The sequence below is a fragment of the Arthrospira sp. PCC 9901 genome (assembly GCF_059013425.1).
This window is the reverse complement of the sequence record NZ_CP102296.1, coordinates 4,282,938-4,340,608: the sequence shown is the minus strand read 5'-3', so window position 1 is coordinate 4,340,608 and position 57,671 is coordinate 4,282,938. Positions and strand designations below refer to the sequence as shown.

Genomic DNA, 57,671 nt, shown 5'->3' with positions numbered 1-57,671 from the left:
AAACTAATATTACTGGGGGGTTTAATCAACGTACCTGGGAGGTTAATGGTAATGTGATTCAAGGGAGTTCGGTAACTGTTTATTTATCTGCTTCTGCTTATACGATACCCACGGAGAAGGAAACTAAGCGGACTCAATTGGGGGAGAATCCTTATCGGGGATTAGATGTATTTAGAGAAGAAGATTCTATGTACTTTTTTGGGAGAGAAAAGCAAATTGAGCGACTGTGGGAAAAATTCCGCGATTTGAATGAAGATGAATCGGCTTGTCGATTTTTGCCGATTTATGGAACTTCTGGTTCGGGGAAATCATCATTGACGCGATCGGGTTTAATTCCAGAATTGGATAAAAAACCTTTATTCGGTTATCAAAAAGCTCAAATTGCGGTATTATTTCCGACTACTCATCCCCTGGAGTCCTTGGCGACGGTTTTGGCGCGAATTGTGACCAATGACCCTTCACCAGTGGAAAAAACCGCAGAATTTGAACGGGTGTTAAAAAACCGCAGCGATAGGGGAGAGTATGAGGGTTTACGACGCATTGCTAATCAAATCCCAAATATTCATGAGTCGCTTCTGGTGGTGGTAGTGGATCAATTTGAGGAAGTTTTTACTCTCTGTAAAGACGATGAAGAAAGGAAGGCTTTTATTGAGAATTTACTCTGTGCGGCGAAGGATGCAGATAGACATACTTCGGTTATGGTGACTATGCGGAGTGATTTTTTGCGGGAAACTCAACAATATCCGGGGTTAGATGGGTTATTTTCTAGTAATGGCTTTTTGGTGCCGAGTATGCAGCGAGAAGAGTTAGAAATGGCGATCGCCAAACCCGCAGAACTCGCCGGACATAGCCTGGAACCTGCCATTATTCAACTATTAATTGAACAAACCCAGGGAAGGGAAGGCGCTCTCCCCCTGCTTCAGTTTGCATTACAACGCATTTGGGAGGGGTTAGAAGATGGTATAGACCCCGCAGAAACCTTAGAAAAAATTGGGGGTGTCGGGGGTGCTTTAGCGGGGGAAGTAGAACGTTTATATGAGTCCCTAAGTCCAGAAGACCAAATATTAGCGCGTCGCATTTTTCTAGCTTTAGTCAACCCAGACGAGTCCGACAAAACCACCCGTCGCCGCGCTCCGGTCTCCGAATTAATTAGCAATAAACAGGAAGAACCCGCCATCAAATCAATTATTAGGCGTTTTTCCGCCAGAGGTGTCCGTTTCCTGTCTACTTCCCAAGACCCCCAGCAAGGTGAAACTCTGGAAGTCACCCACGAAGCGTTAATTCACAATTGGGATAAGCTACAAGGTTGGTTAAGTGAACGTCGGGAACAATTGCATCAAAAGCAGAAATTTGAGCGATATGCAGAGGAGTGGCGTTCTCAAAATAAATCCCCAGATTATTTGTTACAAAGTCGCATTCTTAGGGATGCTCAGGAGTTTAATAAAACGGCGGCTCAGGAAGTGGCATTATCTGAGTTAGCTACGGAATTTATTAAGGCGAGTCAGCGACAAAAATATCTGAGGATATCACTGCTATTTGTGTTTCCGTCCATAGCAGTTTTGTTTATCATTCATTTGTCTTTGGTCTATTTGACAGAAAGACTTTTAGCTGAGGAAAATTGTCAGCCTACTACCATATTAAAACATTTATTATGGTATCGGCTCAAAACTGGTGACAATAATTTGGAGAGAATTCATCTCTGTGGTAAGGCTCTCAATGGGATTAATTTTGAAAGAGCAGAACTTTCACAAGCTAACTTTCGAGATGCTAGGCTAAATCGTGCTAATTTGCGTGGAGCAATTTTAATAGATACTGATTTTCAGGGAGCAAGACTTTACTACGCAGACTTATATAGTGCTGTTCTTGTTTTTGCTGACCTAAGAAATGCTCGTTTACAGGATGCGGATTTACGGAATGCCCATTTACAGGATGCGGATTTACAAGATGCGGATTTACAAGATGCGGATTTACGAGGAGTAGACTTAACACAAACTAAAGGTCTTAGCCAACATCAAATCGAGTCAGCTATCCTTTGTGACACAAAACTACCTGATTATTTGTTGTCAGCAGAATCCAAAAATCTGGAAAATAGAGATTGTCACAGATTCAATTAACAAACTTTTTATCGAGGGGGAATAGGTTCAACCAGGTATATTAGAGGATTCTCTTGAACGATTGTTATTCTAATTTTTCCGCCATTTTGAGGTGCATATTCACCACCACCCATGCCTCCCTGAAAATCGTAACTTTCTATCTCGATATCTTGAGATGATTGTGTGGTGTGAAACTCTCCTAATGCTTCGGCTGCTAAGGCGGCTACTTTCTCGTCTGCTTCTTCTATAGCCTTAATTAAAATGCGTGTGGCTAACTTTTGATATTTCTGAATCCTGAGCAGGCTTTTGGCGGCGGAAACGTGCTTTTTCTGAATGAGTTGGGGTTCAACACTGGCTAGGTTGTTGATATATGATGATTTGATTTGCTCAATAATCTCTTGATTTCTCAAGTTAAAACCAGCTTGTGCTAGGGTGGTTTTGGCGGATTTTAGGATATCATTGACAAGGGATTCCTTAACTGTTTCTGGGTCGTCCCAACTTTTCTCTAGTTGCTGTAAACAAGCTACCAAAGCTAGTATGCCTTCGGTCTTGGGAGAGCGATCGCTAAAATGTCGCAGGGAGATATTTAGTTCAACGGCTTCGATTTCTTCGGCTTCGATTTTGCCCTTTAAAATATTGTCGAAATCATTTAAAATTTCATCGAATTTATTGTTGAGTTTGGGATAATTGTTAGACATGGTGACTTGACTCCTAGTTGCTGAAATTGTCGGTAAAGTTGATTGAGGTGTTTCCGGTTCTATGCTGTGACTGTGCCAAGTATTTGATAAGCCATGATCTGAGGCTGCATCAGGTACATAACTGGCTGCTGATGGACTGTCACAATCACAATTGATAGGGGCTGATAAAGCCGGATTAAAAGTATCATCAGCCTGGGAATAATCGATGATTTGAGAGTGGGATGCTTCCTGATTATTTACCTGTCTGAGGGTAGCAATGGCGTTCCCAGCATCAACTAAGCCGTAACCCGTGGCTAGGTCGCGACCCGGACCGGCTGTTGGTCGGCTGAAATAGTAATTAGAAAAACCCTTGACTACATCGATCGCACTTTTCTCTAAAATTCTCTTAGCACGCACCGGAGATAAACCCGGATCCAACTGTTTTAATAGCGCACAAACCCCCGCCACTTGGGGCGCAGCCGCCGATGTACCACTAAAAGCCGCCCAGCCATCATTGGCTTCGGTGCCATCCTCAACAGCACAGGCGATGTCAGTTAAACACCCAGGCGGCACAGGTAGCATAATATAGGCGGCGTGGGGGCGCTGTCCTACCAACCCGCAGACATCGGGAACCTGTCGCCCTGGATAAACCGGACTGTAGAAAGCACTGGAATAGTTACTCGCTTCTAACTCTCCCTTTGTGGGTCCGTCAAGATGCTTATAAACTCCCCCAGCAGCGATCGCATTGGGATGTTGACCAGGAAAAGACCAATGACCATTTCCCGCCGAAAAAATGACAATTATTCCCCGCCGCACCGCATCCGCTACTAAGGTGGCTAAGACCTTATTATAAGGTGAAAGTTCCGAACTTCTCTGATCTGAACCCCAGCTACAGGAGATAATATCAGGTCGCTGGGCGATCGCCGTTCTAAAAGCAGCAATAGAATTAACATTGCGGGATTTACCACGGATCGCCACATCAGCTTTAACCATGATAAAATCAACTCCCGGAGCCACTGCAAATAAATTAGCAGATTCTCCAGTTCCGTGACCGTTTGTATCAATATGTTTATCCGTCGAACCGGGGGCGAGAATCACCTGACCCTGATAGTTATGGTGAGTAAAAAAGGGGTGATTATACCACCCAGAATCCACCATTACTACTTTCACACCCCGACCGTCAATTCCCCCATCATGAGCCTGTTTTGCATTTAGACCCTTGGCTAAACAATCGGGTACAGATAAATATTGCGAGACTGCTGGCGGCGGCAAAGCAGAAGGAACACTTAACCCCAAATAAGAAATCGGCTCATTAATGGCTACCCCTACCAGTTCTGTATTCCAACTGCTCTGAGAAATATCAATTTCCCCAGAGGGTTTATCATCAACCGAATCAATAAAATGAGCCGTGCTAGGCTGACCAAACTCTTTAATTACCTGATATTCAACATTAGTGAGAGTCGTCTGGAAAGACTGCTCATAAAGGTCAGGAGAGCCGGAAATACTAATAGAACCGCGACCTTTGGATAGGACATTAAATCCAGTATTTTGGAGGCGTTCTGCTGTATGATTTATCAGCCGTGGATCAGCGTCAAACAGGGTGACATTTTCACTGGTAACTAACGTTTGTGTTGACAGCAGAGACTCTCCCGATAGCGATCGCACTACAGCTTCAGCATAGACCAAATCTGGGAGTTCCTGCCTAACTTGCCCATCCATATTTTTTTTTGCGGGCTAAAATTACTACCAAACACTCCCATTATCCCACATTTAATCAGCCATCAGGAATCATTTTACAAAACTTTACATTAACTCTCGAATCTGATCCAATAGTTCAGTCATGGAAATCCGACCCGATAGAAATTTGAGGGTGAGATGTTGAGTTAAACCCTGTAAGTCTGTGGGGATATGTTGAATGGGGGAACTGTTAGGTTTGGTGTCAGGAGAAGTTTTAAATAAACCAGAATTGTCTAAAACCAGAATCGGCGGAATTGTTAAATCATCATGCTGAGAATTACCCAGGTTAACTAAAGCCTCTAAAGCGTTTCGGAGAATGGGGGAAGTTTGATGGCGGACACACAACAGTAATAAATCGACACTTTGACACTGTAATTGTTGCAGTATTTCTTCCCAGGTTCTCCCCAGAGTTCCCCGAAATCCTGCTGTTTGTAAATACTGAATCAAGGCTTGCTCAATTTTGCTGGTCGGGTCAGCCGGGGTCTGAAAATTCGCCGTTTGATTACTTCCCTGAGAATCTAGGTTTACCAAGTCTGGTAATGTCAACAAATCAACTACCAAAATATGAGATTTCCAACTCATCCCCGCCGCCACTTGAATCACCTGTAAAATACCTGGGTCAGTTTGTCGCCTCCTAGACCCCATATAAGTCTGGCTAATTTGAGGCAATAGACAGGGGAAAACCGATAATCCTTCAATGCTATTAGCTGCTTCAGTTGTGGCTGTATCTAGGGTGACTATGGGCAGATTAGCGAGATGTTTTTCATCTCTCAACTCCAGCAAAAATGCCATGGGATCATCAAGATGATTAATAGACTCTAAAACCATAACATTAGGATGCCAAATTCGCGCCAGTAGTTCCGCCTGACCCAAATCATCAGCCTCCAAAATCCGACAATGGGAAGTTTGAGAAGTTTCGTTAATGGGTGATGGGAAGTTTTTATCGGGTAAATTACCTGCTAAACCCTGGTGTAATTCATGGTCAACTGGATTTAACCACAGGACTGTTAATGTCTTAATTGGGGCGGTCGATGGGGTTTTTTCTAGTTGATTAATGACTAACTGTAAATCAGATTTCTGCACAGGTAAACTCAGAAAACCATCAGAAGAACCTTTGATGGCACGCTTTTTGTCTCCTAAAGTGGCTGTAATAAATACAGGAATTTCGCTGGTATCTACATCAGTTTTTAGTAAGGTTAGGACATCCCAACCTGATAAAAGTGGCAGTAAAGGATTGAGAAAAATCATCCGAGGTTGCAACCTTCGGGCTTTTTCTAAAGCCTCGGTTCCCGTCCTGGCGACGATGGCTCGATAACCTAATTTGGAGAGTTTATCACTCAAATCATGAATATATTTAGGGGCGGCTTCGACAATCAAAATTAACCGAGATTGTCCCTGGGTAGTGGGACGAGATAAATTAGTTTTAGGGGATTGAGAGTATGGAGAAATATCGGTTTTTTCCCAGTCTAATTTATCTGATTTCCAGCCGTTGGCGGGAGGAACCGGAGGCAAAAGTAAGGTAAACTCAGTGCCTTGTCCCTGTTTGGAAATAAAGCTAATATCTCCACCATGAAGCCGGGCTAATCTTTGACAGAGAACTAATCCTAAACCTGTGCCTTCAAATTGACGAGTTAGGGGACTTTCAAGCTGTTGGAACTTTTCAAAAATCAGATGTTGTTTTTGTTCGGGAATGCCAATACCTGTATCCCAAACTGTAAACACAACCCAATCTTCCCAACGGTTAACCCGTAAACCCATGGAACCACCATCAGGAGTAAATTTAAAGGCATTGGAAATCAGGTTAACTAGCATCTGGCGTAGACGCAATTCGTCGGCTTCAATAGTTTCTAATTCCGGTTCAATTTCTAGGCTGAATTTTCGGCTGCCTAAGCTAGATTGACTATCCTTAATATCACCCTGCTGGTGCAGTTGTAGGACGGATTCTAAAGCCCGATCGCAGACAGTTTTAATGTTCACACCTTCGGGAGTTAGTTCTAACTGTCCGGTCTCAATGCGGGTTAAATCTAAGATATCATTAACGACCATCATCAGATGTCGTCCGCTTTGGTGGATCAGTTTGGCGTATTTAGCTTGGCGATCGCTTAATTCCCCCAAGGCTTTATCTTTCAGCAAACTAGACAACCCCAAAACTGCTGTTAAGGGAGTTTTCAGTTCATGGCTAATACAGGCTAAAAACTCATCTTTGAGTCGATTTAGTTGGATTAAATCCGCATTTTTAGCGGTCAACTCTTGGGCGACTCGATATTGTTCTGTGATATCCTGAGCAATAATTAACCACCATTTATCAAAGCATTCTGTTAAACTTGGCTGTACCAAAGTCCGGCGGGTAAATTGCCACACTCGCTGCTGTTTGGATTGTGGACAAATACAGATATATGTTTCCGAATTTGAGCTATTATCGCACCACTTAGGCATATCCGAGCTACACTCGTCTAACTGGGTGGTGTTGGGGTTAACGGCTGTAGTTGGGGAGATGGAGGACTCTGGTACCGGGTTCGCCATGGTATAATCGTCCGAGTTGCTGCTGATATCGACATGGGTTGTAGTGGAGGTAGTAACCCATTGATTGACTGTTTCAGCGGCTTGCTGCAAGACTTCTGGTTCATTTCCGACCTGTTGCACCCAAGCCATATTCTGCCCCAAAATTTCCCCGTTTTGGGTTTGAATCATCATGGGTAGTGGCAATTGGTCTAGGAGTTGCAACAGGGAATTGAGAAACGAATCTAACCCGCCTTTCGCCACTGAGTGATATTTCGACAATGGGACGGGTTGATTAACTATATATGGCAGGAGTTTGGCTAAGTCAATCAGCCCTAAAAATTCCTGATTTTGATTAATTATGGCCAGAGGGGACAAACCCTCTGTTTGGTGACTATTACCGGATTGACAATGATGGGGATGCCATCCTAAGTCATAACCAATTTGCTGCAAAGAAGCTAAAAATTCTGGCCAATCTAAATAAGCGGGAATTAGAAGCAAGGGTTTAATTAGGCGATCGCTTAGATCTGCTAGGATGACTTTTGTTAATGGCTGTTTTTTATTTTTGGGGGAAAATAAATAAGTAGTTAAACTACGCAGATACACTACCCCAATCGGATATTGCTGTTGGTTAACAACCACAACGCAATCATGATCGCCTTCTGAGAAAACTAACCACAACGCATCAACGGTGATGTCCTGACCACAAACGGGCACCCGTCTGATTAGCGTGGGAAGAGAGATTTGAGAAGACATGAAAAAACTTGAACCCCAAACTGGTTTGGTCGCAGATACCTATGAGACTTAATTTTCAGAGGAACTGCTCCCATTGATTTATTTTAACCAGGAACAATGACTAACTTAAAATTTAAGTATTTTCTTAATCTTTCCTAGCTGACATCCTCAACCATTGAGTAATCATAAGTACATAGAGAAATTAGAAAATTTTATGACTAGGCGCGGGAGATTTTTCTATGAATCGTGACAGGGGGCTGAAGCGGTTAGTGACTATGGTTGCCTTGATCCCCGGTCGGTGGCTACTGGGTGTAAACCGCCTCGACCGTTGTACTGGGGTGGTATACTGACCTCAGTTCAATCAGCTATAACTTAAATTATGGGACAGGGAGATTATAGTCGTCAACAACCTTATTTCAATGATCCCCGCATAGACAAACCCATTGAGGATATCTATGCTGATTTGGATAGCTGGACTTATGAAATTGACAAAAGCCAACCATCAAGATTTAATACGGTCAGTTTTTATGTAGTGTTACCCCCAGTTTTTTATGAGGGGAGATTTATCAAAGGATTTTATTATAGTGAATCGGTGGATTTGCTGAATCAGGTATTGCCGAATTTATCCCGTTATTTCTTCTCATTGGCTTACTCTATGTGGTGTTCCTATCCTTGGTCAAAAACTGCTGATGCCTATTCCTGTTTGTATAATAACCGCGATCGCGCCCGCTGGTTTTTCCGAAATAATCCCGTTGATAAAGTGTTGATGACTTGCTACAATTCCGACTTTATTAATGAGTATATTATCGCCCCGAAACCCATAGAGAAAAAAGATATTGATTTGCTTTGTGTTTCTCGGATTGCTCCCGAAAAGAATTTGCCGATGATTGCTAGGGGTTTAAAAGTGTATCGGCAAAAATATCAACACCACATTAAACTCTCTTTAATTGCTGGCGATCGCCACTTAGACTTTAATAACTTTGATAATAATGATGAGATTACCCGGAAAATTTTGGCAGAAATCACCTCAATACTAGGGAATCCCTGGGATTATATTAATTTTATCAAGTATGCCAACAATTATCAAGAAATTCCGGCATATTATTCACGGTCAAGGGCTTATATTTTGGGGTCATTATTAGAGGGAAAAAATCGCAGCCTGAGTGAGGCGATGAGTTGCAATATTCCGGTGATTTGTTTTGAGGAGTTTAATCAATACGCCAGGGGAGGCGATCGCCTTTTTCCAGAAGCGGCGGGTTTATGCGCTCAATTTGACCCCGAATCCCTAGCAGATACCATTCATCAAGTCTTAGCAAATCCGAGATTATTTAAACCCCGATTAAGCTATTTAAAGCATCGAGGGAGAAAGAACTTTTTTAATACCTGTCTGACCGCCTTTCCCTATTATGAACAATCCATTCCCGACTACCACCATAACTCACCTTTTCATAGTCTGTGGTTAGATTTAGCCATTCAGGACAACTATCAAATGAGTCTATATGATTTCCTCTATGGACGATCTGAATATTCCCATCTCAGAGGTCTGGTGAATATTTATAAACATCTCAATCAGTGGTTAGGCTGGCTACAGAGTCAAATAAATCGGAAATACCCCGGAATTTTGACCAATAAGCAACCGGGTTGATTTGGTAAAAGGGGCTTGCCAAATTGCTCCGATTGTGATATAATGTGCTGGCTTGACCCAAAAGATATGGTTAGATAAGATGACTAACGAACCATCCCAGGTCTGCCCAATTTGTGGCGTAAAAATTGTGAAAGCACCCGGAGGCGATCGCGTTTTATTCTCAGTAGGAGCCCCCGGAACCAGAGCCAGATTATGGGCGCGGGTGTGTCAGTTTGTGAAAAAACCAGGCTGCATAAATTCCGACCCCGCATTAATTGGTGAAACCAAACCCACAGACCCCTATAAACCCCAATAAATAGCCACTTTTACCAAAAGCAAAATTTGCGTTTTCCATTAGGCAAAATAGTCCGCCAGTTAGTGCGTGCTAAAGCCAACTGTTCATCCCCCACCATACAACCTCTAAGATTAGCACCGCATAAATTAGCACCTCGCAAATTAGCGCGAGTCAAATATGCACCCTGCAAATTAGCACCTCTCAAATCCGCCTTTTCCAGATTAGCGGTACTCATATAGGCATTTTCCAGATTAGCATTTTTGAGGTTAGCCTGAGTCAATCGTGCGCGGCCAAAATTCGCATCTCTCAAGTCAGCATTTTTAAAATTAATATTACTCAGTCGCGCCTGATAGAAATTAGCGCCTCTCCATTTTCCCCCCGACAAATTTAAGCCACTCAATTCACAATCGCCAAAATCTCGGTGTCCCTTACTAAAAGCACTACGGAAATTATTTTCATTCCAATTATGGGAAGTAGAAGTTACGGTTCTCTGAGATAAGCCATCACTATGAATCGCAGTTACGGGAGCTCCCCGAGTAGCACTTAATCCCCCCCGGACAGGTCGTTTATGGGTAGAGATTTCAGTCATTTCCTGTCGTTTTTTGCGTTCTCGGCGTTCCCGAATCAATTTCGCTTCCCTTTGGGGAGCAGTCATCATGATGGAGGTTTGATCATCCTTATAAATAGTTGGTTCTTCGGGTGGTTCTGGTAGTGGTTCTGGTAGCAGTTCTGTTGATATAGGCTGAACGGACATATTACCAGATAAATCATCTTCTACATCATTCTGATGATCAAGAGCATATAAAACATCTTGGGCGGACTGATAACGCTGATAAACGGACACCGCCAACATTCTTTCTAAGACGACAGCAAAAGCATCACTGACGTGGGTATGTTCTCGCCAGTGAACTTCCCCGGTGGTGGGGTTATGTTCCAAAGCACTGGGAGATTTCCCGGTCAGTAAATAAATACAAGTCATTCCCACCGCATAAATATCACTAGCATAAACAGGTCGTAAAGACATCTGTTCCATGGGAGCAAATCCGGAAGTTCCAATGGCAAAATTAGTAAAAGCGGTTTCTCCAGTTCCCATCATGGTGGCTTGATTTACTTTATCCTTAACCGCGCCAAAATCAATGAGAACTAAACGATTATCCTGACGGCGACGAATGATATTAGCGGGTTTAATATCCCGGTGAATGACCTCTTGAGAATGGATATAATCGAGTAGTGGTAAAATATCCCGCAGAAACTCCTGAGTTTGTGCTTCGGTTAATGGTCCATTGGCTTTAACTTCTTGTTTGAGGGTCAAACCATCAACAAATTCTTGGACTAAATAAAACTGTTTTTTCCCGACAAAGTAATCTAAAAGACGGGGAATTTGGGGATGATCGCCAATTTTCCCCAGAGTTTTCGCCTCCCGCTGAAAAAGCTGTTGTGCCATTTCCAGGACTTTTTTAGAAGTGGCAGAAGGTCGCAATTGCTTAACTACACAAGCAGGATAGCCGGGAAGGGATAAATCCCGCGCTAGAAATGTGGCCCCAAAACCCCCCTTACCAATGGGTTTAACGACTAGGTAGCGATTTCGTAGCCGTAGCCGGGAACCACAAGCCTGACACTTGACAGCCTCGTTAGGGTTTTCGGGATTAGGACAACTGGGATTGGTACAGTAACTCATGGCGGTTGGAGATAACTCAATTTAAGATTAACGTCAGACCGCGAATTCGTGTAAGTAGCTATGTATATAGCAAGGCACAGGGAACTGATACATTTACGCGACATTTATCCGGCTATTGCCTGACAATGCGACGATAGCACTATTACCCGTTAAGGTAACAGAGGCGGTATCCCGCAAAGCTTTTAGAAAGATTCCAAAAGCACCGTTCCAGTCCCTGGGTAGAGTGAACCCACACTCCGGACATCGGAACACTTTTGAGCCACCTAGCTGGGAATGCACATGACCACAGTGAGTACAGGTTTTGCTGGTGTATTCTTCCGTCACATCTACAACTGTGGTTCCAGTTATCTCGGCTTGATGTCTCAGGGTTAGTTTGAATCGATAATGCGCCCATGTCAGCATGGCGCGGGCAGTCTTGGATTTGATTTTCCGCTTGGCTTTGGCAACCATGTTGGAAGTCTCGAAGGTCGGCAGAAAAATTATGCTGTAGTTGTGAGTCAAGTAGTGAGCAATTTGTTTGTGGGCTTCATCAACTAGATTGCGGATTTTGGTTCTCATTCGTTGAGCCGCTTGCCTCATCCGTCGCCTCCTTGAACGACAGGGTTCCTTGGCGATTCGGCTCATCAAATCATCCAAATGTTGACATAGCCTAGTAATGCGTCCAATATTCCCGGAGCCAAATTCCAGAAACCGAGAGCCATCAAACCCAGTTATGAAAGTTCGCACACCCGGGTCTAATGCAATTACGCCATTCGCTTCAGTTGGGGTAACGGCAACTGGTTCAGGGAAAATCGCAAACCATCGACCTTTGGTAAACACCAACTGAGTCCCTTGCCCGCAAGTTTTAGGGATGGGTTCGGAAACCATGAAAGTTAATCCTTTCGTGAGTCTTGGATACCAACTCCCTGAAGAGAAATTAGTATTATTGAACTTAATCCCTTGAGAGCTGTCACGACAACTTCTAAACCTGGCATCAGGACTGGCGGTCAAAGCCTGATAGGCATCAAAGATGGCATTTTGCCGAATGTGGCAGGGTGTTTCTTTGACCCATTCGGGTAAGTCACTCTGCATCACTTTATTGCGTAACTTTAACTTGCTTAGTCGTTTACCACTCCGGGATAATGCAATTGCTTGGTTGTAGCAATACCGACAAGCAGCCAGCCATTTACGCCAGACTTGATTTAGCTCGGGGCTGGGGTAAATCCGGATCTTCTTTGACCTGAGTTTTGTATTTACTCCGTCCGTATAATCTGGAGCTAAAGCAGTGGAGGATGGCGAGGATGTCCTCAACCATTTGTCGTTCTGGACTGAGACTTGTCTGGTTGAGAACCATGAGTTGGCACCTGTTTTGCTCACAGAGCCATCGAAACCAGTCAAATCCAAATCTGGCCAATCGGTCTTTGTGGGCAACGACAACCATGCGGACATCTCCTGACAAGACTTGTCCCAGTAAGGCCAGCATTTTCTTTCCCTTGAAGTTGAGCCCGCCTCCGATTTCTGAGACGACTTCTGCTTCGGGGTAGAGGTTGGACAGTGCGGCCACCTGTCGGTTGAGGTCGGACTGCTGGGCGCGGCTACTAACTCTGGCATAGATAACGACTTTGCGTTTGTCACTGCCTGAAATGGAATCAGAATATGACTCAACGTTGTATCGTCGTTGCCCAGCGGGGGTTCTGATGGTCTCGATTGAGCCATTTTCGTCCCATCTGCGGAGTGTTCTTTCATGGACTCCAAGGATTTTGGCCGCTTCCTTGGGTTTGACATATCTGGCAATAGGTTTATCCTCAACTCTTCTCGCTTATTATACCGTATTGCCCTAAAATGTTAACCTAATTTGAGATTAAATCATGCTCTTAACAGCAGGTCAAAGGATTTGATCTTGGATATTTCAGGAATAATAGTCGATCTCCTCACTCTGTAGACCTAACTACCATTCTAAGACTACCATTCTAAGACAATTAACATGGTGGGTCTGATCTATCTGCTATCTATACCCATTATTGCCTAACTTTCTACGGGAACCTGTAACCACGGGAATCAAACACTATTATCAACGATCGCAACCCCAAAATCCAGTAATTGCTACCATCATCGGCTAACAGGTCCCCAGAAAAAAGTTTCGCCACTAGGCTAGTTGACTCCTTAGAATGGAGAATCGGACAAAAAAATTGAAGTGATATGCGGATCTCATTAAACTGGTTACGAGAACTGGTAGACATCAGTATCAGTCCCGAACAATTAGCGGAAACCCTGACGGTAGCGGGATTTGAAGTAGAAGATATCGAAGATCGCCGCACTTGGGCCGATGGTGTGGTATTAGGGAAAATCGCGGAAATTGCACCCCACCCTAATGCGGATAAACTGCGAGTCTGTCAGGTAGACATAGGACAAAGCGATCGCCTAAATATCGTTTGTGGGGCCCCTAATGCAGCAGCAGATATGATTGTGGCTGTAGCGACCATTGGGACTTATCTCCCCGCCATTGACCTGAAGCTAAAAAAAACTAAGCTGCGGGGTGTCCCCTCTATGGGAATGATTTGTTCCCTATCAGAATTGGGTTTAGAAAAAGAATCACCAGGTATCCATAGCTTTGATTTAGACAACCCTGTGCTGGGAAGTGATGTCCGACCCCTAATCGGACTCGATGACGTGATCCTGGATGTCACAGCTACCGCTAATCGCGCGGACGGGTTGAGTATGGTAGGAATTGCTAGAGAAGTGGCGGCTTTGACTGGCGGGAGTTTGAAAATTCCTGACGCGGCGGGGGTATTAATTGGCGACCAAGACCCAGCAGGTGGGTTGGAAATTGACATTATGGAATCCCAAGCCTGTCCTACCTATATCGGAGGTGCGATCGCCAATGTAAAAATTGCCCCCTCTCCTGATTGGCTAAAACGACGGCTACAGGCGGCGGGAATTCGTCCCATTAACAATGTCGTCGATGTCACCAACTACATTTTACTAGAATGGGGGCAGCCTCTCCACGCTTTCGATCGCGATCGGCTCACTAACCTGACTGGATCTCAAAACCTGACTATCGGGGTGCGTTTTGCTAAGGCTTCTGAGTCTCTCAAAACTCTTGATGGTCAAACCCGCCAGCTACAAGACCAAAATCTGGTGATTACCGCTAATGATCAACCGGTTGCTTTAGCGGGGGTTATGGGAGGCGAGGATACGGAAGTTCACGACGCGACGACTAATTTAATCCTAGAGGCGGCGGTGTTTTCTCCGGTGGCTATTAGGCGATCGGCGCGTGTTCAGGGTATCCGCACGGAATCGTCTACCCGTTATGAACGCGGCATAAATCAAGCTGAACTGGCTCTGGCTTGCCGTCGTGCTATATTATTAATCTCGGAACTAGCTGGGGGAACTGCTACGGTTCAGAAATCCGCCAGCGGTGCTACCCAAATGCGGATGACTCAGGAAGTTTCCCTGAGTCTCGATCGCCTTAATGCTATTTTAGGACCCCTCAAGCGGGGAGAAGATACGGAGGTGGAGTCCTATTTACAACCCCCAGAGGTTGAAAGTATTTTAACTGCTTTGGGATGTGGTACTAGCCGCCAAGAGGGGGAATCAGTAGTCTGGACGGTGACAGTTCCCCCCTATCGTCAACGGGACCTAGAAAGGGAAATTGACCTGATTGAAGAGGTGGCGCGATTATATGGATATGACCGCTTTTCTGATACTCTTCCGACTCAGAGTGTCCCCGGTTATTTACCACCAGAAGAAGCGGCTAAAAGAGACTTGCGATCGGCTTTTCGCGCTGCTGGTTTGACTGAGTTGATGCACTATTCCCTAGTTAAACAACAAGGGGATAATCAGGTGGTAATTGCTAATCCTCTGTTTGTGGAGTATTCGGCTTTACGAACTGAGATGTTGTCTGGGTTAATTGATGCTTTTGTGTTTAACCTGGAAAATGGTAACGGTCCGTTAAATGGGTTGGAAATTGGCCGGATTTTTCGGCGTGATGGAGAAGTTTACCAGGAAGAAGATGCGATCGCTGGGGTGATTGGTGGCGACCCGTCTCAGGGTCGTTGGGTCAACAGTGGCAAGGATAATCCCATGAGTTGGTTTGAGGCTAAAGGTGTGTTAGAATCGGTGTGGGAGCGGTTGTCTTTGTCTGTGGAATATCGCCAAGAATCTGATGTGAAAATGCTTCATCCTGGACGGACGGCTACGTTATGGTTAAATGGCGATCGGCTGGGAATTTTTGGTCAACTACACCCCCAAATTCAACGGGAAAAAGAACTTCCTGAAGCTGTCTATTTATTCGAGTTTCGTCTCCCGGTACTCACGGCTGCTATTACGGCTAAGGATTACTTAAAGCGACCTTTTCAGTCCTATTCTACTTTCCCCGCTAGTGACCGCGACCTCGCCTTTTTTGTGGCGGATTCGGTGTCGGTGGCTGACTTGCAAAAAACCATGATTAAAAATGGTGGTAAAATCCTGGAATCGGTGGATTTATTCGACGAATACCGTGGCAAAAATGTTCCCGAAAATCAGCGAAGTTTGGCTTTTCGTTTGGTTTATCGGGTTGGCGATCGCACCCTTACTGATGAGGACATAGAACCCATACAGCAAAAAATTAGGGATGCTTTGGTTAAGGAGTTTCAGGTCAGTTTGAGAAGTTAGTTAGTCTCCCTTTCTCCCCCCTCCTTCCCTTCTTGGGGGGAGGTTGACTCCTCTTGTCGATAACCACCCACTTCTGAGAATTTCCTCAAAATGACATAGACACCTATTACCATGGAGATGGTATAATGTGATAATATCTATGGTGGTGATTAGTTGACGACATTGAGAAGGTTATGGCAAAATATATCATGTTTGGTAGCTACTGTGAAGACGTTTTGGCGAAACGGGAACCCTACCGACCAGAACATTTACAGGGTTTAAAGGAACAAAAAGAATCGGGGGTTTTAATTACTATTGGACCCACCAAAGATCTAACTCAGGTTTTGGGGATTTATGAGGCTGAATCAGAGGCGATCGTTCGCGGCTTGGTGGAAGCTGACCCCTACTGGAAAAATGGGATCTGGACTGAGTACAACGTGAAAGAGTGGATTCAAGCATTCTAGTCTATTATCACACATCAATATAGGTGAAGGCAAGCCTCAGTCATCACCTATTTAATCACCCCGATAATTACTAAGGCGATCGCTACTATTATTTATCATCAGGAGTCAACATGAACATTTTAGGAATAGCTGACAGCAACTTAGAACCCGTAGACTACAGCGATATATTAAATAAAATTATCCAGCAAATTACCCAACAACAACCATTCAAAATTTCCAAAAATAAAAATCATCTGATTATCGACCTAGAGACTATTACTGAGCAACTAATTAAACAAAATATTGCTAACCCCATTAGTTCCAAGGGTATCATCAAATCAGCCACAGTTAATTTTAATAGTAATACTCAAAATATATTTAACCAACAAATCAGACAAATTCGGGATTTATTAAAAGACAAGTTACAGGAATTAGCCAGAGATAATAATCACCCAGATATCAACTCTTTAACTCATAGCTTTATCCGAACTTTACAGCAAATCAACAATCAGAAATTCGATTTATATTATAATTTTCCTGCTATCCAAAACGTCAAAACTTCAGAGTTAGAAACACGGGTTAATGAGAATGTGGGTAGTCATTCTATCCTCAAGTTTCATAAACTGACAATTTCCGTAAGAAACATCAATCAATTTACCCAAGATTTAAAACAGGGACTCCGTAACTATATTGAGGAAAAACTAGACCAAGAATCCAGCGAAGATGTAGAAGATACTCTGGAAATCCTAGATAATTTAACTAATGATAAATCTTCTGATTTTTATAAATTACAGAAAGTAGTCGATAGCGAATCCCTAGGGAAACTCAAAAAACACGCTAAAATCTGCTATTTAGAATATTTAGCCGCCAATTTAGCAACTAATAATAATCGCGATTTAGTTTATTTACAGGATTTAATTCGGCGACTAAAAGATATGGTGGCTTATATTTATGACCATGACAAACAGGATGGAGATTATCGAGTTAGTTATGGTGGAGAAACCATTAATTATCGGGATTGGTTTTCCCGGTCAGAGGTGTTTGACTCTCTCCCCATTATTCCGATAATTAGCGAGAGTTTAGGGGAAACCACCAGTCCAGACGGAAGCGAGAGAACCTTTACTTTTGGCTTAAAACTTAAATTTAACAACCCGGTTCAAGCTAGGGGAGGTAAACCAGCATTTGACTATCATCTTGATACGATTAATCCTGATAAAGCCGAAGCAAAAAAACCAGAATTTTATCAGGAATCTCTGTATTATCAAAAGGTCTTGAAATTAGCTTTTGTCTACTATTTTGCATTTGCGACTCACAGTAATCCTGACCAAGAAGATTATGATCCACAATCGGAACTAACTTATAATGTTCGCGAGAGTTTTGAGACCTATTTTTTGCCAATTTTTCAGGGTACAGATGAAGATAAAAAGTCTAATTTTTTGCAGCGTGTCATTAAAGGATTTTACAAATATAAAGTATTAAAAAAAATTAATAGACTCAAATCGCTACTTCATCATTGTCTTAAACAATCCACTATTTTAGAACCCCAAAATTTTCCTATTAAAATTGGCATATATAAGGGTATATTAGAATCAGATATTGATAAAATTAGCAATGGTTTGTTTTTTAATCATCTAGTAGAAAGCAATACCAAAGAGTGTCTTCAGTACATTACTATTGGCGATTCTAGTCCCGACACGGGAATATTTTGTCAACTTCCGGGTAATCTGAAAATCGAAGATATCCGCTATTATCAGACATCAGAAAATCAGCAATTTACCATCAATTATCATGGGATTGATAAAATTCAAAAATGTCTTCCGGTTTTCTTCCTTCCTAAAAGTGACCCAAATAGCCAACAAACAGAACAAATTTTTAGCAATATTCCAGGAATTATTTTTCACTACAATAAAGAATCCTTAAATAAGGAGCATGATAATTCTTCGGTACAGAGTTTTATTTATCGGTTTACCATGTCTCTGCTGATTTATATCATTTTGCTGATAATTCTGGAAGGTTGGGGACTGGTATTTTTACCAATTTTTCGACTTCATGAAGGTAGCGAAAATAAACCTTTTGAATCAGAGAAGTTTATGGCTAATTTATCGAAAGTAATTAGTCATTTATTGAATAATAAATATCGCGCCAATTCTCAAGGGTTGCGGATTAAAAATCTGACCCAAAGTTTTACCAAGGGAAATGCTTTGGGTTCGTTATATTCGGTATTACCGCGCAAGTTTATCCTAGATCAATCTGCTAATCGTCCCAGTTTCTCCCTGGATAAATTGGCTTTAATTGTGGTTTCTAGTGTTGAAAGTGATGGTTTATTCAAAGGCGATCGCCAAGACCGGATTTCTACTGTATTCGGTGAAGCGATCGGAATTAGGAAGCAGTCAGAGAATCAAATTGTCGTACAGTTATTAAAAACCTTTTCGGAAAATTATCTCTCTCGCAATTTATATACAGAACCCTCAATTTTAATTGATGTGGTAGATTATCTTTACGAGGAATTAGGATATCGTCACTTTTTGTATATAGCCAAAGCGCCATTTACTGATAATTTAAACCTAACCAAACAAGTGGATAATGAAGATGAGTTTTATTTCATGTCACCCACTTTAATTAAATCTCTCCAATCAGGATTACCAGATATTAAAATATATCCGGTTTTCTTTAATAAGTATTATGTCAGAAAAAGAAAAATGAAAACCTTAGACCAGGTTTCCTATAGTCTAAAGGATACTGCTAAATTATTAAACTTGGTAGAGGACCCTAGTAAAAACGTGGTGGTATTTTTTAATCTCTTTAATGGTTTATCTGTGAAAACCAAAAACGAGGACGATCGCTTTTATAATGGGGTGATGTCCTACGCAACTTTATTAAATATCTATCAAGGAGTCCTGGACGATCAGCATATTCGGGAGGGATTGATTCATGATAACTCTCTGAAACAAGACATTCTGCAATATTTGACTTTTTTCCACTTTTACAGATTAGAAAAAAAATTAGTTGGAAACAAGATCCAGATTAAACTAGATCCCTACGATCGCGTTATTGGTGATGATTCTTTACGAAAAAAATCTGTTTTTAATCATATTAATGGAAAAGCCAATTTTAATAGTTTGGCTTTTTTGAGTGAGGTTAACTCGATTTTGTATCCCCAGAATCGACGGAGACCCCAATCAGATTCCACCAATAACCCGGTTGATCAATAAGTTGAATAATCACGATAATGATTGAGGTTGACAGATGAAAGTCGCAGAAAATTTCGGAAGATTATTTGAGGTAGGTTTCAATATTGGGATTTTATCAGCGATATCGGAAGCTAAAATTGACAATAATTTCGCTGATTTGTATAGTCGGGATTTGCAAAAATTGCGATTCTCAGAAATGCTACGGAAAATTATCAAAGATGCAAACATAACCGACGAGGAAGCCATTAGGAATAACCTGCAAAAATGGGGATTATTTTTGATTCAGAAAGGTTGGTTATCGGGGTTGAACTTTTTTCGAGAATATCTGAAATCCTTGGGAAAAAATTACCATAAGTATCATATTATTTATAATCAGTGTAGCTTTTCTGATGATAACAGTATCAACCTATTTCCCAAAGATAAACGGCTACAGATTGAGGAGTGGTCGTCGCAGTTAAAAGATGAATTTTCACCTAGACCACCGAATATCAATTGGGAAAAATACAGCCAGAAAGGTGAGTTTTTGAAAGCTGACACTTTGATGTTACTGAGACACCGAAATAACCTGAGAATATTAGTGGTAGATTTATCCATATTTTCGGTGAAAGCGATTGAAGATTTAATGGATTTAACCGATAAAAACCTAGACAACCAACGTCGGTTACTCAAACGAGAGATTAATTATCTGAAATCGAAAAGTGTTTTCGTAAAATTGCGGCTGGATACGGGAGATCCGCAAAATCTTGATGTGGAATTTTCGGAGGATATCAAACGATACTTTACCGCATTTAAGCGACAAGATAAGGAATGTGTTAAATTAATTCAAGCTGCTAGTTATGCTTATAGCTTTTATGGTTTTTTAAAACAATTCGGAATAGTCAAACCTGAAAACTCTACGATGATTAATGTAGTCGGATATAGCGATCGCAGTCTTAGCAACCTATCCCTAAATCCCCAAAGTCAACACCATTGGGATTTACTCGCTACCTGTGCGAATATTTATCAAAATGAACCCAAAGATGCAGAAATTAACGCAGCGAGAAAACAGGTAATGGATCTAATTCGCCGCAATGTCGCCAAAAGTTTTAAAAATGGTAAATCCTTCCTGAAAAATCTATCTAATATTAGTCGCGATCGCATTAATATCATCCCCCCCCACACAGAAATTATTGATAATTTTAGTTGTACCCTAGACCTGAGACAACCCCACGCGGAAGCCGTCAAAAAATACCTAAACTCAGTCCATACTTATATCTTTCTGACCGGAAATCCCGGAATTGGAAAAACTACGGCGATCGTGGATTTTTTGAAATCTCATATTGATGAGGGTTTTCTCTTCTTTTATGTCAGTCCTCGCAAACAAGTTAACCTAGATATTATCGAAAAATTCAAAAACTCAGAAACTGATCATCTTAGCGACGATCGCCTATTTTGTGTTACCACTAACTCCATCCTTCTCCAAAATAACGCACCCTCTTCAACGGTTAATTATCTCGCCACCAAACATCAAGATGAGTTTATCCTTCACTCAGTTAAATTTATCCCGATTAACCAAAGAGAAAAACCGCATTCATATCCCGGTTATAAATCAGTTGAACGCATCGCCGATAATCGCCTAAAACCATCTCCACATAAGGTTAGTGGGGTATTATCAACCCTGTGTGAAGCCATATCTAATTTAATTAATGATGATTTCTCTAATCATATTGTGGCTACAGCTTGTATACAATCTTTACGCATTACTAATACTGGTAAGAATACTTTAGAAAACTTCGAGAAAATTTTTGAGACAGCATACAGCAAAAGAACTAATAAAGTTGATATTAAAAAAATGCAGTCTCTGTCCCAACGCATCAAAAATATATTTATTATGATTGATGAAATTACCGGAGATAATAGCGGGGTTGAATTTCTCGACGGGATTCGCAAAATTATTAATAAATACCAATTAACTAATCGTGAATATGGATTCAATACTAAGGTAATTGTCGCAGATGCTTCCATTGTTGACCCGGAAGTGATTACACAACACCTATCAGAAACGTCTCCCGAACCTGATAAAATTTTCTTCCGTCGGGTATCTCAACCAGATATTGATTCTATCTCGTCTAAGGAATTTGAATTTAACAAAGAGTCGGCGATCGCTATTAACGCTAACTCCTATCCCGCGAAAGATCTGACTATCACCTATAAACCCTTTATTGAATCTGTCCAATTTAATCAAGACCAACTATCGGAAACCAAAGTCCAACTTCCCAAAACTGTATTATCTAAGATTTTCACCGATATTAATCAACTCATTCAGGAACCAAATACGGGTCAGATTTTAGTTTATATCCAAGACAAAACCAGACTACAACTGCTAATTGAAGATATCCAAGAACAGCAAACCTTTGTCAAAAATCAAGACTACTTAGAAGTTCACGCTAACCTCAGCGATACGGAAAGACAAGAAATCCATCAATATCAAAACCAGGTCAAAGTGGTATTTATGACTTCCTCCGCTAGTCGGGGTTTATCCTTCCCGAAATCTACTCATATTTTAGTGGAAGTTCCTCGGTTTCAAGTCGAAACTAACTTAATGGAAATTATCCAAGTTATTTATCGCTGTCGCGGACAGTTTTGGGAAGAAGGAAAATTGCAGACTTTTGATGATCACCAGAAATTCTTGACTTTTTACTTATGCGATCGCGCTATTTACTACGGAGATGATAGCGACCCTAATCTCTCCATTCAAGAAAGTCTGATCAGTATGTTAAATTTGTTAGTTATTCTCAAAACTGCGATCATGACCAGAATACAAGGATATGGTCAAGTGGGAAGGGGTAACTTTTTGATGATTCCCATTGGAGGAAAATCTGTTTCTGCTTCTGGTCAAAGTTTCACGGGTCAGTTATCTACCTTAATTAAGCAATTAGACAAAGAATACAAAAGAAATCCTAAAAACACTACCTTAAACACTGTCTCTACACATATCCAAGAATTGCTGAATCGGTGTGAGTTTTTGCTCAATGGTAGTGATGAATCTAAATATAGCCGCGATAATTCCAGCATCTCCTATTTAAAACTTATCCCAGAATTTAATGCTGAGTTTGCTAAATATTGTGACCCCTTGACAGGTTTGCTAGACCTGAAAAAACCAGAACTTGGTCATATATGTGGTAGCTTAATCTTGGTTAATATTAACTCTTGTTTAAAAGAGTCTTACCAAATGAGATTAAGGGAAATTGCGGAATATGCGAATACGGAACTTTTAAAAAAAATGATTGCGATTCGTGAGAGTTCCCAATATCCTCCTAGTCTCACTGCTAGTATTAAAGGTGCGATCGATTTAATTGATCAACTCCAAGAACACCACTATCGGACTCAAATACTTGAACAACACAACTCCTGGGATTGTCAATATTACGCGATTCCTTTATTTACCTTTATTGTCGGAGAACAAATCAGCAATTATTTTCAGTCCCAAATACATGAAACGGACAATAACAGTTTCCGTCATATCCTCAGTCAATATATTAATCTACTCTACCCATGTGAACAAGTCCTACCTATTGGCGATCGCTATCAAGAATTCCCTTTTGTCATCTTTAGAAGTTATAGTCTTGAACAAATGCGATCTAAGGTTTTTAGCGATCGCTATCTGCTTACCTCCACAGAATTAAATATCCTCAATCTCATTCTCTCTCAAAATCACCATTGATCAGAAATTCTCTGAATTGGGGGTTGACAACTGAAAATTTCTTGGTTATAATTGGACTGGGAGGGGGAGTATGTCTATACACTTGACTATAAAATCAATGCCGATAAAGTTCCCCTTAAAAATAGTCGGAGAAAAACGGTTCATTACGAGGGATAATCATTTCCAGCAAATCCACCACTTGAGGGTCAGCGCGCAACCTTTCCACCTTATAGAAATAGCTAGGACGGCGATAATTCATCAACAAAGAAACCAGAGTTTGAATACTCATTCTCGCCTCATGACAGCTTTTTTTACGGGTAATGTTAGTGGTCCCATCATCCAGCCATTCGACCGTAAACACACCATTATTATCATTCAACAAATCATCGCGCACAATGAAAGAGAGAGAAGTCGCGTTAACCGGAGACTGAAAAGGATAGAACTTGAGGAACTTTTCCACATCAATAATGCGCGCCATATAGTAAGGTGAAATTTCCTCAGTAATCTCGGAATCATCCAGTAGAAAAGCCAAGGGGTCATTAGTATACCGCCAACCTATGACCTTTTCCACCATAGATTGATGTGCGCTAATATAGTTCCATAGACCCCGGCGACCATCTTCATCCAGATAAATCATATCCTTAATTTGAAAGATATCATTAGCAATGTAATAAAGCACATAACCCGCCGGTTGATCATTCTGATCATAATATACAGCAGCACGCAAATCATCTTGATCCCAGCGCCAATATTCCTGCCATTCTAGGGATCCACGAATCAATGCGCCATGCTGTTGTTCAGCAAATTTTTGATAAACAGCTTTGATCATATCTCCCTCGGCGTGGTCACGCCGCACATAACCAGAAACCTCAGTAATGCGCGGTAATTTATGGTCAGGAATAGTGTATTTAATCTGGTCATTAATAATTTCCCAACCCTTTTTTCGATAATAGGGGATAGAATAGGGGTACAAATAAGAAATAGTTTGACCCCTAGCTTTCATCTCAAGTAATCCTTGCATAATCAGAGACTTAGCCAGACCATGTTGTGCATACTCAGGATAAGTTCCCACGCCAGTCAAACCACCCATATTATAAATCACCCCATGAATATTAACCTTCATAGGATATATAGCAATTTGGGATATTAACTTATCATGATCAAACCATCCCAAAACATGAGCAGCCTCAAGTATAGGTCGTTTTTCGCGCTCAATTTCCTCTTCATTCCAACCAATCTTATGCAAATCATGATTAGTAACTTGAAACACATAGCGCAATAATTCATTAAAGGCTTTGAGATCATCAATAGTTAATGTTCTCATCTGAAAGCCATGGTTTTTTTTCGGACTACCCATATCGAGACTCTTCCCAGTCATCAAAGTTTCCCAATAATTCCTGAATCCTATATTAATATAGCGATCGCCCCCCGCCGCCTCCCCAAGTAAGATAGAATCGCGACAGAGTGCCAAAATCTGAGTTCTTGTGTTAAAATCAGCACCAACTCAGCTAGTTAAGGAAGATTTCCAACTAGAAAGAACTCTACAAATACCGTCAAACTGAGCGATCGCATGGGGGACTATGTTTCATCGAATTTCCGCACACCGAACACCAAAAAGCCCAATATTCACTACCTACCAAAAAGCCGATCGCCTATGGGGATGGGGATTATGGCTCACCGCCTTACTATTATTTACCATAGATTTAGGGGGAGTGGCCATCAGAGACTGGGACGAAGGAATTGTCGCCCAAGTAGCGCGGGAGTTAATCACAGGGAATGCTAACTGGTTACACCCGACCCTAAACGGAGACCCTTACTTAAACAAACCCCCCTTAATCCATTGGTTCATCGCCCTATTTTATCAAATAGGGGGCGTAAACGAATGGACAGCCCGTCTACCAGGAGCCTTATTAACAGCCACATCCGTACCCCTATTATACACTCTAGGGCGGGAAATTTTCCACCGTCGCACCCAGGCCATTTTTTCGGCCCTAGTTTATTTAACCCTAATTCCAGTAGTCCGTCACGGTCGTTTAGCCATGTTAGATGGGGCGGTATTATTTTTCCTAGTCCTAATGATGGTCTGCGTATTGCGCGCGCGGCGAGATTTGCGCTACGCCTTGGGGTCTGGGTTAGCATTTGGGTTATTGTGTCTCACCAAAGGAGTGCTATTAGGGGTATTATTAGGAGCGATCGCCTTCGGATTTTTGTTGTGGGATACCCCGCGACTGTTGACCTCAAAATTCCTGTGGTGGGGCTTAGGGCTAGGCTTAGTACCCGTAGCGTTTTGGTATGCTTCCCAATGGCAATATTATGGCTTTGACTTCATAATCGCCAACCTAGTAGATCAGTCCCTAGTTAGAATTTGGGAGTCGGTGGAAAACCACAAAGGACCCCCCTGGTATTATTTACTGGAAATCATTAAATTTAGCGCCCCCTGGCTATTATTCTGGTTAGCAGGATTAAGATTAGCTTGGCGCGATCGCAATTTAAGTTGGGCGCGGTTAACATTAGTGTGGACAGGAGTTTATTTAATCGCGGTATCTGCGATGAATACCAAACTCCCTTGGTATATTATGCCCATTTATCCAGCCTTCGCCCTAGCGGTAGGAAGTTATCTAGCCCTAGTTTGGGAAGAAGGAGATCATGAAATTGGTAGATGGCAAAAAACAAAGCCTTCCCCCAGCGTCCCCCCAGACCAGTTGCTAACCCCAGATTATCCCTGTCCCCGTCCCGATCGCCTCTGGCCCCTATTTAGTATCTTAGCCTTTGTAGCTTGGCTAGGAGGGCTATATTTTGGCGGAATGTTAACCCTAACTGATACCACTACTTTAGACATTAACCTTCAGTTAACCTGTGCTTCCGTAGCATTAACCATGGCTGTTAGTACCCTATTGTTAGTCGAATGCGATCGCCAATTTTTAGTCATTCTGTGCTGGGGGATGTATTTATCCCTGCTGCTATTTGTTTCCTCACATCACTGGGTTTGGGAGTTGGGCGAGTCCTACCCCGTCAAACCCGTTGCTAGTCTCATCCAACAACATACAGCCCCGGAGGCACAGATTTACACATCCTACCCCTACTCGCGACCTTCCCTAAATTTTTATAGCGGACGGCAAATACGTCCCGTAGATAGCCAAGCCCTACAGCATTACTGGCACAACTCACCCTCAGCCTATTTTCTGGTTGATCAGCAAACCCTCCATAACCTCCAACTCCCAGATAGCAGAGTTTTGGGGACTATAGAAGGGTGGACTCTAATTATGCCTTCTGAAATCCCCAAACCCATCAAAGGATTAAAGCCATTTAGGGAAAAGGGTAATCGCCTGCATCTTGCTCAAATTCGGTAATATTGGGGTCAAGTATCTGATGGCGATAATTTAGGCGATCGCTTACCACCACTGCCAAACTTAACAGTAGCAGACTACTAACGATCGCCACTAAAGAAAACGGTTTAGTTGAACAAACATCACGACCAATTCTAGCCAACGGATGACTCTGCCGCCTTAGCATTCTACCGATCGCCCAATGTTGCCAAGAAAAAGGATCTCGCACATAATGACCACTGTTGCTAATTACCAGATGAGTATGGCAGTTAGGACAGGTAAACAGTCCGCCAAACACCCCTACTGAAGGCAAAACGCTAGTGTGGTGGCAAATGGGACAATTAACTGAGTGAGAGTTAAAAGTATCAGCATTCATAGATGACTGTGTGTGAGTGAACGAACTTATCACGTAAAACTCCTGGGAGGGTTGGAAGCTCCGTGATTGATCACGGAGAGGAAAACCGACTCAAGCGGCTTTAGCCGCCAGCACCCCCTTGCGGGGTGGAGGGGTATGGTTGCCCCTCCATGGAGCTATGGTTGGCTCCGACTCCCTTGCGGGGTAATGTTTGCGCTTGCGCTAACGCGCACGCTGCGCGAACGCCAATGTTCAGAGTCGGTACTATCCAAATCGCACGTCCTTAACCCCTTAGAGATGTTTAACGATTCGGTTCTAGAGCCTGGAACTAGCACGCATTCCAGGGTAGGAACTTTAACTCTTGCTCTGAACGGAGCCAGTTAAGGCTTAGGCTGGTCAGCTACCTGAAAGGGGGGCACGAAGCCCCCGTGCTTCAGCCGGGGGTGCTGACTAGGATCTACCAAGCCTTTGGCTTTAATCAACCCCCATGATCGGACTTGCTATGATTCTCTATCTACTATTCTAGTCTACTGTCTCCAGTGTCTCACGGCGGCCACCAAATCCGCAAGGGGTTCTAAGGCTTTAAATTGGGTAAGGTTGTACTGAAGGGGGGTAATGGTAATATAGTTACTGCGGACGGCACTTACATCTGTGGGTGCATCATCAAAATTTTGATGGTCGATAACTTCTTCCACGTCTTCGAGAAGTTCTCCGGCAAGCCAGTAGTAGGTTTTACCGCGCGGATCAACCCGTTTCTCAAAAATATCCACATAGCGGCGAATACCTTGGCGAGCGATCGCCACTCCAGCGATTTCCTGTTCGCCAACAGCAGGAATATTAACATTAAGCAAAAATGCTTCCGATAATCCCTGATTTTCTAAAGCGTTAACCAGGGTGGTCGCAAAACCTGCGGCCAGGTCAAATTCAACCGACGAATAACTGGCTAGACTAAATGCAATACTGGGGATACCCTCAATCAACCCTTCCATAGCAGCGGATACCGTTCCCGAATACAGGATATCCGTTCCTAGGTTGGGGCCGTGGTTGATACCTGACAAAACCATATCTGGCATACTGTCAAGTAAAGCAAACAACCCCAATTTTACGCAATCAGCCGGGGTTCCTGAACAAGACCAGGCGGTTACAGTCGGGTGAAAGACTGATGAACACTCTTCCGCACGAATGGGCTGATGTAGGGTCAATCCGTGACCAGTAGCTGAACGTTCGCGATCGGGACAGACAACAGTAACATCATGTCCCGCTTCCCCTAAACTATTAGCTAGGGAACGAATACCCAGGGCAAAAACCCCATCATCATTGCTGATTAACAGTTTCATCGACCACCATTTCCGCGCATTACAATTTGAACTTTTTTGAGTTTAACGGCCGAGAATCCCCGCCCTCTCCCCGTAGGGTTAGCGTCAGGATTAGTCCCGTTTCCATTCAGGGCTACTGCTTTGCTTAGTACGGCTTCACCAACCCAGAAGCCAGCTACGATGCCCGGAAAATTGACCAACTTCTTTTGATTGACTATGATACTTGACAAATACATTTAACCGGGAAAAATCTGGCTATTGCCCATTTAAATATCTGGGCATCGGACTAATTAAGATGATAATGAATAATTGATAGCTGTACTCTCACTCAAATGACTACCGAACTTCAATCGTTAGAAAACCAAATCGAATCCCTACGCCAAGAGGCTGACAGAGCGATCGCCATCTGTGAAACCCTCTCAGGACTGGAACAGTTGCGGATTAACTATCTAGGCAAAAAAGGCCAACTCTCCAAAGTTCTGGGGGGAATGGGTAAACTTGAACCGGAAGCGCGCCCTCGTATTGGGGCCCTAGCCAACGAAGTTAAACAAGCCCTGCAAACTCAACTCGACCAGCGTCGCACAGCCCTAGAACTCGCCCTCATTGAAGCTCAACTAAAAACTGAAACCATAGATGTTACCATGCCCCCTGTGTATCGTCCCCAGGGCAAAATTCACCCCCTCAATGCCGTAATTGACCGGGCTTTAGATATCTTCGTAGGTATGGGCTACACTGTGGCTACCGGGCCAGAAATGGAGAGCGACTACTATAATTTTGAGGCATTAAACACTCCCCCAGACCACCCGGCGCGGGATATGCAGGATACCTTCTACCTACCTGATGGGAATCTGTTACGGACTCATACCTCTTCCGTGCAAATTCGCTACATGGAACAACATCAGCCCCCCATTCGCATTGTCGCACCGGGTCGGGTTTATCGTCGCGATACTGTGGATGCTACCCATGCGGCGGTATTTCATCAACTGGAGTTATTAGCGATCGGGGAAAATCTCCGTTTTACAGACCTCAAAGGCACTATTAAAGAGTTTCTGGGTCAAATGTTTGGTGATCTACCAATTCGGTTCCGCGCTAGTTATTTCCCGTTTACAGAACCCTCCGCTGAGGTGGATTTGGAATGGCAGGGTAAATGGTTGGAGGTGTTAGGCTGTGGTATGGTCGATCCGAATGTTCTCGAAGCTGTGGGTTATGATCCTCAAAAATATACTGGATTTGCTGCGGGGTTTGGGGTAGAACGCTTTGCTATGGTCTTACACCAATTGGATGATATTCGGCGGGTTTATGCTAGTGATCTGCGCTTTCTGCGACAATTCTAAAGGTTCTTAGGGTGGGTGTGGATTTTATGTTTTTGGCAGTTGGGAAATCCTTTAATCGGTCAGTTTCTGGGTTAGCTATAGTTTTGTTGATGCTCTCAGTTGCACAATTGGGGGCGCGCGCTCAAATATTGCCTAACTCTAACTCTAATATCGCCCAAACCACCAGCGATCGCTGTCGTAAAATTTCTGAACGTCGGGGTTTAGTAGTCCGGGCGCGACCTACTCCCAATTCTCCCGTCGTCGGTCAGGTTTCCTATGCTCAACAAGTGACTTTAGCCACTAATGCACAGGGAATAACTGGTCCTGGTGGTCGCTCCTGGGTGGAAATCACTAATCCCGTCCGGGGTTTTATTTCTAACGGCTTTCCCAATAGTTCCGGTAATTTGGTGGACTGTTCTACCGATTTGGCTGAAACTCCACCCACACGACCATCAGGGAGTCTTTGTCGTCAAGTCGATCGCGAGGCGGCTCCAGAAGGTGTCGCGGTGAGGGCTGCTCCTTCCCGCTCATCTGCTCGTCGCGGTGGTGTCGATTCGGGAGAACGGGTACAATTAGCATCTGACTATCGCTTAATTCCTGACCCTGATGGTGAGCGTCGCAATTGGGTTAGAATTACCACTCCGGTGGCTGGATATATCTCTGCTAATACGTTAATTATGTGTCGGTAGTTTCAGCCATTCGTTACCTCTTTCCCCCCCTGCTTTTTCCTTTCTAGGGAAGCCGGGGGAATTAATTATCAATTACAGCAAACATTACCCTTTCCCTCAATCCGAATCCTAGGGGGGAGTATGTCAATATAGGTATTGCTGACAGGCTGATTTTAGCAATGTAGCCGCGTCTCGTTGCATTTCGGGAGCAAAATAATAATCATTGTAAAAAGAGGTTTTATCGCCCAAATCCGGGCGCTGATAGGCTAAATTCAGGGTGGTAGGGTATCCGGTGAGTCGGTTAATTAATAGTTGTGGCATTCCTCGGGTAGAAACACATTGAATATAATCATTAGCGAAGGGGATGATTTGAGCGATCGCCTGAGCATTTATCAAGTGGGGAAACTTGCCAAATAGACAATAAATATTATTGTATGTAAGTTGATAATCAGGTTCCCTCTCGGAAAACCAAAGCAGAATTTTCGGGACTTTAATTTTGCTCAATAAAAGCTGATAACTGCTGACCCAATTTTGTCGAGTTTCGGCGATAATCTGATTGACAAAATCGCGATCGCAGGTAGTCAATAACTCCTGATAAGCCGGTTCTGAACCCAACTGTTCACCATCAGAACGTCGGCGGATATATTCCAAGCCTCCGGTATCAAATAGGGAGTTACTCTCACTGCGTCCAGACATGACCTGAACAATGGCAAACTTACCGCGATTTATGTAATCGATTAAGGCAGAATTGTGGAGAAAGAAAGAAGGACCCGCCCCCCCATATCCCAAGTTTAAAACTGGTAATTTCAGCCAATTTGCCAACAAATTAGGATAGGGGCGATCGCAAAAACAGCCAAAAGTCTGTGCCGCGCCTAAACAGGTAAAATAATCACCCTGAGCGAGTGTGTGAGGTTGGGGGCCACGAAAAGATAATCCAGTGTTTCCCAACTCAAACATTTGGTAGTTAGTAATAGAGCGATCGCGTTCTTGATAATATCCCATAATTGATTAGCATTGTTAGCAGCATCTGAAAAATCGAGCTAATTAACCCGATCAATTCTAGCTAGATCCCCCAAAGCCGGACGAGTCCCATCAATATTAGTTGTCAAAGTAATTGGCAAAACATCCGACGCACCCCAGTAATTTACCAACTGTTGTAATAACCAATCCTGGTCATCACGCAAAGCATCCAAACCCGTAGCGCGGTTAATGATAGCAAACCAGACCACACCGCGATCGCGAGTTGGGATAGCCCCCGCCAAAGCACTAACATCAAACAAAGTGCCAGTTTTGACAGCCGAATTTGGAGGAATGCGGCGATATTCCAAAGTTCCCAAATCTCGTCCCGAAACAGGTAATAAATCCGCCACAGTTAAATCTGTATCTCGCAAATGTCTATCCAAAGCGATAAACATAGCCACCGAAGCCCTAGGAGAAATTTGATTTTCATGACCCAAACCAGAACCATTAATCAGGCGAATTTCATCAACGGAAACCCCAGCAGCCTCAGCCGCCAATCGTCGCACCATCTCAGCACCGCCCAAAGTTTCAGCCAACATTTCCGAGATGGGATTATTACTGTAGATATTCATTTGTTTAATAATCTCAGCCAAACTCAGAGACCGATGGCGGATTAGGGGTTGGAGATTAGGCGGGGAGGTGACATATTGCACCGAGCCCAAAATTTGTACCTGTGGTTTTGGCAACCCGGACCCTGAACGGACATATTGAGTAGCCGCTTCTGACTCCCACAGCCGGGAATCGAGGGATTGACGGAGTAAATTGCCCACCAGTTGCGGTTCCGATTCATAATTCATCGAAAAATTACCAGCGATCGTCAAATTTCCCCGCACCTGACGAATACCCAACTGATTGAGAGCATATCCCAAACTAAAAGCCTCTTCCCAGACAAAAAAGGGATTTCCTCCCCCCACAATCACCAAATCCCCTTGCAATACCCCATTTTCAATGGGACCAGTTGCGCCAATGATGGTTTCAAACTGATGGTTAACACTCCAGGTTTGCAACGCCGCCAAAGATGTAGCTATTTTAGTGATCGAAGCGGCCGATAAAGGAATATCCCCCCGATGATTAGCCACCGTAAAAGGTCCCGCCTCAATCCATACCCCCTGAGAGGCGCTGGATATGCCACGACTGGATAAACGCGCCAAATACTGTTGGACGATCGCCTCTACTGCCGGATCTGGGCGTTCAATAGACATAATATCCGATAGGGTGCTTTCCCACATTTGCTGGGAAGTCCTATTCAATTGGTCGCGATTCATCCCAGCCATCTCCAACCATACAGACATAATCCCAGAAGTAAACACATCTAACATCGGCCGCTGTTTCCTCAAAGTCAAACAAAAATCAGATAATTATCAACACCGCAATTCTAGGATTTTCCCGGACCATTAGAATCAGGATATGGCCTACTGAGACACTTAGCGCGAAACCCCTTGCCATAAGGATAAGGGTTAGAACCCCGTTTTTTGGTAAAATCTTGAAGGTTTCTCTAACTTGGGTCAATGGGCTTAACTAGCGCACGAATTGCAATTGACGCGATGGGTGGAGATCATGCCCCCACAGAAGTAGTGGCGGGCGCGCTGATGGCACAGGAAAAATTTGGGGTTGATGTCATACTGGTGGGAGATCCCCAGCAGATTGAGGCATCCCTCAAAGAACACCACAGCAACTCACCATTGCCAGAAATTGTCCCCGCCGAAGGGACAATCGAAATGCACGAAGAACCATTAGGGGCGATTAAACGCAAGCCTAATGCTTCTATTAATGTTGCCATGAATTTGGTTAAACAAAAAAAAGCTGATGCGGTTGTATCTGCTGGTCACTCTGGGGCGGCGATGGCTTCGGCACTATTGCGGGTAGGACGCATTCGGGGTATCGATCGCCCCGCCATTGGCGCTGTCTTACCTACTATGGTGCGTTCTTCCCCGGTTCTGATTCTGGATGTGGGGGCTAATGTTGATTGTCGTCCTAAGTTCCTAGAACAGTTTGCAGTCATGGGAAGCATCTATAGCGAGTATGTTCTGGGTGTTGATAACCCGACTGTGGGATTACTCAATATTGGTGAGGAATCTTCTAAGGGTGATGACCTGGCGGTGCGGACTTATCAGATGCTACAAGAAAATTCTCTGATTTCTTTTGCTGGAAATGCTGAAGGACGAGATGTACTCACTGGTAAGTTTAATGTGATAGTTTGTGATGGCTTTGTGGGTAATGTACTATTGAAATTTGCCGAGGGAGTCGGAGAGGCGGTTCTCCAATTGCTGCGGGAGGAGTTATCTTCGGGACTGCGATCGCAATTGGGGGCTACTCTGCTGAAGCCTAGTTTAAAACGCTTTAAACAAAGGGTTGATCACGTTGAACATGGGGGGGCTTTACTTTTGGGTGTAGCCGGGATTTGCATTATTGGTCATGGGTCTTCTAAAGCCCCGACTATTTGTAATGCTATTCGCATGGCGCGAGATGCCGTTAATAATGAAGTTCTCGAACGCATTGATTTGCAGTATCAAAAACACCAAAAACAGGTGATTGAACAAGAGTCATAATCTGGCGATCGTCGGATTTGGTGATCAGCTATATGCTCTGGGGAAAATTAATAATTGATCATTGTTAATGTCAATTATCGATTTTACCCCCCCCTGCACCCTAACCACTCACATTTTGCCCCCTTTCATAGAAAAGAATTAAGGATAAATGACAACCACAGGTATAGCTATTACAGGTAGTGGCGCGGCTACTCCGTCGGTTTTACTCGATAATAACCAACTTTCTCAACTGGTTGAAACCTCCGATGAGTGGATTAGTTCCCGCACAGGTATTCGTCAACGGCGCTTGGCGACTACAGAGGTAACACTTAGTCACATGGCGGCATCGGCTTGCGAAAATGCGATCGCTATGGCTGGTTTACAACCTACTGATATTGATTTAATTATTCTCGCTACTTCCACCGCTGATGATTTGTTTGGTAGTGCTAGTCAAATACAAGCAAAAATTGGCGCTACTCAAGCCGTGGCTTTTGATTTGACCGCCGCCTGTTCTGGCTTTGTTTTTGGCTTGGTCACTGCTAGTCAGTTTATCCGTAACGGAGTTTATAAAAATGTGCTTTTAGTGGGGGCGGATATTCTCTCCAGATGGGTTGATTGGTCAGACCGCCGCACTTGTATTTTATTTGGAGATGGCGCGGGTGCGGTGGTTTTACAAGCCAGCGATCGCGATAATTTATTGGGTTTTGAACTCAAAAGTGATGGGAGTCTCAATAGTTCCCTTAACCTGGCTTTTCAACCAGAAGCTAAGGCTTTAACTCCCGAAATTACTATCGGTCAAGGTAAGTATCTACCCATTACTATGAATGGTCAAGATATCTATCGCTTTGCTGTTAAAAAAGTCCCGGAAGTGGTCGAAAAAGCTCTATTTCACTCCGGCTTAACTGCTGATGATGTCGATTGGCTTATCCTTCACCAAGCTAACCAACGGATTCTTGATGCTGTCGCTCAAAGGCTGAAAATCCCCCCCCATAAGGTGATTAGTAACCTCGCTAATTATGGTAATACTTCCGCCGCTTCTATTCCTTTGGCTCTTGATGAAGTAGTGCGATCGGGAAAAATACAATCCGGTGATATAATTGCTACAGCCGGATTTGGTGCAGGTTTAACCTGGGGTTCGGCAATCTTTAAATGGGGAAACTAATTAAAAGTTAAACCCCATTTTTTACTGTCCTATTTAGCTAAGGTTAACAAGCAAACAATAATGACTAAAACCGCATGGGTTTTTCCTGGACAAGGTTCACAGGCTGTCGGTATGGGTGCCGATTTATTTGATTCACCAGACGCACAACCTAAGTTACATCAAGCTGCTGATATCCTCGGTTGGTCTCTACCTGATTTGTGTCAGGGGGAGGCTGATAAATTGTCTCGCACTCTCTACACTCAGCCCTGTTTATATGTAGTCGAAACTCTCCTCGTTGATGCTCTCAAAAAACAAGGTCAAACTCCCGATTTAGTCGCGGGTCATAGTTTAGGAGAATATGTCGCTCTTTATGCTGCTGGAGTCTTTGATTTTGAGGCGGGTTTGCGTTTGGTTAAACATCGCGCCGAACTCATGGATAAGGCGGCGGGGGGACAAATGGCTGCTCTCATTGGCTTTAATGCTGAACAACTCAATCAACAACTAGAACAAACCGACAATGTGGTTTTGGCTAATGATAATAGTTCCGCTCAAGTCGTGATTTCAGGAACCCCAGAAGCCGTTGATAATCTCCTCAGTAAAATCAAGGTCAAACGAGCCGTTAAATTGAATGTATCGGGCGCTTTTCATTCCCCTTTAATGGCTGATGCTGCTACCCAATTTCAACAAGTTTTAGACTTAGTTCATTTTCAACAGGCTACCGTTCCGGTTTTGTCTAATGTAGACCCTACCCCCGCTACTGATGGGGAAATTCTCAAGGAACGTCTGGTTAAACAAATGACGGGTTCGGTGCGTTGGCGCGAAATTTGTTTACAACTTTCAGAACAGGGTATTCAAAAAGTGATAGAAATCGGTCCTGGTCAAGTATTGACTGGATTAATTAAGCGGACTTGTTCCGGTTTGACCCTAGAAAATTGCGATCGCATTCTTCCATCCTAATTTCTGTAATCCTAATTGTACTGGGAGCATCCCGCTCCCTTCCCAATCAATTATCAATTATTAATTATCAATTATTAATTATTAACTCACTTTCCACCAAAGGTATGGTAAAATGGAACTGGCTGCCTTGATTTTTCCCCAAAGAATCAGCCCAGATACGGCCTCCCCAACCCGTGACAATTTGCCTACCTATCGCCAATCCTAAACCCGTTCCCCCCACTGTGCGGCGTAGGGAACCCTCCTCCTGATAAAACCTATCAAAAACTTCCTCCAAGCGGTTAGGCTCAATTCCTCGTCCCGTATCAGCCACAGTCACCTCTAACATTCGATCGCCATTAGATTTAGCTTTAATAGTCACCTTACCCTCAGAACTGGTAAACTTGCAAGCATTATCTAACAGTTTAGTCAGCAATTCAACCAACCACTCACCATCAGCTTTAACTAACGGTAAATTATCATTAATTTCCACCTCAATTTTCGGCTTATTTTCCGCATATCTAGCACTCACACCACTAATCGCCAAATCAATACATTCTTCCAATCGCAAAGATTCCGGGTTCCAGTCCACTCTACCACTTTCTAAATGGGATAAAGTTAGAAAATCCTGCACCAATTTCCGCAGACGTTCCGCGTCAGCTTGAGCCGTTTCCAACATCACCTCTCGCATTTCCAAAGGCATATCTGGTTCCTGACTCAAAGACTCCAAACAGACCTGAATTGTAGATAAAGGAGTCCTTAATTCATGACCTGTAATGGCAATCAAATTGCTGCGAGTCCTTTCTAACGCTTCCAATTGCCGATTCAATTCCTCAAGATTTGCATGAGTTTCCGCCTGAATTAAAGCCGCCGCTAACTGAGTAGCGATCGCATCCATCAAAGACAGTTCATCATCTTCCCAACTGCGACAAACCGAATTACACTGATGCAATTCCACCATCCCCAAAAGCCGACCTTGCGACAAAATCGGCACCATCAACCAGCCGCCAATTTCCCATTTTTCAGCCAGTTTAGCCAAAATATTCTCACCCTCATCTATCCCATAATCCACCTCCCCCGGTTCCACCAAATACACATAACGTTGTTGTTGTAGAACCTGTCGAAATAAAGGGTTATTTTCCAGCCACCAAGTCTCTCCCCGTAAAGATTTAACCTTTGTTCCCTCCGGTTGTTCAGGACACGATCGCAGATATTCATGTTCAATAACAACACTTTTATCAGTAGACTTACACCGATAAATTAAACATCGATGAGCCTGCATTGCTTCCCCAAATTCACGAGTAGCAGTTTCCAGAACTTCTTCCGGGTCAAGAGACTGACGAATAGCCGCTGTGATGGAATTAACCAATCGCTCCTTCCACTCCTGAACCGCCAAAGAACGATAAACCCGCAGTAACTTATGTTGACCTGCTTGTAAATAAGTTACCAAACGATGAGCAAACGGATCATTTAGTGGCGAGTCTAGCTCAACTTCCGTCTTCGGATTTTGCCGAGATTTGCGAGTTGTCGATTTCCGTTTTTTATCCAGCTTTTTCGGTAAATTAAAGCTATTAACAGCCTCTTCAATTTTGCCTTGTATTTCCGGTCGATAATACTTAACTCTTTCTAGTAAAAGTATCGCGACTTGGGAACAAATCTGACGATTAGAAGTCCACACACCCTCAAAGGGACGCGCTGGGTCCATCGTCAACTGTTCTGACATCTCGGAATTTTCCGCTAAATCCTCACGTTCAATACAAACCAGACAGCTTGCATAATTCTCCCCTAACACCACTAAATTCCATTCCTTACTCAATATATCTTCCGGTGGAAAAGCCACAGTTTCATAAGCATCAGAAGCATTTTTAAACTCAGTTTCTGGTGCAGCCATCACATAAACTTGAGACGTTAAAGCAGCAATTCGCCGATATCTATGTGCTTCCTGACGATAAAACCTTTCTCGCTGAAATGTAGCAATCACCAACGGAGAATCTGACCCCGCCAACACCTGATCTTCCATAGCATGAGAGAGAGCAATTAGGGAAGATTTAAAGTATATTTGAGGTCTAATCTGTGGTTGACACTGCACCAATTCTGCTAGAATTGACATGGAAATGCTCATATATTTTTCCCCCGCAGATTTTCTTCCCAGGAAATTGTATAAAAGCGATCGCCATAATGGTCACAGGGGTAAACTGGGGGAATATGTACTGATTCTGAACGCGCCAACAACAGCCAATGACCACTTTCCGTCACATAGCCAATTTCTACAATATAGTCGCGATCGCTCATCGGTACCGGAATATACCATTCCTGCGTTAACTCATCGCACTCATATTGTTTCATACTGTGGGGACGCTGCTTATCCATATCGATCCAGGTGACATCGTAAACCCGCAGCGCCAGTTGTTTACCTCCTTTTTGTCGCAAGGGTTCTCGATACTCATTACCAATATCCCAATAAGCATAAGCCCAACTGGGATCTCGTGGCAACAACACGATACATTTCTGATTATAGCCACCCGGTAAATCCGGGAGTCCTTCATCTACATCCAAACCTATAATTTCGCCATCATCCTGTTGACCTACATTGAATTTTTTCGATTCCACATCTAACTGACTGCGATCGTCTCCTCCTCCCACTACCCACGCTTGACCACCTGTTAGCGTTGCTTGCTTCAAATTCTCATCCGCCTCTCCATCCCTTTCCGACACCTCATCGGAGGAATCTCCTAACTCAATTTCCGCTACCTCACAAACCTCCTCAGTTTCCACATCTTCCACAACTGACGATTCCGAGACCCTTTCCGAATCCGAATCCCCAATATCTGCTACCTGGTAACTCTCCTCACTCTCCTCAGTTTCCACATCTTCCACATCTTCCACATCTTCCACATCTTCCACATCTTCCACATCTTCCACAACTGACGATTCCGAGATGACTTCCGAATCCGAATCCCCAATATCTGCTACCTGGTAACTCTCCTCACTCTCCTCAGTTTCCACATCTTCCACATCTTCCACATCTTCCACATCTTCCACAACTGACGATTCCGAGATGACTTCCGAATCCGAATCCCCAATATCTGCTACCTGGTAACTCTCCTCACTCTCCTGAGTTTCCACATCTTCCACAACTGACGATTCCGAGACCCTTTCCGAATCCGAATCCCCAATATCTGCTACCTGGTAACTCTCCTCACTCTCCTCAGTTTCCACATCTTCCACATCTTCCACATCTTCCACAACTGACGATTCCGAGATGACTTCCGAATCCGAATCCCCAATATCTGCTACCTGGTAACTCTCCTCACTCTCCTGAGTTTCCACATCTTCCACCACCTCTGATTCCGAGATGACTTCCGAATCCGAATCCCCAATATCTGCTACCTGGTAACTCTCCTCACTCTCCTGAGTTTCCACATCTTCCACCACCTCTGATTCCGAGACCGTTTCTGAGACTGTTTGGGAATCGAAAGTTTTGGCTGATAGTTGTGGAGAAATAAGCGTTGATGTTTCTTCAGCTTTAGTATCAGAGGATACAGAAGTTTTTGCCGATTCATGGAATGCTTCGGTTGTAGATGTATCCTTTGACATCTGCGATAAGGTTGTTGATGCTAAATCCGGGGTTGGTTCAGGTTGAAGGGATTGTCCTAAACCCTCAGTTTTAGCCGGTGCTGACCTCAAATAGCGATCGCGCTTTCTCCAGAGCAGAAAAGCAATTAAGACAGCAATAGGTAATAGTATTAATAGCCACAGGAGAAACTGTCCCGACGATGAAGCCCCCACCAATCCGGCGGGGTCAGTCCTACTAGGTGCTGATTCTACAGACCTTCCCTGTAAACTCTCCGATAAAGGTTCAGCCTGAGATAAAACCACTCCATTGGTCGCCAACCCAGTCGAGGTCCAAGCCATTCTCGAACGATTTGGGTACAATTGAGCAGAGACCAACCTAGAAGTCGCCAAAGACTTAGGAGCGAGAGCAAGGATACAGACCAACGCCAAGGTAGCAATTGATGTTTTTCTTTTATATGACATAAGTGGCAGACCCACAATCGGGATGTTCCAGTCAGCATTACACAGAGCCTGCTCGCATTTTATCATAACAATGTCGCCCCATTTACCACAAAGGTTTAGGACTAAGGTTAAACAACCGACGACCAATCAGGCTGAGGATTTAGGTATCGATTGGGTGGGGGTCTCCACGGAGCCAGATTAATAAAGGTAGGAGTTATCAATTAGGGGATTTGTTATATGTTGTATTAACCTGATACATTTCAGCTTTTCCATGGCAATATAAGGGCAGGTTCAAGATGGTTAAGCTATCCTCCGCCCTAGGGTTTCTATGGTTGGTTTCTAACTATCATCTCTAGTTTCTTCAGAAGAACCGGGGGAAGATTGATAAAGGTTATCTAGCTGAGTTCGCGCATCTTGGACTGAGAGGGAACGCATAACCAGCAAAGGTTCTTTGAGTACATTTCCTGACTCATCTAGTAATTCGGGATGGATGTTCTGAGAATTTCTGGAATCTGCTGACCTAGAGCCACCCGCTGAGTGAGAATTATAGCGCTGAGACTCCATACCAACAGTCAACAGGCTACGAATTAAATTGCGTACTGCTATAAATGCCAGAGTCGTAAAAGCCAGAATATAAAGCAGATGTAACATGATTTACTCCTTGGGGTAGGGATAATTGATGAAAACTGGGCCTTGTTAAAAGCTAATGAATCGAGGCTAAGATTTTGTTCTATTTAGCACAACTTTACCGTAAATTAGGGATCAACCGCTACAGTTTCTCTAAAAATCGAAACCGGGAAAGGAACAGTTGAGAAAAACTACCTATAGCCTGGGGTCGCTAGAACTTAACTGGGATTTCCATTTTCGATCTGGGGTTTCGATTCCAAACGAAAGCGGTTAGCAATGCGCCAACAATCAGTTAAGAGTTGATGCCACGGCATTAGCACCTTCATTTCAATCCCGGCTTGACATCCGGTGGCGTGAAACAGTGTTTTAGCGGTGTTGACCTCTTCCTGGGCTTGTTTAATGCGATCTAGGACTTCTGATTGTTGCTGTTCACTCAGAAAAGGGATGTTCTCAGTTTCCAGGAGTTGTCGCGATCGCCCAAACCAATATTGGAAGTCTTCCAGCATCGGCTCCAGAATTGCCTTGAGCAACTCAGTTTCTGAGGAGTTATGATTCAGCATAGCATCGAGATGAAAGTTGATTAACCTTAATGATCATATTAACACTCTTTACAATTCTTAACAATTTTCTTAACAAAAGTTTTAGGATATGGTCCCACAAACTGTCAAGATAAATTTGAGCAGATCTGCCCTAGTTTAGCTACAATAGGCTCATCGTGGAAGGCTAAAGCCTGGTCCGATGGCGATCGCCTCCTTCCATTCCAGCAAAGGCTTGGAGTCTGAGTCAGCCTGACCACCAACCCAAGCCAGTACAAACAAACAATTTACAAATTGATCATCGATGGCTATCGAAAATTCACAGGCAACCTCAGAACAGCCCCAAAAAATCCATCTTCCCAAAACCAGCCAATCTGATCAACTAAAAAGGATTCGCCACACCACTTCTCATGTAATGGCTATGGCAGTCCAGAAGTTGTTTCCCAAGGCTCAAGTAACTATAGGACCATGGATTGAAAACGGCTTCTACTATGACTTTGATAGCCCGGAACCTTTTACGGAACAAGACCTAAAAGCCATCAAAAAAGAGATGGTAAAAATCCTCAAGCGGAAACTACCCGTTATCCGGGAGGAAGTTAGCCGGGAAGAAGCCCAAAAGCGCATTGAAACCCTAGGAGAACCCTACAAGCTAGAAATCCTGGCTGACCTAACGGAACCAATTACCATTTACCATCTGGGCGATCAATGGTGGGATTTATGCGCCGGACCTCACGTGGAAACTACCGGAGATATTAACCCAAAAGCGATCGAATTAGAAAGCGTGGCCGGAGCCTATTGGCGGGGAGACGAAACCAAAGCCCAACTCCAACGCATTTACGGTACAGCCTGGGAAACCCCAGAACAACTCGCAGAATATAAACGCCGGAAAGAAGAAGCGCTAAGACGAGACCACCGCCGTTTAGGGAAAGAATTAGGACTATTTATATTTTCCGATCAAGTGGGTCCGGGGCTACCTCTGTGGACTCCTAAAGGTACAATTCTGAGGACAACCCTTGAGGACTTCCTTAAACGAGAACAGGTGCGGCGGGGATATCAACCAGTGGTTACTCCCCATTTGGGGCGGGTCGATTTGTTTAAAACCTCTGGTCACTGGCAAAAATACCGCGAAGACCTCTTTCCCATGATGGGAGAATCAGAGGATGAGGGGTTTGTCCTCAAGGCTATGAACTGCCCCTTCCATGTACAAATTTATAAATCTAGTCTACGCTCCTATCGGGAATTGCCCATCCGTTTGGCTGAATTTGGGACGGTTTACCGCTACGAACAGTCGGGGGAATTGGGAGGATTAACCCGTGTGCGCGGCTTTACCCAAGATGATGCTCACCTGTTTGTTACCCCGGAACAGTTGGATGATGAGTTTCTCAAGGTGGTTGATCTGATTCAGTCTGTCCTCAAAAAACTCAAGTTGGATCAGTCCTTTAAAGCGCGTTTGAGTTTCCGTGACCCTAATTCTGATAAATATATCGGTTCAGACCAAGCCTGGGAAAAGGCAGAAAATGCGATCCGCCGCGCGGTGGAAACTCTGGGAATGAATTATTTTGAGGGTATTGGTGAGGCTGCCTTTTATGGTCCTAAGTTGGATTTTATGGTTCAGGATGCTTTGGAACGAGAATGGCAGTTAGGAACGGTTCAGGTGGATTATAATTTACCAGAAAGGTTTGATCTCGAATATGTGGCCGAAGATGGAACCCGCCAGCGCCCGGTGATGATTCACCGCGCCCCCTTTGGGTCCCTGGAACGGTTGATCGGGATTTTGATTGAGGAGTATACGGGGGATTTTCCCCTCTGGTTGGCTCCGGTAATGGTGCGGTTGTTACCTGTTAGTGACGAGTTTTTGCCTTTTGTGGAGTCTGTGGCTGAAAAATGGCGATCGCTTGATATTCGCGCCGAAGCTGATCACAGTCACGATCGCTTGGGTAAAATGATTCGTAATGCAGAAAAGGCTAAAATCCCAGTTATGGCTGTGGTGGGGGCTAAGGAAGTTGAGTCTAATAGTCTCAGTATCCGTACCCGCGCACTAGGAGAATTGGGGACCTTGACCGTGGCGGAAACCCAAAGCCGACTACAATTTGCGCTCGCTAACTTGGCTGATTTTTAGCCAGGAACGGTTAAAACCTGCTATGATTCCATATATGGCGGTTCCGGTTCTCCCATGAAGTTGGCATAACCCAATAGTTAACCTAGTTGGGACTAACAGTATTTCCGGGGGAAGTGCGATCGCACCCTCCGGTATCTGCCGATTAACAGTGGGCTATCCCCCACGCCACTCTATCAATATCCTATACTCTCCCTAAATTACATCTTTTTTAGCCGACCAAATTATGATGGCTGCTCTTTCGGTTGACTAATGTTAGTAGGTATTTTCCATTTACTATATAATAGACCGAGACTAACTAAATTAAAAGAAACCTTATTTATGAATACCGTCAAACAAGAAATTGAGTTGTTGCTGAAAAATTTACCGGAGGATTGCAGTCTTGAGGATATTCAATATCATCTTTATGTTATAGAAAAGTACCGCCAGGGTATTACTATTGCAGATAGTGAACGAAGATTAACACAAGAGGAAGCGGAAGGTTTAGTAAGTAAATGGGTTATCAAGTAGTTTGGTCACCGACAGCCATTGATGATATCGATGCGATCGCGGCTTATATTGCGCGAGACTCAGTTTCCTATGCGGCGGCGGTGGTACAGAGAATCATTGAGGCTACCAGAAATCTGAGCAAGTGTCCCCTCTCCGGTGGTATTGTTCAGGAGTTTGGTGACGAAACCGTTAGAGAACAGTTTGCTTACACTTACCGGATTATCTACCGTATTCAGGGAGATGTCGTAACGGTTGTGGCTGTGGTTCACGGTAAGCGATTGTTAAAACTGGATTTGAATACTCACTAGATCCTATATACTGAGGAGCTTAATTTAATCGCAGATTAGTTGAACCAATTAGGGCGATGCGCTACCATACTAAGTATGGTGCGAGACCTTCGGGTATGAAATAGAGCTGAAATGGGCGAAATAACTACCCGGTGAGGACTTCAACCCCTTGGTTGATTGGGTCGCATCCCTGACCATCCCATAACACAGCCTAATTTTTGGGCTCATCTTCGAGACTTCCAACATGGCCAGCTAGGTGAAGGGAAAAATCAGGTCTAAGACTACCAAGCTAAACAGTGCTTTGGGATCATCTTTCTCAAAGCTTTGCGGGATAACGCCTCCATTACCTTAACAGGTAATGGTGCTATCGTTGCATTATCCGGAACCGGAAAAATGTCGCGTAAATGTATCAGAAACCACAGAGACACGAGTACACAGAAATTTGATCTGTTCTGTCTTTGTGGTTTATTTCTGCTCAGACCATTTACAATTTGTGATAGGGGCAGCCTAACCATCCCTCAAAATGGCGCTGCTGTTCCGGGGTGGGTTCTTCCACAGAGGTAATTTTATAAGCACTAGGACGGGGCGATCGCAGTATAGCTTCAGAGGTTCGCAATTCGTCTTGATGGAAGAAACTTATATGGACTTCATCTCCTGGTTGAAAGTCTAGCAAGCGATCGCTAATATTTTCAATGCTCACCCGAAAACCATTGATAGCTAATAATTCATCCTCAGCATCAATTCCCGCCAATTGTGCTGGACTTCCCGCTTCCACAAATTTAACTATTGTCTTTCCATTTTCCGGCGCTAGTCGCCAACCTAAATCCGGAACACTATCATTATTTTGAGGTTTAATTACTAAACCAAAGGGTTGTAAATAATCATTTAAAGGCAGTTCTTCAGTACCATGAAGATAGCGATTAAAGAAATCATCTAAATCCATTTCCGCCACCGAAGCGATCGCCGACTGTAACTCCGCCGCCGTATAGCCCTTTTCCGATTTCCCGAATTTTTCCCACATTAGCACCATCACATCATCAAGCGATCGCCGATTTCCATGACGGTTACGGATCAACAGTTCCAGCATAAATGACACCAATTCCCCTTTTAAATAGTAGGACATTTGATTGTTGTCACTATAAGCATCCCGGCGATACAACTTAATCCAAGCATCCCAACTCGACTCACCCAGGGGTTGAACGAACCGCCCAGGAGTCGTCAAAAATCGGGAAATATCCTTAGATAAACCATTCAAAAAATCCTTAACCTCAACAATACCAGCTCGGTAAATAATCCAGCCATCATAATAGCTAGTTGCTCCCTCACAAAACCACAAAGAAGTCGTATAACATTCGGATTCATAGTTAAACACTTCCAACTCTTTCGGGCGTAAGCGCTTAACATTCCAGAGGTGAAAAAACTCATGAGCTACCAACTGCATAAAGCGGTTATACTTATCCCGGTCTCGCAATCCCAACCTGGGATAATTAAGAGAGCAGGAATTTTTATGCTCCAGTCCCCCATAACCCTGACTCGACAAATGCAATAGAAACACATAGCGGTCATAGGGAAGACCTGAAAATAGATTGCTAACCTCCTGAATAATTTTCCGACCATCTGTAATTAAGCGATCGATATCACCATTTCCTTGGCCCCAAATTGCCCATTGATGAGGTTTTCCAGCCGCTTCAAAATCATAAACCTGATGGGTGCCAATCTCAAAAGGACTATCAACCAAAGTATCAAAATCCGCCGCCTCAAAGGTATTTTCCACCCCGGAAACGGACGGTAAACTGGTAGTAACCCACCAACCCTTTGGAGGTGCGATCGCCACTCGGAGCGGCAAATTTTCCCATCCCGGAACATAAAAAAACAGAGCCGCCCCATTAAAATAGCCGTGGGTGCTATCCAAATGGTTAGTTCTTACCGTCAACTCATTGGCGTAGATACGGTAGTTGACTATTAGCGAGTCCGACTCTCCTGCTTGTACCCGCCATGTATTTTTACTGACCTTAGACCAAGACAGAGATTTACCATGGCGCGCGCATACCTGAAAATCCTGCAAATGTCTTGCATACTCCCGCACCATATAAGAACCCGGAGTCCACACCGGCATTTTCAAATCAATCACCCCGGAGTCCACCACCGGACCCCCCCAATTTGGTCCAGAGATTTGCAACCGCACCTCAAACAAATGAGACTCCGGTTCAGACATAGAAACCAGGTAATGGGTGGCTACCGTCGAGTCAGCGCCCTCTGGGGAGGGGGTTCTAATAGCTTGAGTCATTAAACAGGAAAATAGCGACAACATCAGGGCTATTTTAGCTCAAGCCCCAAGAGCAAAGGAGCCAGCCACTAAAGGAAAAACTTACTGATTAGCCAATTGATTAAGGTGTTTGAGGTTAATCAAATGGATTACCTGACGTTCCGTATCAATATTAATCCAACCCTTACTATTGAGTTTTTCCATAATTTTGCTAGTCTCTTCCAGACTGATATCAGTAACATGAGCCAAATCTTGTTCAGGAATGTTAAAAATATCAGCCCCTTTTTCCGTCAACTGGCCATAATTTTCCGCCAACTCCACCAAAGTATTAGCCAGCTTAACCGCCGGAGGGCGGTGTCGGATCTGATAACGCTGGTTAGTTTGGCGCAAACGTCGCACCATCAGTTGCAACATTCGATGATGGAGTTGTGGGTCTTTAAACAGCGTTTGAATAAATCGTTGAGCCGAGACACTAATCAATCGTACAGAGGACAAAGCAATCACATCATTGGATCGGGGAGATTCATCCAGAATCGCCATTTCGCCAAAAAAATCACCTCGCCCCAAAATAGCCAGGGTGACTACATTATCGCCCGACAGTCGCCGTACCTTGACCCACCCGGAAACGATGAAATAAACTGCATTTCCCCAAGCATCCTCCATCACGATCGCGCGATTAGCTGGATACTCGTGCTTCACAGCCACCGACAACAACCATTCCAGAGTTTCTGGGTTTGCCCCTTTAAAAAGAGGAAAAAGCTCACTAAAAGCCTCAGTCTGCATGAGAACTCGCGCTAAGTCAGAAGTTTTATGTTGACACACCACCTCACAAACTGCAAGGGGCTTCGAGATTTCGATCACTAGAGATTTGAAGTTACCCATGATTAAGGCTTGCGCCCATAACCTAGGCATCGGTGCTTCTCAGGCTATGTTGTACTCCCCCACCAATCCCGGCGGTATAGCGAGAGACCCCGAGTAGCATTAAAGGAAGGCAAATATAATTATACCAAGAGAAGCTACCTATACAGCCCTTTCAGTAATTATGCAATAAGCCTTCCCTCGTCCCTCTCCCCAGGTGGGATTCCGGTTGAGGGTGAGAGTAATGTTTTCAGCGACTCCCGAACCAACTATAAAGCCCATCAAGTTCCCCATTTCTCCCAAGTCCATACCCTAATCTCAAGGGGCTAGTCCCAGATAGTCCCTAACTCTAGTACAACACTTATAAGTGCAACACCTATATAATTATCAGCAAAATCCTGGGGAAATTGAGCAATCGGCTACAATGGCCATAAACTGATAAACAGTAGTATATGTCCACGCTTGGGAAAGGTCTAATCCTAATTTCAACTATCTGAAACCGATTGCCCCTGAATATGAGCACAGATCCAACCTGTTGGTAAAGGTTTATGAAATCCGCATCTTCAAACAATTCGATGCCTCAAAATCCTGCTGTATCTGCTACCGTTGATGTCGATGTCATCGATGGAGACGGAAACATTTTCACATCTTCCCGTCGCCCGGCGGGTAACTCTTCGGGGGGTAAACCCCCCCACGGTAATAACCCATCATCCTCTGGGTTAGCCCGCACCAGTGGGAATTTCTCGAATTTTTTAGCCCCTCTAAAAAAAGAAACCTTTGTTGAAGTTGTTAAAGATGTTGAAAATAAACTAAAAACCGTTAACGAAACCCTGTCGATGCTCGACAATCTCCTGGATGCCCAGGGATTCGAGGCAATTCTTAACGAAATGTTATCCTCGATTACCTTTAAAACAGGAGAACTTCTCAACGCCGATCGCACCACGATCTGGCTGATGGACGAAGAAAAGCACGAACTCTGGTCTATAGTTGCTAAAGGAGAAGACGGAGAACCCTTAGAATTAAGGATTCCCGCTAGTGCTGGCATTGCTGGGGAAGCAGCCACCCACAAGAAAATCGTTAATATTCCCTACGATTTCTATGATGATCCGCGATCGGCGGCCGCCAAAAAATTTGATGAAAAAAATGGCTATCGTACCTACACTATGATCGCCATGCCTCTGCTGAACGAGAATGAGGATCTAGTAGCGGTAGTACAACTATTAAACAAACTCAAACCCGATATTAATCCATCATCCCCCCTACAGGAAAAAGTCGATACTATCGGCTTTACAGGGGAAGATGAACAGGTGTTCCATGAGTTCGCCCCGTCCATTCGGCTGATCCTGCAATCGTCTAAATCCTTCTATTCAGCCACCCAGAGACAGCGAGCCGCTTCCGCGCTCATGAATGCCGTTAATGCCCTCAGCAAAAGCAGTCTCGACCTCCAAGAAACCCTCACCAATGTGATGGATCAGGCTAAAGAGTTAATGAATGCCGATCGCAGCACTCTGTGGCTACTAGATGAAGACCGAGACGAACTGTGGACAAAAATTCCCATTAATGGCAATCTGACCGAAATCAGGATTCCCCGAAATGCAGGATTTGCGGGAACTGTTGCCGAAAGTGGTGAGCCTTTACTGATCCCCTTCGATGTATACAAAGACCCTCGCTCTGAACAATCGAAGAAAACCGACCAAAAAACCGGTTATCGTACCTGTAGCCTCTTGTGTATGCCAGTTTATAATGCCGACAAGCAACTAATCGGTGTTACCCAACTGATTAACAAGAAAAAACAAGGGGAGTACGCCCCTTACGACCCGGCTAGTTGGCCAGAGGCTCCTGAGCAATGGAAAGCCAGCTTTAATAAAAACGATCTCGAATTTATGCGGGCTTTTAATATCCAAGCTGGGATTGCTCTTCAGAATGCCAAACTCTTCCAAAAGGTCAAAGAACAAGAGCAAAGACAGAAAGACATTCTCCGTAGTCTGACTAATGGAGTGATTTCTTCCGACAAAGAGGGTCGGATCATTGCTACCAATGAATGTGCTATGGAATTACTGGGACTCACTGAATCCCAGGTAACTCAAGGCTTATCGGTACGAGAGTTGATCCACCTCAAAGATGGTGATTTCGCCCGGTGGTTCGATTTGGCTTTGAAACCTAAAGATGCTAAAGACCGCCAACAATATTATCCCGATCAAACCCTGTTATCAGGGGCTTCGGAAATTCCCCAAAGTATTAACCTGTCCATCAATTCCATGTCTGACATTAATGATACTGAAAAAGTCAGCGGGGCTTTGGTGGTCATGGAGGATATTAGCGGGGAAAAAGAAGTTAAGAACTTGATCTATCGGTACATGACCCCTGCTGTGGCGGAATCTCTGTTAGCTAGTGGTGAGATTAAACTAGGGGGAACCCGTAAGGATGTTACGGTTTTATTTAGTGATATCCGCAGCTACACCACCCTCACCGAAAAGTTGCAGGCTGAGGAAGTAGTTAGTATGCTTAACGAATATTTTGAGGAGATGGTCGATACAGTCTTGAATCATCAGGGAACCCTAGATAAGTATATTGGGGATGCTTTGATGGCTGTATTTGGTTCTCCTGCGCCTCTACCAAATCATCAGTGGATGGCAGTCCAGGCGGCGGTGGAAATGCGTTACCGTTTGATAGAGTTTAATGATCTGCGTGTGTCTAAAGGACTGATGCCTATTAAAATTGGTATGGGTTTGCATTCTGATGAGGTAATCAGTGGTAATATTGGCTCTAGCAAGCGGATGGAGTTGACATCTATTGGAGATGGCGTTAACTTGGCTTCTCGCTTGGAGGGTACCAGTAAGCAATATGGAACTGATATTGTAATTAGTGAAAATACTTATCTCCCTAATGCCGCGCGCCTGATTGTTCGCGAACTTGATTTCATTACGGTTAAAGGTAAAAGTCAGCCCGTCAGGATTTATGAGTTGGTTGGTATTCGGGAAGGAAAACAGGCTAGGCCAATTTCTGACGAACAACAACAAATTATCTACCATTACCATCGTGGTCGGGAATTTTACCTGAAACCCGCCATGGAAAAACTCACTGATACCGATATCGTTCCACTTTTGGCACAACTGGAAGATTTTTCTCAGTCCCAACTTAAACAACTCTCCTACAATGAACGTGAACTTATAACACAAATGTTGGAAGAGATGTCCCTTCTCCAGTTGGAGGAGATTCTTGGCTCAAATACTGTCCGACGATTATCTCTGGCCCAGTTACCAGCTACGCCACCGGAAGAAATGGCTGATCGGATGGAGGAAATTCTTAGTGGTTTAACTCCCCGCGAAACTAAAAAAATGCTGGTCGCTAAACTTCAGCAGTTTACTGCTAATGATGAAACTAAGCAGATGTTAGCTGATGAAGGGGCGCACCTGGCTGTTAGTGCTGTGCGTAAACTCATCGATCTGTGCCGCAAGAAATTTGCCTCGAAGGCTAAAGAAGCCTTTAGAAATGCTAAACACGAATTTTTGGCGGTTTTGGCGATCGATGCTCAAAATAAAGCAGCAAAACTTCATGTCGATCGGTGTATACTATATGAGACCACCAAGCCCCCCAGTGAAACCTGGGATGGTGTTTGGAAGCTCACAGAAAAATAGTGCAGGGGGCTGTTTTCCCTCACCGTTTCTCTGTTGGGGCTTTGGGTCTCACAACTAATCAGAAAATCCCTAAGCCTCATCAAGGCTTGGGGGTGTGTCAACGGAGAGGTTTGCGCCTCCCCATCTCGGAGATGGCGGGTTGGCTATTGATGGGTAGTGAGGAAATTGGTCGTCAACCCCGGATCTTAGATTTCAGCCTGAACCAAGTTTAGATTAGATAATGACTGAGTTAAACAGACCGTATTCTGACCGACAATGGATAGAACAGGTGAATGACCTGTTGATTGAAGTTGCTCGCTCGGCTTTAGCTGATATCCCTAAATTACCTGCTACTGTTTCGATTTCTGCACTACCTCTGGCGCAACAGGCGATCGCTATCAAAAATCAAGCCGGTCTCTACCAGTCTACTAATTGGCAATGGCAAGAAGCAGATCTTGAGTGGGTGGGCCAGGTGCGAGAGTTTCTGTTGGAATTGTCTCGCATTGCTTTATCAGATCGCCCATCACTTCCTGAAAATATTGCCCATCGTGCTTTGATGTTGGCGGAAACATCCCAAGATATTCAGGAAGCCTTGGAAAATAGCGAACCTATTGCCACTTCTCCTACAGATGAAACTGGGGAAGGTTCCGACAATATCGATGTTAATGGTCGGTTTAACCAATTGCGAGATCAGCTCAAAACTGAGTGCAGTAGTAGTGTTAATCCCCATGACCCTCTATGGCAGCAGATCTTAACATTGTTGGATGTGGCTCAAACTCAATATAATGATTTGCCAAAAAACTAGCTCCTTGACCCTTGGAGATGATGGATAAATTCTCCGGGAGAGGGTTGATTTTTCGATGTTTTTATGGTAAAATGTCGGTTGCGTATTTTAGTCAACCAAGTCTGACCTGGTTTTTTAGTGTCATCAGTTTATATGGAATCAGACGGTCAACCTGCCAGTTTATCAGGAAGTCCTACCTACGGATTTTCGGATCTGGTGGGTGCTGTTATTGCATTATTCACCCTCATTTTTCCGTTAATAGCGATCGCTCGCTACTCCCCGAGTCAGTTACAAACGCGACCATCGCCACAGCCTGGGCAGATTAGTACAACCCCATCAGTCAAACCGGCTCCCGAAGGGCTATGATTTGGGCATTAGGATATATAGATAGTTCTGGGGTTCTCTGGGATATCCTGATGATTCCCTTGTGAGTTAAATTCTCCACCAGGTAGTTATTTCGAGCATCTCAGCTCTATTTAATACCTGAACGTATCGCGCCGCTATAAACTATCATAGTAAATCATGGGTTTCCAACCCCGTGCTTCCAGCACGGCTTTACATTGGAGACACTTCTCACTAAAATACACATAGTTCTAGTGAGAAGCTATGTACCTGACTCAAAAGAACCAGATACGAGGACTTCCAGTGCGAGAGTTTAAGGCCTTGGGGGAACTCTGCCGACTGAGTAAAAATCTCTACAATGTAGGAATTTACACTCAATGGCAGTATTACTTCCAAGATGGGAAACATCTTTGCTACGAGTCCAACTATCACTACTGTAAGGGAAACTCGAACTATAAACGGTTGAACACCGATATAGCCCAACAAACTCTTAAAGTAGTCGATCGCACTTTTCGGAGCTTCTACCGTTTGAGCCAGGCCCTCAAAGAGGGGACCTTTCCACAGAAAGTTAGACTCCCTGACTATCTGCCCAAAGACGGTTATTTTGTCCTGATTATGCCGAGGGTTCAAATCAAGGACGGAAAATTTAGGGTTCCCGTGTCTGGCGACTTGGGCAACTTGCGGGGCGAAATTTGGATTCCTTTCCCGGAAAGAAGAAGCGCACCGATGCGAGCCAAGGAAGTTCGGATTCACCCTCGATATAATGCCCGTTTTTTTGACGTGGAGTTTATTTACGAGGTGGAAGAAACTCCCGTTCCCACCGAACCCGATACGGCTCTAGCGATCGATATGGGACTGGACAATCTGGCTACTTGCGTCGATACCAACGGGGCATCCTTTATCGTGGATGGCAAAAAACTGAAATCCCTTAACCGTTGGTACAACAAAGAGAACGCCCGACTGCAATCGATTAAAGATTTGCAGAAAATCCAGGGAATAAAGGAGCGCCAGACTAGGGTAACGCGGAATCGCCATAACAAGGTTAGGGATTATCTCAACAAAGCCGCCCGTTACATTGTTAATCACTGTATCGAGAACCGAATCGCGAAAATTGTGGTCGGTTTCAACGTCGGCATCAAGCCGGAGATTAATATCGCCAGCCCCAATAATCAGAACTTCCTTCAAATTCCGCACGCCAGCTTGAGAGCTAAACTGAAAGCCTTGTGCGAGAGATACGGTATCGCCTACGTTGAACAGGAGGAATCGTATACTTCTAAAGCTAGTTTTCCTATTGGGGGATAAATTGCCGAAACACCGATGAACCGAAAGAGCATAAATTCTCTGGCCAACGGGTTAAACGGGGGTTGTATCGAACCAAAGATGGTTTTCTGGTTAACGCGGACTGTAACGGCGTGGCTAATATCTTGAGGAAAAGTAAGCACAATGCTTTAAGCGGAGTGTCTAGGGGTTGTTTGGCACAACCGTTAAGAGTGAAAATCTCTGAAAAATCTCCGCCTTCTACGGCGCTAGAGTGTCAACCGGAGGCTAACCTTGCGGCTATAGCGCGGGGCTTATCGGCGGTTAAGCTAAGTTTCTGGGTCAACCCTGAGCAAGATTTGGCAAGCACTGGGGTAAGGGTAATCCTATCTCAGCCAGCCTAGCCTCTGAATAAATCCCCTTAGTGGGAAGTATGAAACATCAACTTGGAGAACGACAAATATGGACTTATCACTTATTCCCCCGGAACCGAAACCGGGATTGGTCAATGTGTTGATCGAAATTCCTGCGGGGAGTAAAAATAAATACGAATTTGACAAAGATTTACAAGCCTTCGCCCTAGATCGGGTTTTATACTCCTCTGTCCAGTACCCCTATGATTATGGGTTTATCCCGAATACTTTAGCGGATGATGGAGACCCCCTTGATGGCATGGTGTTGATGGATCAACCGACATTTCCTGGTTGTGTGATTGCGGCGCGGCCCATTGGTATGCTAGAAATGATTGATGGTGGCGATCGCGATGAGAAAATTCTCTGTGTTCCTGCCAAAGACCCCCGCTATAGTGAGGTAAAATCTCTGAAAGATATCGCCCCTCACCGCCTAGAGGAAATTGCGGAATTTTTCAGAACCTACAAAAATCTTGAGAAAAAAGTCACAGAAATTCTGGGTTGGCAAGATGTGGACAAGGTACAAGCTATAGTGCAAGCCTCTTGCATAAAATCAGGTAATTTCCGGTAACAGGCGGAAATTACTCCTCAAAGGAGATGTAAGATGCAGGTCCAGGATTAGACCTACGTTAAGGGGGTGATGACACCATCGGGTGAACGCCAGCCTGTTGCTCTGTCGTCTATCTTTAAGAAACGAGATGAGTGGATTTGTAAGCTCCAGTGAGCTAGACGTAAAAAGCCCCTTTAACATGACCGAAGCCAACATTACCCCATCTGGGAGATGGCTTAAATGCCAAATTACCCAAATTACGTTTTTGTGGTTGACACATTGGGGCAACCGTTAAGTCCCACTCATCGGGCCAGAGCCAGAAAGCTGTTGAAGCAGGGTTTAGCCGCAGTGTTTAGGACTTATCCATTTACAATTATACTCAAGAAAACTGTTGAGAACCCGGGCAATGAACCATTACGGCTCAAGTTAGACCCAGGGGCATCAGTGACGGGTATTGCCTTAGTTAATCAGAGTCGGGACACAGTTATCTGGGCGGCTGAATTGACTCATAGAGGAGATAGAATCCGAGCCAAGTTAACTGCACGTCGCGTGGTTCGCAGCCACCGTCGTTGCCGAAAAACTCGTTACCGTCAAGCCCGATTCAATAACAGAAATCGCCAAGACGGATGGTTGGCTCCCAGCCTCAAACATCGAGTTGAAACCACCTTGACCTGGGTAAATCGACTGATTTCTTATGGCCCGATAACAGACATATCAATGGAGTTGGTACGATTTGACACCCAAAAGCTGCCCAACCCGGAAATATCTGGAGTTGAATACCAGCAAGGGGTTTTATTTGGATACGAGTTGAGAGAATATCTCTTGACGAAATGGCAACACCAGTGTGCCTACTGTGGTGGCCAAAATATCCCTTTAGAAATCGAACACATTCAGCCAAAAAGCAAGGGTGGTTCCGACCGAGTTAGCAATCTGGCTATTGCTTGCCATAAATGCCATCAGAAAAAAGGTTCTCAGCCGCAAGGATGACGGAGAAAGCCTACCGATACCGATTTTACCCGGAACAGGAAAACCTGTTGCGGAGGACTTTGGGTTGTGTTCGCCTGGTGTATAACAAGCCATTAGCCACGGGGACTGATGGTTGGACTTCGCTCACCAACCAAGGTTGGTACGAGGGACAAGAGGGCATTGATCACGTCGAGACTTCTTCGATGCTGAGGAGCATGATTTAATCTCAAATTAGGTTAACATTTTAGGGCAATACGGTATAATAAGCGAGAAGAGTTGAGGATAAACCTATTGCCAGATATGTCAAACCCAAGGAAGCGGCCCAAATCCTTGGAGTCCATGAAAGAACACTCCGCAGATGGGACGAAAATGGCTCAATCGAGACCATCAGAACCCCCGCTGGGCAACGACGATACAACGTTGAGTCATATACTGCCAAATCAGGCAGTGACAAACGCAAAGTCGTTATCTATGCCAGAGTTAGTAGCCGCGCCCAGCAGTCCGACCTCAACCGACAGGTGGCCGCACTGTCCAACCTCTACCCCGAAGCAGAAGTCGTCTCAGAAATCGGAGGCGGGCTCAACTTCAAGCGAAAGAAAATGCTGGCCTTACTGGGACAAGTCTTGTCAGGAGATGTCCGCATGGTTGTCGTTGCCCATAAAGACCGACTGGCAAGGTTTGGATTTGACTTGTTTCGATGGCTCTGCGAACAAAACGGGTGTGAACTCGTGGTTCTCAATCAGACAAGTCTCAGCCCAGAACGAGAAATGGTTGAGGACATCCTCGCCATCCTCCACTGCTTCAGTTCCCGACTCTATGGGTTGCGAAAATACCAAACTCAGGTCAAAGAAGATCCGGATTTACCCCAGCCCCGCGCTAAATCAAGTCTGGCGTAAATGGCTGGCCGCTTGTCGGTATTGCTACAACCAAGCAATTGCATTATCTAGGAGTGGTAAACGACTAAGCAAACTGAAATTACGCAACGAAGTGATGCAGAGTGACTTACCCGAATGGGTCAAAGAAACACCCTGCCACATTCGGCAAAATGCCATCTTTGATGCCTATCAGGCTTTGACCGCCAGTCCTGATGCCAGGTTTAGAAGTTGTCGTGACAGCTCTCAAGGGATTAAGTTCAATAATACTAATTTCTCTTCAGGGAGTTGGTATCCAAGACTCACGAAAGGATTAACTTTCATGGTTTCCGAAGCTATCCCTAAAACTTGCGGGCAAGGGACTCAGTTGGTGTTTACCAAAGGTCGATGGTTGGCGATTTTCCCTGAACCAGTTGCCGTTACCCCAACTGAAGCGAATGGCGTAATTGCATTAGACCCAGGTGTCCGAACTTTCATAACCGGGTTTGATGGCTCTCGGTTTCTGGAATTGGGCTCCGGAGATATAGGACGCATCACTCGGTTATGTCAACATTTGGATGATTTGATGAGCCGAATCGCCAAGGAACCCTGTCGTTCAAGGAGGCGACGGATGAGGCAAGCGGCTCAACGAATGAGAACCAAAATCCGCAATCTAGTTGATGAAGCCCACAAACAAATTGCTCACTACTTGACTCACAACTACAGCCTAATTTTTTTGCCCACCTTCGAGACTTCCGATATGGTTGCCAAGGTGAAGCGTCTAATCAGGTCTAAGACTGCCCGCGCCATGCTGACATGGGCGCATTATCGATTCAAACTAACCCTGGGACATCAAGGGGAAATAACTGGAACCACAGTTGTAGATGTGACGGAAGAATACACCAGCAAAACCTGTACTCACTGTGGTCATGTGCATTCCCAGCTAGGTGGCTCAAAAGTGTTCCGATGTCCTGAGTGTGGGTTCACTCTACCCAGGGACTGGAACGGTGCTTTGGGAATCTTTCTAAAAGCTTTGCGGGATACCGCCTCTGTTACCTTAACGGGTAATAGTGCTATCGTCGCATTGTCAGGCAATAGCCGGATAAATGTCGCGTAAATGTATCAGGAAGGGCGGAAGGGCTGAGTTGACCAAAGCGGCTTTTAATCGGGCGGGTTTATCCAGTGGGCTGGTGTTAGGCATGGCTGACGGTGGAGGCCGCCCCTACAGGGGATGCTTAAACTGCGGATACGATCGCCCTTAAAAATGCCGTTAAAGGTCCGGGAGTGGGAATGTCCCGACTGGGAAACTGATCACGACCGAGATAGAGGTAAAGGCCAGCATCAACATCTTAGCTGCCTGGCTGGCGGTGTCGGTCTGGGTGGCGACCCTAAGACCAGAACACAGCCGGAGTTGCGGGAGTGGTGCTCAAAACCCCAAAGGGGGAAAGAACCAGAAACCCAAATTGTTAGGTTTGGGAATCCCCTTCCGGTTACGGGGAGGATGTCAATGTGATCTGATGAGAACTTAGAATATGTATCGAACCCTGTTGTTGGCTAAAATTCATAACTGTACCCTAACTGAGGCTAACCTTAATTATGTCGGCAGTATAAGTATTGACCAAAACTTACTGGACACTGCCGGAATTTTGGTTAATGAACAGGTACAGGTGGTTAACACCACTAACGGGGCTAGACTGATTACCTATGTCATTCCTGCCCCACCTGGGTCTGGTGAAATTCAATTGAATGGGGCGGCGGCTCGTTTAGGCATTCCAGGCGATCGCCTGATAATTATGGCCTATGGGCAGTTGACCCCGGAAGAAGTCCCCACTC

At 44.2% G+C, this 57,671-nt stretch carries 44 protein-coding genes and 3 pseudogenes (2 of these 47 cut by a window edge); 30 read left to right on the top strand and 17 right to left on the bottom strand.

The window, feature by feature from the left end; translation table 11 throughout:
• Positions 1 to 2,114, top strand: partial view of an nSTAND1 domain-containing NTPase gene (locus NLZ44_RS19270; RefSeq protein ID WP_493750825.1) — the 3' portion only. The gene continues 46 nt to the left of window position 1, outside the view; only the last 2,114 of its 2,160 coding nucleotides appear in the window; its start codon lies beyond the left edge, outside the window; its stop codon occupies positions 2,112 to 2,114.
• 8 nt (positions 2,115 to 2,122) lie between these two features.
• On the opposite strand, the gene NLZ44_RS19265 is transcribed toward NLZ44_RS19270, so the two are convergent.
• Positions 2,123 to 4,489 carry a S8 family serine peptidase gene (locus NLZ44_RS19265; protein WP_493750824.1) on the bottom strand — a complete coding sequence of 789 codons (2,367 nt, stop codon included), beginning with the start codon at positions 4,487 to 4,489 and terminating at the stop codon, positions 2,123 to 2,125.
• A gap of 84 nt (positions 4,490 to 4,573) precedes the next feature.
• Positions 4,574 to 7,762 (bottom strand): ATP-binding response regulator, encoded by a 3,189-nt coding sequence (locus tag NLZ44_RS19260; protein ID WP_493750823.1) that lies wholly within the window; start codon positions 7,760 to 7,762, stop codon positions 4,574 to 4,576.
• A 358-nt stretch (positions 7,763 to 8,120) separates the two neighbouring features.
• Between NLZ44_RS19260 and NLZ44_RS19255 the strand changes: the two genes are divergently transcribed.
• Entirely contained in the window at positions 8,121 to 9,386 is a 1,266-nt protein-coding gene (locus NLZ44_RS19255) for a glycosyltransferase (protein ID WP_493750822.1), read from the top strand.
• 79 nt (positions 9,387 to 9,465) lie between these two features.
• The gene (gene nblD / locus NLZ44_RS19250; RefSeq protein ID WP_493750821.1) at positions 9,466 to 9,681 is read left to right on the top strand and encodes an NblD family protein; all 216 of its coding nucleotides are present in this window, start codon (positions 9,466 to 9,468) and stop codon (positions 9,679 to 9,681) included.
• A gap of 10 nt (positions 9,682 to 9,691) precedes the next feature.
• Here the strand turns inward: nblD and NLZ44_RS19245 are convergent, their stop codons facing one another.
• The 3 genes from NLZ44_RS19245 to NLZ44_RS19235 form a co-directional block, all read right to left on the bottom strand.
• Complete coding sequence (locus NLZ44_RS19245) at positions 9,692 to 11,338, bottom strand: serine/threonine-protein kinase (RefSeq protein ID WP_493750820.1); 1,647 nt, start codon at positions 11,336 to 11,338, stop codon at positions 9,692 to 9,694.
• A gap of 93 nt (positions 11,339 to 11,431) precedes the next feature.
• On the bottom strand, positions 11,432 to 12,541 hold the full coding sequence (locus NLZ44_RS19240; protein WP_230428100.1) for an RNA-guided endonuclease InsQ/TnpB family protein: 1,110 nt from the start codon (positions 12,539 to 12,541) through the stop codon (positions 11,432 to 11,434).
• Positions 12,504 to 13,112, bottom strand: coding sequence for an IS607 family transposase (locus tag NLZ44_RS19235; RefSeq protein WP_071829334.1), 609 nt, complete (start codon positions 13,110 to 13,112; stop codon positions 12,504 to 12,506). The genes NLZ44_RS19240 and NLZ44_RS19235 overlap by 38 nt, the downstream gene beginning before the upstream one ends.
• Before the next feature lie 404 nt (positions 13,113 to 13,516).
• Between NLZ44_RS19235 and pheT the strand changes: the two genes are divergently transcribed.
• From pheT to NLZ44_RS19215, 4 genes are all read left to right on the top strand, one after another.
• On the top strand, positions 13,517 to 15,970 hold the full coding sequence (gene pheT, locus NLZ44_RS19230) for a phenylalanine--tRNA ligase subunit beta (protein ID WP_493750819.1): 2,454 nt from the start codon (positions 13,517 to 13,519) through the stop codon (positions 15,968 to 15,970).
• Positions 15,971 to 16,143: 173 nt separating this feature from the next.
• A complete protein-coding gene (locus NLZ44_RS19225; protein WP_493750818.1) occupies positions 16,144 to 16,413 on the top strand; it encodes a YciI family protein in 270 nt (89 codons plus the stop codon).
• A gap of 110 nt (positions 16,414 to 16,523) precedes the next feature.
• The gene (locus NLZ44_RS19220; RefSeq protein WP_493750817.1) at positions 16,524 to 19,604 is read left to right on the top strand and encodes a hypothetical protein; all 3,081 of its coding nucleotides are present in this window, start codon (positions 16,524 to 16,526) and stop codon (positions 19,602 to 19,604) included.
• Between the two features lie 34 nt (positions 19,605 to 19,638).
• A complete protein-coding gene (locus NLZ44_RS19215; RefSeq protein WP_493750816.1) occupies positions 19,639 to 23,286 on the top strand; it encodes a helicase-related protein in 3,648 nt (1,215 codons plus the stop codon).
• Between the two features lie 115 nt (positions 23,287 to 23,401).
• On the opposite strand, the gene NLZ44_RS19210 is transcribed toward NLZ44_RS19215, so the two are convergent.
• Positions 23,402 to 24,736, bottom strand: a complete 1,335-nt coding sequence (locus tag NLZ44_RS19210) for a GNAT family N-acetyltransferase (protein WP_493750815.1) — start codon at positions 24,734 to 24,736, stop codon at positions 23,402 to 23,404.
• 109 nt (positions 24,737 to 24,845) lie between these two features.
• On the opposite strand from NLZ44_RS19210, the gene NLZ44_RS19205 reads away from it, so the two are divergent.
• On the top strand, positions 24,846 to 26,615 hold the full coding sequence (locus NLZ44_RS19205) for an ArnT family glycosyltransferase (protein WP_493750814.1): 1,770 nt from the start codon (positions 24,846 to 24,848) through the stop codon (positions 26,613 to 26,615).
• On the opposite strand, the gene NLZ44_RS19200 is transcribed toward NLZ44_RS19205, so the two are convergent.
• Positions 26,572 to 26,967, bottom strand: coding sequence for a hypothetical protein (locus tag NLZ44_RS19200; RefSeq protein WP_493750813.1), 396 nt, complete (start codon positions 26,965 to 26,967; stop codon positions 26,572 to 26,574). The genes NLZ44_RS19205 and NLZ44_RS19200 overlap by 44 nt on opposite strands.
• 506 nt (positions 26,968 to 27,473) lie before the next feature.
• Positions 27,474 to 28,283: a 5'/3'-nucleotidase SurE gene (gene surE, locus NLZ44_RS19195; RefSeq protein ID WP_111893952.1), complete on the bottom strand. Its 810-nt coding sequence runs from the start codon at positions 28,281 to 28,283 to the stop codon at positions 27,474 to 27,476.
• Between the two features lie 311 nt (positions 28,284 to 28,594).
• Between surE and pheS the strand changes: the two genes are divergently transcribed.
• Positions 28,595 to 29,596: a phenylalanine--tRNA ligase subunit alpha gene (gene pheS, locus NLZ44_RS19190; RefSeq protein WP_493750812.1), complete on the top strand. Its 1,002-nt coding sequence runs from the start codon at positions 28,595 to 28,597 to the stop codon at positions 29,594 to 29,596.
• An 89-nt stretch (positions 29,597 to 29,685) separates the two neighbouring features.
• Positions 29,686 to 30,264 carry an SH3 domain-containing protein gene (locus tag NLZ44_RS19185; protein WP_493750811.1) on the top strand — a complete coding sequence of 193 codons (579 nt, stop codon included), beginning with the start codon at positions 29,686 to 29,688 and terminating at the stop codon, positions 30,262 to 30,264.
• A 123-nt stretch (positions 30,265 to 30,387) separates the two neighbouring features.
• On the opposite strand, the gene NLZ44_RS19180 is transcribed toward NLZ44_RS19185, so the two are convergent.
• Both NLZ44_RS19180 and NLZ44_RS19175 read right to left on the bottom strand, forming a co-directional pair.
• Positions 30,388 to 31,245: a DUF6473 family protein gene (locus tag NLZ44_RS19180; protein ID WP_493750810.1), complete on the bottom strand. Its 858-nt coding sequence runs from the start codon at positions 31,243 to 31,245 to the stop codon at positions 30,388 to 30,390.
• A 38-nt stretch (positions 31,246 to 31,283) separates the two neighbouring features.
• Positions 31,284 to 32,582: a D-alanyl-D-alanine carboxypeptidase gene (locus tag NLZ44_RS19175; RefSeq protein ID WP_493750809.1), complete on the bottom strand. Its 1,299-nt coding sequence runs from the start codon at positions 32,580 to 32,582 to the stop codon at positions 31,284 to 31,286.
• 189 nt (positions 32,583 to 32,771) lie between these two features.
• Here NLZ44_RS19175 and plsX point away from each other — a divergent pair, with 189 nt between their 5' ends.
• From plsX to fabD, 3 genes are all read left to right on the top strand, one after another.
• A complete protein-coding gene (gene plsX / locus NLZ44_RS19170; protein ID WP_493750808.1) occupies positions 32,772 to 33,812 on the top strand; it encodes a phosphate acyltransferase PlsX in 1,041 nt (346 codons plus the stop codon).
• A 148-nt stretch (positions 33,813 to 33,960) separates the two neighbouring features.
• Positions 33,961 to 34,953 (top strand): beta-ketoacyl-ACP synthase III, encoded by a 993-nt coding sequence (locus NLZ44_RS19165; RefSeq protein ID WP_493750807.1) that lies wholly within the window; start codon positions 33,961 to 33,963, stop codon positions 34,951 to 34,953.
• Positions 34,954 to 35,013: 60 nt separating this feature from the next.
• The gene (gene fabD, locus NLZ44_RS19160) at positions 35,014 to 35,889 is read left to right on the top strand and encodes an ACP S-malonyltransferase (protein WP_493750806.1); all 876 of its coding nucleotides are present in this window, start codon (positions 35,014 to 35,016) and stop codon (positions 35,887 to 35,889) included.
• A 67-nt stretch (positions 35,890 to 35,956) separates the two neighbouring features.
• Here fabD and NLZ44_RS19155 read toward each other — a convergent pair whose 3' ends face one another.
• The 4 genes from NLZ44_RS19155 to NLZ44_RS19140 form a co-directional block, all read right to left on the bottom strand.
• Entirely contained in the window at positions 35,957 to 37,987 is a 2,031-nt protein-coding gene (locus NLZ44_RS19155; RefSeq protein ID WP_493750805.1) for a DICT sensory domain-containing protein, read from the bottom strand.
• Complete coding sequence (locus NLZ44_RS19150; protein WP_493750804.1) at positions 37,984 to 39,903, bottom strand: DUF4912 domain-containing protein; 1,920 nt, start codon at positions 39,901 to 39,903, stop codon at positions 37,984 to 37,986. Before NLZ44_RS19150 ends, NLZ44_RS19155 begins: the two co-directional genes overlap by 4 nt.
• A 318-nt stretch (positions 39,904 to 40,221) precedes the next feature.
• On the bottom strand, positions 40,222 to 40,533 hold the full coding sequence (locus NLZ44_RS19145; RefSeq protein ID WP_493750803.1) for a DUF2973 domain-containing protein: 312 nt from the start codon (positions 40,531 to 40,533) through the stop codon (positions 40,222 to 40,224).
• Between the two features lie 194 nt (positions 40,534 to 40,727).
• Positions 40,728 to 41,069 carry a DUF2605 domain-containing protein gene (locus NLZ44_RS19140; protein ID WP_493750802.1) on the bottom strand — a complete coding sequence of 114 codons (342 nt, stop codon included), beginning with the start codon at positions 41,067 to 41,069 and terminating at the stop codon, positions 40,728 to 40,730.
• A 280-nt stretch (positions 41,070 to 41,349) separates the two neighbouring features.
• Between NLZ44_RS19140 and thrS the strand changes: the two genes are divergently transcribed.
• The 4 genes and pseudogenes from thrS to NLZ44_RS19120 all read left to right on the top strand — a co-directional run.
• Entirely contained in the window at positions 41,350 to 43,164 is a 1,815-nt protein-coding gene (thrS, locus tag NLZ44_RS19135; RefSeq protein WP_493750801.1) for a threonine--tRNA ligase, read from the top strand.
• Positions 43,165 to 43,482: 318 nt separating this feature from the next.
• Positions 43,483 to 43,671, top strand: a complete 189-nt coding sequence (locus NLZ44_RS19130; RefSeq protein ID WP_006617130.1) for a hypothetical protein — start codon at positions 43,483 to 43,485, stop codon at positions 43,669 to 43,671.
• Positions 43,656 to 43,958 carry a type II toxin-antitoxin system RelE/ParE family toxin gene (locus NLZ44_RS19125; protein ID WP_006617129.1) on the top strand — a complete coding sequence of 101 codons (303 nt, stop codon included), beginning with the start codon at positions 43,656 to 43,658 and terminating at the stop codon, positions 43,956 to 43,958. Before NLZ44_RS19130 ends, NLZ44_RS19125 begins: the two co-directional genes overlap by 16 nt.
• 288 nt (positions 43,959 to 44,246) lie before the next feature.
• Positions 44,247 to 44,336 (top strand): annotated as a pseudogene (locus NLZ44_RS19120) (RNA-guided endonuclease TnpB family protein); the annotation flags it as partial.
• Positions 44,337 to 44,421: 85 nt separating this feature from the next.
• Here NLZ44_RS19120 and NLZ44_RS19115 read toward each other — a convergent pair.
• The 3 genes from NLZ44_RS19115 to NLZ44_RS19105 all read right to left on the bottom strand — a co-directional run bounded on the left by NLZ44_RS19115 (position 44,422) and on the right by NLZ44_RS19105 (position 47,370).
• Positions 44,422 to 46,224, bottom strand: coding sequence for a M61 family metallopeptidase (locus NLZ44_RS19115; protein WP_493750800.1), 1,803 nt, complete (start codon positions 46,222 to 46,224; stop codon positions 44,422 to 44,424).
• An 81-nt stretch (positions 46,225 to 46,305) separates the two neighbouring features.
• Positions 46,306 to 46,986 carry a Crp/Fnr family transcriptional regulator gene (locus tag NLZ44_RS19110; RefSeq protein ID WP_008050490.1) on the bottom strand — a complete coding sequence of 227 codons (681 nt, stop codon included), beginning with the start codon at positions 46,984 to 46,986 and terminating at the stop codon, positions 46,306 to 46,308.
• Between the two features lie 237 nt (positions 46,987 to 47,223).
• Positions 47,224 to 47,370 (bottom strand): hypothetical protein, encoded by a 147-nt coding sequence (locus NLZ44_RS19105; RefSeq protein ID WP_493750799.1) that lies wholly within the window; start codon positions 47,368 to 47,370, stop codon positions 47,224 to 47,226.
• A gap of 266 nt (positions 47,371 to 47,636) precedes the next feature.
• Between NLZ44_RS19105 and NLZ44_RS19100 the strand changes: the two genes are divergently transcribed.
• The 13 genes and pseudogenes from NLZ44_RS19100 to panD all read left to right on the top strand — a co-directional run.
• A complete protein-coding gene (locus NLZ44_RS19100) occupies positions 47,637 to 50,699 on the top strand; it encodes a GAF domain-containing protein (RefSeq protein WP_493750798.1) in 3,063 nt (1,020 codons plus the stop codon).
• Positions 50,699 to 50,911, top strand: a complete 213-nt coding sequence (locus NLZ44_RS19095) for a hypothetical protein (protein ID WP_006617125.1) — start codon at positions 50,699 to 50,701, stop codon at positions 50,909 to 50,911. The genes NLZ44_RS19100 and NLZ44_RS19095 overlap by 1 nt, the downstream gene beginning before the upstream one ends.
• A gap of 8 nt (positions 50,912 to 50,919) precedes the next feature.
• Positions 50,920 to 51,483: a hypothetical protein gene (locus NLZ44_RS19090; protein ID WP_493750797.1), complete on the top strand. Its 564-nt coding sequence runs from the start codon at positions 50,920 to 50,922 to the stop codon at positions 51,481 to 51,483.
• 132 nt (positions 51,484 to 51,615) lie between these two features.
• Entirely contained in the window at positions 51,616 to 51,828 is a 213-nt protein-coding gene (locus NLZ44_RS19085; protein WP_006625958.1) for a TLTLP motif-containing protein, read from the top strand.
• Positions 51,829 to 52,068: 240 nt separating this feature from the next.
• On the top strand, positions 52,069 to 53,106 hold the full coding sequence (locus NLZ44_RS19080; protein ID WP_493750796.1) for an RNA-guided endonuclease InsQ/TnpB family protein: 1,038 nt from the start codon (positions 52,069 to 52,071) through the stop codon (positions 53,104 to 53,106).
• A 62-nt stretch (positions 53,107 to 53,168) separates the two neighbouring features.
• Positions 53,169 to 53,465 carry a hypothetical protein gene (locus NLZ44_RS19075; protein ID WP_493750795.1) on the top strand — a complete coding sequence of 99 codons (297 nt, stop codon included), beginning with the start codon at positions 53,169 to 53,171 and terminating at the stop codon, positions 53,463 to 53,465.
• Between the two features lie 58 nt (positions 53,466 to 53,523).
• Positions 53,524 to 54,042 (top strand): inorganic diphosphatase, encoded by a 519-nt coding sequence (locus NLZ44_RS19070; protein ID WP_493750794.1) that lies wholly within the window; start codon positions 53,524 to 53,526, stop codon positions 54,040 to 54,042.
• 219 nt (positions 54,043 to 54,261) lie between these two features.
• A pseudogene (gene iscB, locus NLZ44_RS19065) lies at positions 54,262 to 54,996 on the top strand (RNA-guided endonuclease IscB); the annotation flags it as partial.
• A gap of 8 nt (positions 54,997 to 55,004) precedes the next feature.
• Positions 55,005 to 55,196: pseudogene (locus NLZ44_RS19060) on the top strand (helix-turn-helix domain-containing protein); the annotation flags it as partial.
• 81 nt (positions 55,197 to 55,277) lie between these two features.
• Positions 55,278 to 55,883, top strand: a complete 606-nt coding sequence (locus NLZ44_RS19055; RefSeq protein ID WP_493753032.1) for an IS607 family transposase — start codon at positions 55,278 to 55,280, stop codon at positions 55,881 to 55,883.
• Entirely contained in the window at positions 55,804 to 56,955 is a 1,152-nt protein-coding gene (locus NLZ44_RS19050) for an RNA-guided endonuclease InsQ/TnpB family protein (protein WP_493750793.1), read from the top strand. Before NLZ44_RS19055 ends, NLZ44_RS19050 begins: the two co-directional genes overlap by 80 nt.
• 114 nt (positions 56,956 to 57,069) lie before the next feature.
• Positions 57,070 to 57,351: a transposase gene (locus NLZ44_RS19045; protein WP_493750792.1), complete on the top strand. Its 282-nt coding sequence runs from the start codon at positions 57,070 to 57,072 to the stop codon at positions 57,349 to 57,351.
• Between the two features lie 19 nt (positions 57,352 to 57,370).
• Positions 57,371 to 57,671, top strand: the 5' portion of a protein-coding gene (gene panD, locus NLZ44_RS19040) for an aspartate 1-decarboxylase (RefSeq protein ID WP_493750791.1). The gene runs 65 nt beyond the window's last position; the window shows 301 of its 366 coding nt (coding positions 1-301); its start codon is at positions 57,371 to 57,373; its stop codon lies off the right edge, out of view.

Bases quoted from the DNA above. Each gene is read 5' to 3' on its own strand.
- NLZ44_RS19265 (WP_493750824.1), bottom strand. From the start codon at position 4,489: ATGGATGGGCAAGTTAGGCAGGAACTCCCAGATTTGGTCTATGCTGAA.
- NLZ44_RS19260 (WP_493750823.1), bottom strand. From the start codon at position 7,762: ATGTCTTCTCAAATCTCTCTTCCCACGCTAATCAGACGGGTGCCCGTT.
- NLZ44_RS19255 (WP_493750822.1), top strand. From the start codon at position 8,121: ATGGGACAGGGAGATTATAGTCGTCAACAACCTTATTTCAATGATCCC.
- nblD (WP_493750821.1), top strand. From the start codon at position 9,466: ATGACTAACGAACCATCCCAGGTCTGCCCAATTTGTGGCGTAAAAATT.
- NLZ44_RS19245 (WP_493750820.1), bottom strand. From the start codon at position 11,338: ATGAGTTACTGTACCAATCCCAGTTGTCCTAATCCCGAAAACCCTAAC.
- pheT (WP_493750819.1), top strand. From the start codon at position 13,517: ATGCGGATCTCATTAAACTGGTTACGAGAACTGGTAGACATCAGTATC.
- NLZ44_RS19225 (WP_493750818.1), top strand. From the start codon at position 16,144: ATGGCAAAATATATCATGTTTGGTAGCTACTGTGAAGACGTTTTGGCG.
- NLZ44_RS19220 (WP_493750817.1), top strand. From the start codon at position 16,524: ATGAACATTTTAGGAATAGCTGACAGCAACTTAGAACCCGTAGACTAC.
- NLZ44_RS19215 (WP_493750816.1), top strand. From the start codon at position 19,639: ATGAAAGTCGCAGAAAATTTCGGAAGATTATTTGAGGTAGGTTTCAAT.
- NLZ44_RS19205 (WP_493750814.1), top strand. From the start codon at position 24,846: ATGTTTCATCGAATTTCCGCACACCGAACACCAAAAAGCCCAATATTC.
- NLZ44_RS19200 (WP_493750813.1), bottom strand. From the start codon at position 26,967: ATGAATGCTGATACTTTTAACTCTCACTCAGTTAATTGTCCCATTTGC.
- surE (WP_111893952.1), bottom strand. From the start codon at position 28,283: ATGAAACTGTTAATCAGCAATGATGATGGGGTTTTTGCCCTGGGTATT.
- pheS (WP_493750812.1), top strand. From the start codon at position 28,595: ATGACTACCGAACTTCAATCGTTAGAAAACCAAATCGAATCCCTACGC.
- NLZ44_RS19185 (WP_493750811.1), top strand. From the start codon at position 29,686: ATGCTCTCAGTTGCACAATTGGGGGCGCGCGCTCAAATATTGCCTAAC.
- NLZ44_RS19180 (WP_493750810.1), bottom strand. From the start codon at position 31,245: ATGGGATATTATCAAGAACGCGATCGCTCTATTACTAACTACCAAATG.
- NLZ44_RS19175 (WP_493750809.1), bottom strand. From the start codon at position 32,582: ATGTTAGATGTGTTTACTTCTGGGATTATGTCTGTATGGTTGGAGATG.
- plsX (WP_493750808.1), top strand. From the start codon at position 32,772: ATGGGCTTAACTAGCGCACGAATTGCAATTGACGCGATGGGTGGAGAT.
- NLZ44_RS19165 (WP_493750807.1), top strand. From the start codon at position 33,961: ATGACAACCACAGGTATAGCTATTACAGGTAGTGGCGCGGCTACTCCG.
- fabD (WP_493750806.1), top strand. From the start codon at position 35,014: ATGACTAAAACCGCATGGGTTTTTCCTGGACAAGGTTCACAGGCTGTC.
- NLZ44_RS19155 (WP_493750805.1), bottom strand. From the start codon at position 37,987: ATGAGCATTTCCATGTCAATTCTAGCAGAATTGGTGCAGTGTCAACCA.
- NLZ44_RS19150 (WP_493750804.1), bottom strand. From the start codon at position 39,903: ATGTCATATAAAAGAAAAACATCAATTGCTACCTTGGCGTTGGTCTGT.
- NLZ44_RS19145 (WP_493750803.1), bottom strand. From the start codon at position 40,533: ATGTTACATCTGCTTTATATTCTGGCTTTTACGACTCTGGCATTTATA.
- NLZ44_RS19140 (WP_493750802.1), bottom strand. From the start codon at position 41,069: ATGCTGAATCATAACTCCTCAGAAACTGAGTTGCTCAAGGCAATTCTG.
- thrS (WP_493750801.1), top strand. From the start codon at position 41,350: ATGGCTATCGAAAATTCACAGGCAACCTCAGAACAGCCCCAAAAAATC.
- NLZ44_RS19130 (WP_006617130.1), top strand. From the start codon at position 43,483: ATGAATACCGTCAAACAAGAAATTGAGTTGTTGCTGAAAAATTTACCG.
- NLZ44_RS19125 (WP_006617129.1), top strand. From the start codon at position 43,656: ATGGGTTATCAAGTAGTTTGGTCACCGACAGCCATTGATGATATCGAT.
- NLZ44_RS19115 (WP_493750800.1), bottom strand. From the start codon at position 46,224: ATGACTCAAGCTATTAGAACCCCCTCCCCAGAGGGCGCTGACTCGACG.
- NLZ44_RS19110 (WP_008050490.1), bottom strand. From the start codon at position 46,986: ATGCAGACTGAGGCTTTTAGTGAGCTTTTTCCTCTTTTTAAAGGGGCA.
- NLZ44_RS19105 (WP_493750799.1), bottom strand. From the start codon at position 47,370: ATGGACTTGGGAGAAATGGGGAACTTGATGGGCTTTATAGTTGGTTCG.
- NLZ44_RS19100 (WP_493750798.1), top strand. From the start codon at position 47,637: ATGCCTCAAAATCCTGCTGTATCTGCTACCGTTGATGTCGATGTCATC.
- NLZ44_RS19090 (WP_493750797.1), top strand. From the start codon at position 50,920: ATGACTGAGTTAAACAGACCGTATTCTGACCGACAATGGATAGAACAG.
- NLZ44_RS19085 (WP_006625958.1), top strand. From the start codon at position 51,616: ATGGAATCAGACGGTCAACCTGCCAGTTTATCAGGAAGTCCTACCTAC.
- NLZ44_RS19080 (WP_493750796.1), top strand. From the start codon at position 52,069: ATGTACCTGACTCAAAAGAACCAGATACGAGGACTTCCAGTGCGAGAG.
- NLZ44_RS19070 (WP_493750794.1), top strand. From the start codon at position 53,524: ATGGACTTATCACTTATTCCCCCGGAACCGAAACCGGGATTGGTCAAT.
- NLZ44_RS19050 (WP_493750793.1), top strand. From the start codon at position 55,804: ATGGGTTGCGAAAATACCAAACTCAGGTCAAAGAAGATCCGGATTTAC.
- NLZ44_RS19045 (WP_493750792.1), top strand. From the start codon at position 57,070: ATGCTTAAACTGCGGATACGATCGCCCTTAAAAATGCCGTTAAAGGTC.